Genomic DNA, 55438 nt, shown 5'->3' with positions numbered 1-55438 from the left:
CGCGGCTATTGCCATGGGGTATGTGGCGAGCGATCTTGCCAGCCTCGGGACACGGTTGTACGGCGATTTACGCGGCAAGCGATTGCCGATCGAGGTCGTGGCGCTGCCCTTCGTGGCACCGGGACAAAAACGTTAACACTGAATTGAACAGTCCAAGGGAAAGAGACCGATGAAGTTTACCGAAGAACATGAGTGGCTGCTGGAAGAAGATGATCTGATTGTGGTCGGCATTACCGAACACGCCGCAGAGCAACTTGGCGATGTGGTTTTCATTGAGCTGCCCGAAGTGGGCACCGAAGTTGTCCGCGATGACGAGGTCGCAGTGATCGAAAGCGTCAAGGCAGCCAGCGATATCATGTCTCCGCTTGATGGTGAGATCGTTGAGGTGAACGAAGCTCTGGCCGAGAATCCGGGATTGGTTAACGAAGATGCCCAAGGCAATGCTTGGTTTTTCAAGATCCGTCCCAGCGATCTGGGGCCGATGGAGGATTACATGGACGAGGCCGCTTACAAGGATTTCGTGTCCTGAACCTTAGTTGCCTGCACAGCACTCAGATCGGGGCTGTGCAGGCTGAAAGCCGGTCTTTCAGGGGGAGTTTTAAAGTTCAAACGAGGCGGCAAGTACTCCGCCTTGATAGCTGTATGAGATGGGGGCAAACCATGCCGTTTCAACCGACTGACTACCTGCCATATGATTTTGCCAACCGTCGCCATATCGGGCCTTCTGAGGACGAGATGGCGAAGATGCTGGAGATTGTGGGGGCCGAAAGCCTTGATGAGTTGATCGAGTATACGGTTCCCCGCGCGATCCGGCAGGACACGCCGCTAGAGTTCGGCAAGGCCAAATCCGAACGCGACCTGCTGCATCACATGCGCATGACCGCGAGTAAAAACCGGGTTCTGACCAGTATGATCGGTCAAGGCTATTACGGCACGGTGACGCCGCCAGCGATTCAGCGCAATATTCTCGAAAACCCGGCTTGGTACACCGCCTATACCCCCTATCAGCCCGAGATCAGTCAGGGGCGGCTTGAGGCGTTGCTGAATTTCCAGACCATGGTCAGCGATCTGACCGGACTGGAAATTGCCAATGCCTCGCTGCTGGACGAAGCAACAGCGGCGGCCGAGGCGATGACCATGGCGCAACGGATTTCCAAATCGAAGGTCGGGGCGTTTTTTGTCGACCGCGACTGTCATCCACAGACCATCGCGGTGATCCAGACCCGGGCCGAGCCACTGGATATCAAGGTGATCGTTGGTGACCCGGACGAAATGGACGCCGAAGCCGTATTTGGAGCGATCTTCCAGTATCCCGGCACCTATGGGCATCTGCGTGATTTCACCGAGCAGATCGCGGCCTTGCACAGCGCCAAGGCGATCGGGGTGGTGGCGGCTGATCTCATGGCACTGACCCTGCTGAAAGAGCCCGGCGCAATGGGCGCAGATATTGCCGTTGGCAGCACCCAGCGATTTGGTGTGCCGATGGGCTATGGCGGGCCGCATGCCGCCTATATGGCAACGCGCGAACAATATGCCCGCTCGATGCCGGGGCGGCTGGTCGGGGTTTCTGTCGATGCACATGGCAATCGCGCCTATCGGCTGAGCTTGCAGACCCGTGAACAGCATATCCGCCGCGAAAAAGCGACAAGCAATGTCTGCACCGCGCAGGCGCTGCTGGCGGTGATGGCGGGGATGTATGCGGTTTTCCACGGCCCCAAAGGGTTGAAGGCGATTGCTCAGCGGATCCACCGCAAGACGGTGCGTCTGGCTCAGGGGCTTGAACAGGCAGGGTTCGTGGTCGAACCGGACAGGTTCTTTGACACCATCACCGTTGATGTCGGCCCGCTGCAGGCGGCGGTGATGAAATCGGCGGTGGACGAGGGGATCAACCTGCGTCGCGTCAAGGACACAAGCGTCGGCATCAGCCTGGATGAGTGCACCAGCCCCGCCGATATCGAAGCCCTGTGGCGCGCCTTTGGCATCGTGCGACTGGATGACGGCTTTTCGCCCGAATACAGGTTGCCAGAAAGCTTAATGAGAACAAGCGAATACCTGACGCATCCAATCTTTCACATGAACCGCGCTGAAACCGAGATGATGCGCTATATGCGCCGTCTGGCGGATCGCGATCTGGCCTTGGATCGGGCGATGATTCCCTTGGGATCTTGCACGATGAAGCTGAATGCGGCCGCCGAGATGATGCCCATCAGTTGGCGCGAGTTTGCCAATTTGCATCCATTCGCGCCGCGCGATCAGGCGCAGGGCTATCACGAGCTGATCGAAGATCTGTCAGCCAAGCTCTGTGCGATCACCGGTTATGACGCGATGTCCCTGCAGCCCAACTCGGGGGCACAAGGCGAATATGCCGGGCTTTTGGCCATTGCGTCATGGCATCGCGCCAACCGGCAGGGACATCGCAATATCTGCCTGATTCCCAATTCTGCCCATGGCACCAATCCCGCCAGCGCGCAGATGGTGGGCTGGAAGGTGGTGCCGGTGCGCACGGCCGAGAATGGCGATATCGACCTGCAGGATTTCCGCGCCAAGGCGGAAAAATATTCCGACGCTCTGGCCGCCTGTATGATCACCTATCCCAGCACCCATGGCGTGTTCGAAGAGACCGTGCACGAGGTTTGCGAGATCACCCATGAACATGGCGGGCAGGTCTATATCGACGGTGCCAATATGAACGCGATGGTCGGTCTGGGCCGCCCCGGCGATTTGGGCGGCGATGTCAGCCACCTGAATCTGCACAAGACCTTCGCCATTCCTCATGGCGGCGGCGGACCGGGCATGGGGCCGATCGGCGTCAAGAAACATCTGATCGAACATCTGCCCGGCCATCCGGAAACCGATTCAGAGCAAGGGCCGGTCTCGGCAGCGCCCTATGGCAGTGCGTCGATTCTGGCGATTTCCTGGGCCTATTGTCTGCTGATGGGAGGTGACGGGCTGACTCAGGCGTCCCGCGTCGCGATCCTCAGCGCCAACTATATCGCGCGTCGGCTGGAAGGGGCCTATGACGTGCTTTACAAGGGGCGCACAGGTCGTGTGGCTCATGAATGTATTCTCGACACCCGGCCCTTCGCAGAGAGCGCCAATGTGACCGTGGACGACATCGCCAAGCGCTTGATCGACAACGGATTTCACGCGCCAACCATGAGCTGGCCGGTGGCCGGGACCCTGATGATCGAGCCGACGGAAAGCGAGACCAAGGCCGAGATCGACCGGTTCTGTGATGCGATGCTGGCGATCCGCGAGGAAATTCGCGCCATCGAGACTGGTGAAATGGACCGCGAGAACAACCCGCTGAAAAACGCGCCGCACACGATGGAAGATCTGGTCCGGGAATGGGATCGCCCCTATTCGCGCGAACAGGGCTGTTTCCCTCCGGGGGCGTTCCGGGTCGACAAATATTGGCCGCCGGTGAACCGGGTCGACAATGCCTATGGCGACCGCAATCTGGTTTGTTCTTGCCCGCCGATGGAGGATTATGCCGAAGCGGCAGAGTGACACGACTGTGGCGGGCTTTGGCCCGCCACAACCCGCGATTGACCAGTTTGCTAGGGGAGATCGGCTTCGTCGCGCAGGCCTTGTGCCATATGCCTTATGCAAAAGGGTCGTCGGGATAGGTTGCGGCGGCGAGGTACAACCCATGGGGCGGGCAAACCGGCCCGCAGGCCGCGCGGTCACATGCGGTGAGCGCCTTTTGGACATCGTGCGGTTTCCATGCACCGGCACCGACTCGTTCCAGAGTGCCGACGAAGCTGCGCACCTGATTGTGCAGGAACGAGCGGGCACGGAGATGGAAATGAATCTCGGGACCAGAGAGCCCTTCGAAGCGCTCGATGCGCAGTTCATCCAGCGTCTTGACCGGGCTGGCCGCCTGACAGATGGACGCGCGAAAGGTGGTGAAATCATGGCGACCAAGCAGGAAATCCGCGCCTTCCTGCATCGCTGCGGCATCAAGTTCGTGCGCGACTTGCCAGACCTGACCGCGATCATGGGTGGCAGGGGCGCGGCGCATCAGGATACGAAACAGATAGCGTCGTTCGATCGCTGAGAAACGCGCGTGCCAATCATTTGCCACGCGCACACAGGCGACAATAGCGACTGGCGCAGGTTTCAGGTGGTGATTGAGCGCCTCGGAAAGGCGGAACGGATCCCAGTCGCGGGTCAGATCACAATGGGCGACTTGGCCCAAAGCGTGAACCCCGGCATCGGTGCGCCCGGCGGCGGCGATGGTATGTGGCCCCGGTTCCAGCCGCGCCAGCGCAGATTCGATGGCTGCCTGAACCGAGGGCTGGTCCTTCTGGCGCTGCCAACCGGCAAAGGGAGCGCCGTTATATTCGATTTTGAGGGCATAGCGGAACATGGTTTTGGCTGGTAGCGCGCTGCGGAAAGCGGGGCAAGCTCCTTGATACTGGCATCCCGCCGCCGTGAACCTTATCTTGAGTCCAAAGGCACGCGAAGGGGCGGCGAATTGGTCATTACAACATTTGCCGACACGGTGGTGCGCGGGATCGAAACAGTGGGCGACAGGGTGTCGGAAACCCTGTTCGAGCCGGTGGTCCGGCTGGGCGTGACCGGGCTTGCGCGCTCGGGAAAGACCGTTTTCATTACGTCACTTGTGGCCAATCTGATCGACCGGGGCCGCATGCCGGGGCTGGTTGCCGCGCAAGAGGGCCGGATCGAGGCGGCCTTCCTGCAACCGCAGCCTGACGACACCGTGCCGCGATTTGACTATGAAACCCATCTGACCGCGCTCACGGGGCGTCCGCCGCACTGGCCCGAAAGCACCCGCGCGATCAGCCAGTTACGCCTCTCGCTGCGGGTGCGCCCTTCGGGGTTGCTATCGGGCTTGCAGGGGCCGCGGGTGGTGCATCTGGATATCGTGGACTACCCCGGCGAGTGGCTGCTGGATTTGGTCCTGCTTGAAAAATCCTATGCGGAATGGTCCGCTGAGACTCTGGCACGGATTGCAACGCGCGATGAAGCAGCTGATTTCGTTGCGCTGGCACGGCGTCAGGACAGTACCAAAACGCTGCAAGAAACCGAGGCGCAGACGCTGGCCCATGGCTTTACCGCTTATCTGCGCGCCGCCCGCGATGCCGGGCGATATGACTGCACGCCGGGGCGGTTCTTGTTGCCGGGCGATCTCGCGGGATCACCGGTCTTGACCTTCGCGCCTCTCCCCGAACCCGCGCGCGCGCCGCGACGGTCGCTCTGGCGCGAGATGGAGCGGCGCTTCGAAGCCTATAAGGCGCAGGTGGTCAAGCCGTTTTTTCGCGACCATTTCGCCCGCATTGATCGGCAGGTCGTGCTGGTCGATGCGCTGGGTGCGATCCATAAGGGGCCGCCCGCGGTCGAGGATATGCGCGCTGCCATGGCCGATATTCTTGGCGCGTTCCGCCCCGGTCGCAATGCCCTGCTGACGCGGTTGCTGCGGGGTCAGCGGGTCGAAAAAATCCTGTTCGCCGCGACCAAGGCCGACCATCTGCACCATACGCAGCACGCGCGACTGGCCGCCATCATCGAGGCCTTGATGCAGCAGGCCCGCGAGCGCGCCCGCTTTGCCGGGGCCAAGACCGAAGCGATGGCCATTGCCTCGTTGCGGGCCACAACCGAAGAGGTGCGCACCCATGACGGGCGCGCGGTGAACTGCGTGCGCGGCACATTGCTCGACAGTGGCCGGCAGGCGGCGTTTCATCCCGGCACCTTGCCCGAAGATCCGGGGCAGTTGCTGGGACCGGCGCGGGCTGGGGCCCCACATTGGCTGGATGCCGACTATCAGGTGATGAATTTTGCACCCGCGCGGCTGACCCTGAAACCGGGTGAGGGGCCGCCGCATATCCGGCTTGACCGCGCCGCCCAGTTCCTGATCGGTGATCGACTGTGAGCGGGGGCACTGATATCATATTGCGCGGTGCGCGGCCTTTGGATGCGGGCGCATTGGGCGCGATCCTGTGGGACTTTCAAGATCAGACGGACTGGATGCCTGATCTCTATTCAGAAGCGCAAACCATCGCGTTTTGCAGTATGATGAGTGATCGGGGCTTGATCACGGTTGCGGAGCGAAACAGCACGGTGATCGGGTTTCTGGCGCTGGAGCGAGAGTATATCCACGGGCTCTATCTTGACCGGACAGCGCGCGGGCAGGGGGTGGGCAGGCTGCTGATTGATCATGCCAAAACGCGCGCCGAACGTCTGGAATTACGGGTTGCGCAGCACAATGCCACCGCGAAGCGCTTTTACCGCCTTGCCGGTTTCAAAGAGGTCGCACGCGGCGATGGGTCAGCGAATGATGAAAACCTTCCCGATGTCCATTTCGTCTGGCGCACGGAGGTAATGGCATGACCAAAGGCCCGATCCTGATCGACCTTGAAGGTAGCGCCGAACCGCAAGCCGACGTTGCCGCCGCGCCACCGGTGCCGGACCTGTCGGAACCCGCGCTAAACGGACAGGCGATGCAGATCGCGGCTCGGCTTGCCGCCCGGCGTCCTTCGCGTTTGGCGCGCTGGTTCTGGACCTTGGCGGGGGCTGTGGTCACGGCGGCGGTTTCGGTCACTGCGTGGGATTTCGCCATGTCATTGCTGGCGCGGATGCCGCTGCTGGGCGGGGCAGTGGCCGTGGCACTTGCGGCGCTGGCGCTGGTGGTGGCGCTGATCATCCTGCGCGAGATCGTCGCGATCGGGCGATTGACCCGGCTCGACAGCCTGCACCGGGCCGCTGACACCGCGTTGGCGCAAGAAGACCTAACGGCTGCGCGGGAGCTGACCGAGCGCCTGACCGCGTTCTACAAAGGCCGCGAAGAAACGCGTTGGGGCCGTGAGCGGCTTGCTGAACGTGCCGACGAACAGTTCGATGCCGCTGGCCTGTTGGCGCTGGTCGAGGCCGAGTTGCTGGCCCCGCTTGATGCTGCCGCCCGCCGCGAGGTCGAAGCCGCCGCGCGGCAGGTCGCCATCGTCACGGCGCTGGTGCCGCTGGCGCTGGCGGATGTGACCGTCGCCTTGGTGGCCAATTTGCGCATGATCCGCCGGGTCGCGGCGATTTATGGCGGGCGATCGGGATTGATCGGCAGTTGGCGCCTGACGCGCGCGGTATTTGCGCATCTGGTTGCCACCGGCGCGATCGCGGTTACCGATGATTTCCTGGAACCGGCCCTGGGCGGCTCGCTGCTCAGCAAATTGTCGCGGCGCTTTGGCGAGGGGCTGGTCAATGGCGCGCTGAGCGCCCGCGTCGGTGTCGCCGCAATCGAGGTCTGTCGCCCACTGCCGTTTGCCGGGCAAAAACGCCCTGCGGTCCGTGCCATTATCCGCCGCGCACTGGCGGGGCTAGTGTCGAACAAGGCCGGGTGATCGATTCGCGGATGTGGGTTTTGGCCAACAGGTGAGACGGCACAGACGCATCGGGAAACAGGGCGCACAGAGTCGGTCTTTACCCCGCGCTTGCCTGCGCCTATAACCCGACCCATGCGTCACGCAAGCCTTGGCATTCTTCGAATTACGACCCCGGCGCTCTGATCTTCCGAGCCGCCGGGACAAGGTGTTTGAGCCATCGCACCGACCACCATCTCCGACATTGCCTATCCAAAGGACGCCAACCATGTGCGCAGATACGACCACCCCAGCAGTTGACTACAAAGCCACCCTGAACCTGCCAAAAACCGCGTTTCCGATGCGGGCGGGTCTGCCAAAACGGGAACCGGACTGGCTGGCCCGTTGGGAGCGGATCGGCATCTATGACCAGCTGCGCGACCGGGCTGAAGGGCGTGCTCCGTTCACGCTGCATGACGGCCCGCCCTATGCCAATGGCAACCTGCATATCGGCCATGCCCTGAACAAGATCCTCAAGGATTTCATCGTGCGCAGCCAGCAGATGATGGGGCGGGATGCGCGCTATATCCCCGGTTGGGATTGTCACGGCCTGCCGATCGAGTGGAAGATCGAAGAGAAATATCGCGACAAGGGCCGCGACAAGGATCAGGTGCCGGTGATCGAATTCCGCAAGGAATGCCGCGACTTTGCCAGCCATTGGATCGGCGTCCAGCGGGATGAATTCAAGCGTCTTGGCGTGACCGGAAATTGGGCCGATCCCTATCTGACGATGGATTTCCACGCCGAACGGGTGATCGCCGAAGAGTTCCAGAAATTCCTGATGAACGGCGTGCTGTATCAGGGCAGCAAGCCGGTGATGTGGTCGCCGATCGAAAAGACCGCACTGGCCGAGGCCGAGGTCGAATATCACGATAAGGAAAGCTTCGCGATCTGGGTGCGCTTTCCGGTCGCGGGTGCCGAGGGCACGCCGCTTGATGGTGCCGATGTGGTGATCTGGACCACCACCCCTTGGACAATACCCAGCAACAAGGGCGTCGTTTATCATCCCGACATCGCCTATGGCCTGTATCAGGTAACGGAAGCACCCGAGGACAATTGGGTGAAGCCCGGTGACAAGCTGTTGCTGGCCGACAAGCTGGCCGCGGATTGCTTCGCCAAAGCGCGGGTTGATGCCTATGAGCGTCTTGGCGATGCCGGAGATCTTTCGGCGCTGAAAGTGCGCCATCCCTTCGCCGGGATCGAAGGCGGGCAAGGCGAATGGGACCAGCCGCGCGATTTCCGCGCCGCGCCTTTCGTCACTGACGAGGACGGCACCGGATTCGTGCATTGCGCGCCCAGCCATGGGATGGACGAATACGAGCTTTATCGCGACGCGGGTATGCTGACCGAAGTGCTGACCTACAATGTGATGGATGACGGCTCGTTCCGCGAAGACCTGCCGCTGTTCGGCGGCAAACGGATTCTCAAGCCGAACGGCAAGGAGGGTGACGCCAACAAGGCGGTGATCGACAAACTGGCCGACGTGGGCGGCTTGCTCGCACGAGGCAAGATCAAACACTCCTATCCCCATAGCTGGCGGTCCAAGGCGCCGGTGATCTATCGCAACACGCCGCAATGGTTTGCCGCCATCGACCGCGACGTGGAAGACGGGCAGGACAGCTATGGCACGACGATCCGCGAACGGGCGTTGACCAGCATAGACGAACTGGTGACCTGGACGCCCAAAACCGGGCGCAACCGGCTCTATTCGATGATCAAATCGCGCCCCGATTGGGTGCTGAGCCGGCAACGCGCTTGGGGCGTGCCGCTGACCTGTTTCACGAAAAAGGGCGCGCTGCCAACCGACCCGGAATTCCTGCTGCGCAACGCCGAGGTCAACGCCCGTATCCTTGACGCCTTTGAGGCCGAAGGTGCGGATGCGTGGTATCAGGACGGCGCGAAAGAACGGTTCCTTGGCGGTGTCGTCAATCCCGAAGACTACGATCAGGTTTTCGATATTCTTGACGTGTGGTTCGATTCCGGGTCGACCCATGCCTTCGTGCTGCGCGACCGCCAAGACGGCAGTGATGACGGGTTGGCCGATCTGTATCTGGAAGGCACCGACCAGCATCGCGGCTGGTTCCATTCTTCGATGTTGCAGGCTTGCGGCACGATCGGGCGCGCCCCTTATCGCGGTGTTGTGACCCATGCCTTCACGCTGGACGAGAAGGGCAACAAGATGTCCAAATCGCTCGGCAACACCATTGAACCGGAACAGGTGGTCAAGCAGTACGGGGCCGATATCTTGCGGCTTTGGGTGGCGCAGACCGATTACGTTCACGACCACCGCATCGGGCCGGAAATCCTGAAAGGTGTGGCCGACAGCTATCGGCGCTTGCGCAACACAATCCGGTTCATGCTGGGCTCATTGGCGGATTTCAGTGAAGGCGACCGGGTCGAACCCGCCGACATGCCGGAACTGGAGCGCTGGGTCTTGCATCGCTTGTCCGAACTGGATCAGGCTGTCCGCGAGGGCTATGAAGCCTATGATTTCCAAGGCGTGTTCCAGAAAGTGTTTAACTTTGCCACGCTGGACCTGTCGGCCTTCTATTTCGATATCCGCAAGGATGCCCTGTATTGCGACGGCGACACGCCGCGCCGCCGCGCCGCGCGCACGGTGCTGGATATCCTGTTCCACCGCCTGACTGGCTGGCTGGCACCAATTCTGGTGTTCACCATGGAAGAAGTCTGGTTGGAGCGGTTCCCCGGCGACGATAGTTCGGTGCATCTGACCGATATGCCGGACACCCCTGCCGACTGGCGCGATGAGCCATTGGCCGAGAAATGGGCCGCAATCCGTCGGGCCCGCCGAGTGGTGACCTCGGCGCTGGAAGTGCAGCGCGTGGACAAGGTGATCGGTGCCAGTCTGGAAGCGGCCCCGGTTGTGCATGTACAGGACGCGGAGATGCTGGCGGCGCTGAAATCGGTTAATTTCGACGATATCTGCATCACCTCGGATCTGTCCCTGACCGCCGACCCCAGCCCGGCCGAAGCGTTTCGCATGCCCGAGGTGGACGGTGTGGGCGTTGTGTTCGAAAAGGCCGAAGGGCAGAAATGTCAGCGCTGCTGGAAGATCCTGCCGGACGTGGGCAGTCACGCGCATGAAGGTGTTTGCGGGCGCTGTGAGGAGGCATTGGACTGAGCCTCTACTGCTGGGTCGCTGATCTTTTCTAAGTGGCGCGATAGATAGGCACAATGCGACCGCGCGAACGCGATCTGGGACAGTTTAATGTCAGTTTTTGTATTTGGTTCCGTTGTCTTAGCGGCTTTTCTTCATGCAGCATGGAACGCGCTGATCAAGGGAGCGCGTTCCAAGGCGAACGGCGCTTTAACATTGGTTCTGGTGCAGGGCGTGATGGGCGCCCTCATCGCCTCCACGCAGCCGTGGCCTGCCGGCGAGGTCTGGCTGTGGTTGCTCGGCTCGGGGCTGTTTCACACCTTTTACATCCTGTTTCTGGGGCGCGCCTATGAGCAAGGCGATCTGAGCCGAGTTTATCCCATCGCGCGCGGTGCGGCACCGATGATCGTCACATTGATCAGTGCCGCCGTGCTGCTCGACCGGATCGCGCCGTTTGAATATTTCGGCATCTTCGTGCTTGGCCTTGGTGTGGCGATTATGGCGCAGGGGGCGTTTCGCAACAATGAAAGCCGGAGATTGGTGCCGCTGGCCTTCGGCTCGGCGCTGATGACGGCGGGCTATTCCCTGGTCGATGGCTTGGGCGCACGGGCGGCGGGGGATCCAACACAATATGTCGCCTGGCTGTTCGTGTTGAACGCGCTGTTCTATTTGCCGATCAGCCTGTGGATGGGGGGCCGGGCGGTGCTGCCGCGCTCGCGCGGTGAATGGGGGCGGGGGACGGCTGCGGCCGCAGCGTCTTACGGCGCCTATGCAATCGCTGTTTGGGCCATGACCGAGGCCCCTATCGCATTGGTGGCGGCGCTGCGCGAAAGCTCGATCCTGTTTGCGGTGCTGATCGGCTGGCTGCTGTTTCGCGACCGCATGGATGCGCCCAAGGCGCTGGCCGCGGGAATGATCGTTTTCGGTATGGTGTTGACGCGGATATAGCCGCTTGTGCGTCAAAACCAATTGCAATCGCGCGCGATGCGGATCACGCTGATGGAAACATCGGGCCGCAAGGAGACGACCATTGTCAGATTCGCAAGATCGTGCCGCAATCAAGCAATCTGTCCGTGACAGATTGCTGTCTCTGGAAGAAGAGGCGCTGGCCGCCGCCAAATCGCATTACGAAAGCTTCCTCAAGGATGCGGTGATGGATCGCCGCGAAAGCCACGACAAGGACGAGATGGCCGACGCCCGTGAAAGCGCCGATCTGGCGGCCGCCTTTGATGCGCCGGTCTATACCCACCAAGCCAAGATCGACGCCATTGAAAACACCGATTTCAGCCCGACCGACACTGTCGGTCCGGGGGCGGTGGTGTCGTTCAATGGCCGCAATTTCGTGGTTATCACGTCGACGTCGAAATTCGACTGTGGTGGCAAGACCTATATGGGGATCTCGACGCAAAGCCCGATCTATCGTGTAATCGAGGGGCTAAAAGCCGGCGATAGCTTTAGCCACAATGGGCGGACCTACACGCTTGAAGATGTGATCTAGGTCGGGACGCGCTCAGGATTCCGGAATCAGCTGTTGCACGATGCCGGCAAAGGCCAGATAGAGGCTGGTCACCACCAGCCCCCAATGCGCCCAGCTTTCGGGGTGGAAATCGACCCACGCCGCCCAGCCCGCGAAAAAGGTCCAGGCGATGGCGATGGGCAGGGACAGGGCGCGCCAGCGGACCGTGCGCACAGGGTGGATGAATTTCAGCGGCAGGAACATCGCCACCGACAACCCGGTGACTAGGGCCAGAGTGACCCAGAAATTCGGCTCAAGCGCGAAGACCACCAGTATGAACATGTTCCAGCACCCCGGGAAGCCGTTGAAGGAATTGTCCTTGGTCTTCATCCGTGTGTCCGAGAAATACATCACGCTGGCGAAGGTGATGACAATGATCGCAACCCAGCCGGTCCAGCCGTCCATCAGACCGGACTTGAACAGGGCAAAGGCGGGAATGAACACATAGGTCAGATAGTCGATGATCAGGTCCATCAACTCGCCATCGAAGGCCGGCGCATTGCGTTTGACGTGGTAGCGGCGGGCCAATGGGCCATCGGCGCCATCAACGGCAAAGGCGACGATCAGCCATAGGAACATCAGCCCCCATTTCTCATCGGACGCGGCCAGCATCGCGAGCATCGCGAAAACGGCGCCAGTTGCGGTCAACAGGTGGGTGGCAAGAGCTTTGAGCTGGGCTGTCATGTGCCTGTCATTGGTCGGGTTTTCTGAAAAGTGCAATCGGATATGCGCGTCGCGGGGGGTGGAGCCTCCGGCGGGGGTGTTTTTCAACCAGAAAGAAGCCGGAATGTCACGCTTTGGGGTGGGTGCGGTCATAAATCTCCATCAGGCGGGCGGTGTCGACGGCGGTGTAGGTTTGGGTCGTCGACAGCGAGGCGTGGCCCAGCAGTTCCTGGATTGCGCGCAGGTCGCCACCGGCGGCGAGCAGATGAGTCGCGAAACTGTGGCGCAGAGCATGGGGCGTGGCGGTGGCGGGCAGGCCAAGCTGCATCCGCGCCTCGGCCATGGTGCTTTGAATGATCCGCGGCGAGAGCCGACCACCGCGTACACCGCGAAACAATGGGTCGGCGGCGCGCATTGGGTGCGGGCATAGGTCGAGATAGGTGCCAACGGCATCGCGCGCGACCGGGAGCACCGGTATGATCCGTTCCTTGCCGCCCTTGCCGGTGATGCGCAAGGTAGCAGGTAAGGGGACATCGGCGGCCGTCAGCCCCAATGCCTCGGAGATGCGCAGGCCGCAGCCCCAGAGCAGGGTCACCACTGCGACATCGCGCGCTGCAACCCAAGGGTGGCGGGCTTGCAGTTGGACGGTGTCAATCACCGCCTGTGCGGCATCCTCGCTGAGGGGGCGGGGCAACTTTCGTTCGAATTTTGGCGCCCGGGTGGAGAGAACCGCGGTGGGTTCGAACCCTTCCCGCGCCGCCAGCCAACGATAAAAGGATTTTACCGCCGAGAGTTTGCGCGCCAGCGAGCGCGAAGAAATCTTATCAGAGCGCGCGCGGGCCATCCAGGCGCGCATATCCGCAACGGTGATCCGCTCCAGGGCACCAAGCCCCTGTGACTGTCCTTTGTGGACGGTCATGAAGGCCAGAAAATCGACCACGTCGCCGTGATAGGCGGTCAGCGTGTTCTCGGCCGCCCCGGCAAGTGCGCGCTGGCCCTCCAGCCAGCGCTGGAGCGCGTCGCGGCAGGCCGGCGAGATCAGGATCAAGACAGCCAGTGCCGCATTGAGCGCTCGAAAACGCCGGCGAAGAAACCCAGCAAATCGGTGCCCTGTTGCGGCATGAACTGTTCCGGATCTTCGGACCCCATCACGAGCAGTCCGGGCAGACGACCCGGACCAAAATCAAGTCTGAGGCAGGCCTCGGACCCGATGCGGCCAGAGGCCGGGCCGTGCATCCGCTCATTGGCACCGTGTACCGGGCGCAGAGTTACCTGACGATTGGTGCCGCTGCGGCCATTGGCAAGATAGCTGTTGATAAACCCGGGTTCGACCACGGTCAGCGCGCCGCCCAGATGCTCGACCACCGGATCGCTGTCGTTCTGCGCTGATTCCAGCGCCAGCGTGACCGCATCGACGTTCAGGATGTCGGCGACTTCACCGCGCAGATTGCCCAGGAAATCCTCGAACTCCAGGGGGTCCAACATGCGCAGGATGGCCCGGTGAATCTGATTGGTGCCTGCCAGATTGTCATAGGCGGCAGCGATCACCGACCGATGGGTATCTTCGAGGCGGTCCAGCCGCGCCTCAAGACGCTCCATTGCGATGCCCCGCAGGTCGATGATATTGCTGCCCATCGCCTTTTCATTGGCGGCAATCAGGGCGTGCATCACGTCTTGATCGTCAAGTATCGCATCGGGCTTGGCGAGTATCGCCTTGCGTAAGGTATCGTTGAATTTCGGGCTACTGCTCATTCACGGCCTCTTGCTGTTTTGGATGGTCTTGTATCACAGCCATTATGGGTTTCGCCCGAAAAATCGGACCCGACAGAAACTACGTTTACAGGATATTCTGTCCGGTCTTTTTCCAGTCTTTCAGGAAGGCGTCCAAACCTTTGTCGGTCAGCGCATGGTCAGCCATTTTCTTGATGATTTCGGGCGGCGCAGTGATAACGTCGGCACCGATAAGCGCGCTTTCGGTGACGTGGTTTACGCTGCGGATCGAGGCGGCGAGAATCTGGGTTTCAAAGCCGTAATTGTCATAAATCGTGCGGATGTCCGAGATCAGTTCCATCCCGTCAAGATTGATGTCGTCCAGGCGCCCGACAAAGGGCGAAATGAAGGTCGCCCCGGCCTTGGCGGCCAGAATCGCCTGATTGGCTGAGAAACACAGCGTAACATTAACCATGTTGCCTTCATCGCTCAGCACGTTGCACGCTTTCAGCCCGTCCCATGTGAGCGGAACCTTTACGGCAATATTGTCAGCAATTTTCGCCAGTTTGCGCCCTTCGGCGATCATCGCCTCGGCGTCGGTGGCGACCACCTCGGCAGAAACTGGACCGTCAACAAGATCGCAGATTTCTTTCGTAACTTCGACAATGTCGCGGCCTGATTTCAGGATCAGAGATGGGTTGGTGGTGACGCCGTCGACCATTCCCAGATCGTTGAGTTCGGCAATGGCGTCGATTTCGGCGGTATCAACAAAGAATTTCATCGGGCAAGCTTTCTGTGATGGGTTGGCCTTGTCTAGTCTAGGCCTTTATCTGATGGAGCGAAATGCTGGAACCCCTGAAACGGAAAGGCGGCGACGTGACTTTGCCCGATTTTTATGACGAAGGCACGCTGGTCGGGGTGCTGACCACGCAGCCATTGAACCGGGTGCTGGATTACCGTGCTCCCGAAGGCGGTTGCCATCTGGGGGCTTTTGTCGAGGTGCCGCTGGGCCCGCGCAAGGTTTTGGGCGTGGTCTGGGGAACGGGCAAGGGCGACTTTGATGCTACGAAGATTCGCGCAGTCATACGGGTGCTGGATGTCGCCGCAATGCGCGACGAGATGCGGGTGTTTCTGCAACGCGCTGCCGATTACACGTTGACGCCGCTGCCCGCAATGTTGCGGCTGGCCACCCGCGCGCCGGGCTTGGCGGATCCGCCATCCATGCGCCGGATCTATCGACGCGGGCAGGGCCGGCCCGCGCGGATGACCGATGCCCGCGATCGGGTTCTGACAGCGCTGGAAGATCACGGCGGGCTGGCCTTCACGCTGAAGGAACTGGCCGAACTGGCGGGGGTGACGCCTTCGGTGGTTAAAGGGTTGGTCCCCTCGGGCGCGGTGCGCGAGGAAGACAGCCCGCGCGATTTGCCGTTTCCGCATCTCGACCCGACACGGCCGGGCAAGGCGTTGACCGAGGATCAGGCGGGCGCGAGCAATGTCTTGCGCGACGGGCTGCGGGCGGGCGGTTATGGTACGACCTTGCTGAAGGGGGTGACCGGATCGGGCAAGACTGAAGTTTACCTTGAAGCGGTGGCCGAATGTCTGGCGCAAGGCCGGCAGGCGCTGGTGCTGTTGCCCGAGATTGCGCTGACCGCGGAATTCCTGACCCGCGTCGAGGCGCGGTTCGGCGCACGGCCGGCGGAATGGCATTCGGGGGCCACCATGACCGAGCGGCGCCGGATCTGGCGCATGGTCGGGCAGGGCAGGGCGCAACTGGTGGTGGGCGCACGCTCGGCGCTGTTTTTGCCCTTTCGCGAGCTGGGTTTGATCATCGTCGATGAGGAACACGACAATTCCTACAAACAGGAAGAAGGGGTTTTATATAATGCCCGCGACATGGCGGTGCTGCGCGCAGCGATCTGCGGTGCCCGGGTGGTCTTGGCCAGCGCCACGCCCAGTCTGGAAAGCTGGGCCAATGTCGAAGCCGGGAAATATGCCAAGGTGGAATTGACCAGCCGGTTCGGCGAGGCGGTGTTGCCAGACATGGCCACCATCGACATGCGCGCCGAAAAGATGCCGGCTGCAAGTTGGATTTCGCCCAGCTTGCGAGATGCGGTGCGCGCACGCCTGAAACTGGGCGAACAGGCGATGCTGTTTTTGAACCGGCGCGGCTATGCGCCGGTGACATTATGTCGGGCTTGCGGACAGCAGGTCGGCTGCGATCATTGCGACGCGCGCATGGTCGAGCACCGGTTTCTGAAGCAGCTGATGTGCCACCAATGCGGCGAGACGCGCCCGATTCCCAAGACCTGTCCGTCTTGCGGGGCCGAAGACCGGCTGGCGCCGGTCGGCCCTGGGGTCGAGCGGCTGGCGGAAGAGGCAGCGGCGCTTTTTCCCGAGGCGCGTATCGCGACGCTGAGTTCGGACCTGTTCGGCTCGGCCCGTGCTTTAAAAACGGCGATTGAAGAAATTGCGGCGGGGGCTGCCGATATTGTCATCGGCACGCAATTGGTGGCCAAGGGGCACAACTTTCCTCTGCTCACCTTGGTCGGGGTGATCGACGCCGATCTGGGCTTGCAAGGCTCGGATCTGCGCGCGGCAGAACATACTTTCCAATTGATGCGGCAGGTGGCTGGGCGCGCGGGCCGTGCCGAGCGGCCTGGGATTGCGTTGTTGCAGACCTTCCAGCCCGAACATCCGGTCATCCGGGCCATTCTGGCGGGCGACGAAGACGGATTCTGGCGCGCTGAGGCGCAGGCCCGCCAAAGCGCTGGCGTGCCGCCCTATGGGCGCATGGCCGGGATTATCCTGTCGGGCACGCAGATGCAGCAGGTGTTTGATGCGGGTAACACGCTGGCGCGCAATGATGGGGCGCTGCGCAGTATTGGCGCGCAGGTTTTCGGCCCGGCACCGGCCCCGATCGCCCGGGTCCGGGGCCGGCACCGGGTGCGGCTGCTGGTCAAGGCTGACAGGCGGGCCCCGTTGCAGGAGGCGTTGGCACGCTGGATTGCGCCGTTGCGGTTGAGGGGCGATTTGCGGCTGGCGGTCGATATCGACCCACAGAGTTTTTTGTGAACGGTGCATCAAAGAGTTTTTTGCCTCCGGCGGGGATATTTCGAGCAAGAAGAAAGCCGGGACCGCGCGCGCCAACTTGACCTCAGCGCGTGCCGGCCATAGGCGCTGAGGAACAAAAAGAGGAGGCAGCGATGCCAACATTCACGGCCCTGACCACCCTGACCGGACAAGCTGCCGGCGAGCGACTGGGCGCTGCGATGGAAAAGCTTGAGCCAACGCCGACTGGTGTTGGTGTGTTCGAGGTTGAGGACGGTTCCGGGTTGTGGGAGGTGGGCGGCTATTTCACCGAACACCCGGATGAGATCGCGCTGGATCTGCTGGCGGCGGCCCATGACGCCCGTCCGTTTACCGTGTCTGAACTGCCCGAAACCGATTGGGTCGCCCATGTGCGGCGCGAATTGGCGCCGGTGCAGGCCGGGCGGTTTTTCGTTTATGGCAGTCATGACGCCGACAAGATCCCCGAGGAGTGTGTACCCCTTTTGATCGAGGCGGCGATGGCCTTTGGCACCGGCCATCATGGGACCACCCTGGGCTGTCTGCGGGCGCTGGATCACTTGCTCGAACAGGGAGTGGACGCCGCTCGGGTTGCGGATATCGGGTGCGGGACGGCGGTTTTGGCGATGGCAGCGGCCCGAGTCTGGGATGCAACGGTGCTGGCCAGTGATATCGATGCGGTCGCTGTCGAGGTGGCGCAGGCCAATCTGGTGGCAAACGGCATGGAAGGACGTGTGACCTGTCTGGAAGCGGCCGGGTTTGATCATCCTGAACTGGCGCGGCATGCCCCGTATGAATTGATCTTTGCGAATATCCTCAAGGGTCCGCTGGTGGCGCTGGCCCCAGATGTGGCGGCCAACCTTGCGCCGGGCGGGTATGCGATTCTGTCGGGTCTATTGAATGAGCAGGCCTCAGAGGTCGCTGCCGTTTACGCAGAAAATGGCATTGATATCCTGTCCGACACCCAGATCGGCGACTGGACCACATTGCTCTTGTCCAAACCCGCATAAATACTGCCAAGATACGGCAGGGCATTGCAACACCGCCCGAGCTTTTCCCTGGCGGTGTTGTCTGGTCGGGTTTTGCATCGACGGTTATCGGACCTCAGCTTGGGTCAGCCCCGCAGCCTCTTGCTGCCCCGCCCGCGCGGGCACGACGTTCGTGAAGTGGGCTGCCGCAAACATACCGATAGATTTTAGCGGGTGCGTTTTCCCGTCGCGATGATCTCGATCTCGCTGCGGGCAATGCCGATATCCGCGAGCTCTCGGTCGGAAAGCGCATTGAGAACTTTGCGAGTTGACCTTGCGTCATTCCAGGCTGCGATACGACCGAAAAGGGTTGTAAAAACGGCGCTGGAACGGCCAGTAAGACCGGGCGCGCCATAGGTGGTACGGGTGGTGTCAAAAGCGGCCATATCCAGATCCTTTACTGTTTGTGCGCCCGAGCGCTGCGTGTCACATGAATCGCAGTTAGCCTCCGTATTCAAAAAGAACAAGAGCCAAAAAAGCATGCAATCCATGCGCTAAGTGCATGTCTCAGTTTCTGCTGGTAGCGCGTTGTAAAAGCGGCATAAAACCGCTTTTAAAATGGCGTATTGGATCGATAAAGCGTCGCTTTCAGGGGGTGGTGTCGCTGAGAGACAATTCCCTGTCGTTTTTGGGTCTGGCTGCAAATGCGTGGACCATGTTCGCCTTTCGTGCTAGTGCCTTAAAAAATAACAATGTGCAGGCGCGTGGGGCAGGCAAATGCGAATTTTGGGTATCGATCCGGGACTGCGGACCATGGGCTGGGGCGTGATCGAATCACGCGGCGCGCGGATAAACCATGTCGCGAACGGAGAGTGCCGCTCGTCTGGGGATGATCTGGCGATGCGCTTGCTGTCACTGTACCGGCAATTAAGTGACATCTGGGCGACCTATCTGCCCGGTGAGGCGGCAATCGAGCAAACCTTTGTGAACAAGGACGGAGCCGGTACGCTGAAGCTGGGGCAGGCGCGCGGGGTGGCGCTTTTGGTGCCGGCTCAGGCGGGCGTTGTGGTCGGCGAATATGCCCCGAACCGGGTCAAGAAAACTGTCGTGGGTGTGGGGCATGCCGACAAGGCGCAGATCCTGCATATGGTGCGCTTGCAATTGCCGGGCTGCGATCCGGCGGGGCCTGATGCCGCGGATGCGCTGGCGATTGCGATCTGTCACGCCCATTACCGCGCCGCGGAGCGCACTGTATTGCGGGAGGTGCGGTCATGATCGGGCGGTTGCGGGGGCGGCTGGATTGGCGTGGGTCCGATCATGTTCTGATCGACGTGCAAGGCGTCGGCTACATCGTGTTCTGCTCCGAGCGCACCTTGGCGGCTTTGCCCGGTGTCGGCGAGGCGGTGTCGCTTTATACCGATCTGGTGGTCCGCGAGGACCTGTTACAGCTTTACGGATTTTCCAGCATGATGGAGAAGGAATGGCATCGCTTGCTGACATCAGTTCAGGGGGTCGGTGCCAAGGTTTCTCTGGCGGTATTGGGGTCGGTCGGACCCGACGGGTTGAGCCGGGCAATCGCATTGGGGGATTGGGCCGCAGTCAGGGTTGCCAGAGGCGTAGGCCCGAAGACGGCCCAGCGGATCGTTCTGGAGTTAAAGGACAAGGCTCCTGCCGTCATGGCGATGGGCGGGGCAGAGGCGATCGAACCCGCCGATACGGGCGGCGATGTCATTGAACCTGCGGTGACCGCCGCCAACGCCCCGGCCCCGCAAAGCAGTCGGTCGGCACAAGCCGATGCGTTGTCAGCCTTGGGCAATCTGGGCTATGGCCCGTCGGAGGCGGCGGCAGCGGTCGCCGAAGCCGCAGGCGCGGCGCCGGAGGCGGGAGAGGCCGCACTGATACGCGCGGCGCTGAAATTGCTGGCCCCCAAAGGCTAGGCTTGCGCATGGTGGAAAGAGCTGAATGACCGATCCTGACCCGACCCTGCGCCCCGATCCTTTGCCCGAGGATAACGACCGCGCTTTGCGCCCTCAGGCATTGGATGATTTCATCGGGCAGGCCGAAGCGCGGGCCAACCTGCGCGTGTTCATCCAATCGGCCCGGATGCGCGGCGAGGCGATGGACCACACCCTGTTCCACGGCCCGCCCGGTTTGGGCAAGACCACGCTGGCGCAGATCATGGCGCGCGAGCTGGGGGTGGGGTTTCGCATGACGTCGGGGCCGGTTCTGGCCAAAGCAGGCGATCTGGCGGCGATCCTGACCAATCTCGAAGAACATGATGTGCTGTTCATCGACGAGATCCATCGCCTCAACCCCGCCGTCGAAGAAGTGCTCTATCCCGCGCTGGAGGATTTCGAGCTGGATCTGGTGATCGGCGAGGGCCCCGCCGCGCGGACCGTGCGGATCGAGCTGCAGCCGTTCACGCTGGTTGGCGCGACAACGCGGATGGGGCTGCTGACCACGCCGCTGCGCGACCGGTTCGGCATTCCCACCCGGTTGCAGTTCTATACTGTCGATGAATTGCACGAGATCGTCACCCGTAATGCCCAAAAGCTGGGCGCGCCGGCCGAGGAGTCCGGCGCCCGCGAAATTGCCCGCCGGGCCCGTGGCACACCGCGGATCGCCGGGCGTCTGTTGCGCCGGGTTGTCGATTTCGCCGTGGTCGAGGGCGACGGCACGATCACGCGTGAACTGGCGGACCGCGCCCTGACGCGGCTGGGCGTGGACCATTTGGGGCTGGACGGCGCCGATCGGCGCTATCTGTTGTTGATTGCGGAAAATTACCTCGGCGGCCCGGTCGGGATTGAGACCTTGAGCGCGGCATTGAGCGAGAGCCGCGATGCGCTGGAAGAGGTGATTGAGCCGTTCCTGCTGCAACAAGGGTTGATCCAGCGCACACCGCGGGGCCGGATGCTGGCGCATAAGGCCTGGACCCATCTAGGGCTGACGCCACCGGCCCCAGACCCCAGCGGCCAGAGTAATTTATTTGGCTGAGGCTGAGACTGGGTCTTGCTATCGGCCAGTCGCAGGGCGTTCAGTGTTTATGTGAGACCAAATAAGGACAGGATCAACAGCACGACGACGACCAGTCCGACGAGATAAATTATTCTATTCATTAGCGTCCTCTCAGTTCGGATCGATTGTTTTCCGGCGGCGAGCGATTTTCCGCGCCCATGAAGCAAACGCAATCCTGACCGACAGGTTCCGATGTCGGTTGAATAATCCGGCTGAAGATGGGCGCGGCGGCGCAAAACTGGCCGCCAACTGAGCGCTCGGGCGGCGTTAACTTCGGTTACGCGTAAACCCCTTCGGCGGCCTCGCGGATGGTGCGGATGTTATCGCCGTAGACCTGCGGATTTGTGACTGAGCCACCTTTGAATACCGCCGAACCAGCGACCAGCACATCGGCCCCGGCGCGCGCGACCAGTGGGGCCGTGGACGGATCAACGCCGCCATCAATTTCGATATGGACGGGACGGTCGCCGATCATTTCGCGCAAGGTGCGAATCTTGTCCGTCATGTCGAGAAATTTCTGTCCGCCGAAACCGGGGTTCACTGTCATCACGCAGACCAGATCAACCATGTCGAGCAGCGGCTCGATCACGTTTGCGGGCGTTCCTGGATTTAGCGCGACACCGGCCTTGGCCCCGGCGGCACGGATCGCCTGAAGCGTGCGATGGATATGCGGCCCGGCCTCTACATGGGCGGTGATGACATCCGCTCCGGCCTGCGCAAAAGCGTCGATATAGGGATCAACCGGCGAGATCATCAGGTGCACATCCATCACGCCTTGGATATGCGGCCGAATCGCTGCGCACATGGCGGGGCCGAAGGTGATATTGGGTACAAAATGCCCGTCCATCACATCGACATGAACCCAATCGGCACCCTGATCTTCGATGGCTTCGCATTCCGCCCCGAAATTGGCGAAATCGGCCGACAGAATGGAAGGGGCGATCTTGATCTTGCGGTCAAATGACATGGGTTACCTCGAGTGTTTTGCTGTGGCGTATATAGGCCGCCCGAACGCGCGGCGGTAGGGGCAAGTAGCCCAAGACCACAGATATGGCGTGTTGGTTTCGCTGTGGCGGTGACGATGGGTCATGTATCGCGCCATATAGGCTTTGCCGGGTCGTAACGAAAGCTGCAGCCGCGTAAACCTTGCATTCACCCGCGCACCTGTGCTGGAAAGACTCGACTTTTCCGGATTGACGCTGAACCATATGGCCCGTGTCGCCAAGGCCGCTTGGAATAGCACCGTGAGGGCTGCGGCTTTGGCCATCGCTAAGGATCGCGCTGATGCCCGCGCCACCGCTGGCAGGCCATGCTGGAAGGGACCAACCATGCCAATGCTGTTTTTCGATTGCACCACCGCCCCCAATCCGCGCCGGGTGCGGATGATCATTGCCGAAAAACGGCTCGAAATCGAAACCCGTGAGCTCAGCATTGCCAACGGCGAACAGCTGTCCCCGGATTTTCTGGCGATCAATCCACGCGGCACCTTGCCGGTTCTGGTGACCGAAGCCGGACAAGCGCTGAGCGAGACGGTCGCCATTGCCTCCTATCTCGAAGACTTGCACCCTGAACCGTCTCTGATGGGACAGGGTGCAGAAGAAAAGGCAGCGGTTCTGAACTGGAATGCCGTGATCGAACAGCAGGGCGGCCAGGCGATCTTTGATGCCTTTCGCAATTCCCATCCCGCAATGAAAGGCCGGGCGATCCCGGGGCCAGCGGACTACGCGCAGATCCCCGACCTAGCTGAACGGAGCCGCCAGCGGGTGAATGCGTTCTTTGAACTGCTCGAAGCCCGCTTGCAGCAAAGCCCGTTTATTGCCACCAACCGCTTCACGCTGGCCGACATCAGTTGTTTTGTGATGGTAGAATTCGCCCGCGTCATCAAAATGCGAATACCGCAAGGCAATCCGGCAACGCTGGCCTGGTATGAACACATCTGTGAACGTCCCAGCGCCAGCGTCTGAAGCACTCGCTCAGCGGCGGCGGTCCCGCCGCGCGCTCATCGGTTGAAAGGCCACGCCGACATGTGCCTCGCAATAGGGTTTGCCGGCCTGAACCGGTAGCCCGCAAAACCAGAAATCTTCGGTTGCGGGGTCACCGATAGGCCATTTGCAGGTCCGCTCGGTCAGTTCCATCAAGCCGATCCGCTTGGCCTTTTTTTCGACCTCGCTTACCTTGGCCAGAGCCTCGGGGCTGATTTCGTTGGCCGACGGTTGGGGCGGCAACGGCTGCCCCGCCGGGATGATTGGTCGGCGAACATGAGGTACAATCGTCGGTGTTGGCGCCTCCGCCTCTGCCTCGGGAGCGGCCTCGGGGGCTTCGGCTTTGATGGTCGGCTTCGGCTTGGCTTCCGCTTTTTCCTCTGCCTTGGGTTTGGCGGCAGCAGCTGACGGTGTCGCCGGTTTCGCCTTGGGTTCGGCTTTCGGGGCCGCAGCCGTCGCTGCGCGGTTAGACAGCCCCATACGATGCACCTTGCCGATAACAGCATTGCGCGTCACACCGCCCAGTTCCTTGGCGATTTGGCTTGCCGACTGGCCTTCGCCCCACATTTTTCTGAGAACTTCCACGCGCTCGTCAGTCCACGACATGCATTGCCTTTCCAACTGAAAACAGCCACCCTTGCAGCCGTTTCTAAAATTTCCTTGATATCCCCTATTTTAATCACTGCGTGTCGAGTTACAAGGCGAGATACAGCATTACATACGCCAGAGACGGCGCCAGAGACTTCAGGAGCAGGCAGTATGAACGAGATCGTCCAGCCCGGCATTCGCCGGTTCGGCCGGATAAATTGGATGGGGCTTTACACCCTGGCCGAGCGTGAAGTTCGCCGCTTCTTGGTGGTCTGGACGCAAACCATATTGGCCCCGCTGGCAACCGCAGCACTGTTCCTGTTGATCTTCACAATCGCTGTGGGTCCGCAACGGGGCGATGTGATGGGGGTCGACTTTCTGACATTCATTGCACCCGGTATCTTGATGATGACAGTAATCCAGAACGCATTTGCGAACACCTCTTCGTCAATCTTGGTGGCGAAAGTGCAGGGCAATATCGTTGACACGTTGATGCCGCCATTGTCGGGTTCCGAACTGGTTATTGGCTATTTGGTCGGCGGGATGGTGCGCGGCCTGATCGTTGCGCTGGCCATAGCAATCGGGGTATGGCTGACCTTGGGCATCACACCGCAACATCCGGTGCTGGTGCTGGGTTTCGTTCTGCTCGGGTCGGCTTTCATGGGCGGCGTGGGGATCGTCACCGGGATCTTTGCCGATAAATTCGACCAAATGGCGGCGATCACCAATTTCGTCGTCACGCCGCTGGCTTTCCTGTCAGGCACTTTCTATTCGATTGATGCGCTGCCGCCGGTGCTGCGCCAGGTCACCCATGCAAATCCGATTTTCTATCTGATTGATGGGGTACGTTTTGGCATGATTGGCGCGTCCGACAGTTCTCCGGGCCTCGGCCTTGTGATCTGCGCAATCGCTACGGTGGCAATCTCGGTTGTGGCTTGGGGGATGCTGCGAAGCGGTTATCGGCTGAAGGCCTGAGGCCAGCCTTTCCTTATCGTTGACCCCGTCGCCCTTGTGTTGCACTTACAGGGCCATCGCCCGAATAAAGGATGATCCGATGATGCCGTCCATTCTGCCAACCTATAACCGTGCGCCGCTTAGTTTTGTAAAGGGGCAGGGCACATGGCTGACCGAGGCCGACGGCCGCCGCTTTCTCGATCTGGGCGCCGGGATTGCGGTCAACGCGCTCGGCCATGCCCATCCGACACTGGTCAAGGTCCTTACTGACCAGGCGCAAGCCCTGTGGCATGTCTCGAATCTCTACCAAATACCGCAACAACAGGCACTGGCGGATCGGTTGGTCGAACTCACATTCGCCGATACCGTGTTCTTCACCAATTCCGGCACCGAGGCCTGCGAACTCGCGGTCAAGATGGCGCGCAAATATTGGCACGACAAAGGCCACCCCGAGCGCACCGACATCATCAGCTTCAAGGGGTCCTTCCACGGACGCTCTTCTGCCGGGATCGCGGCGGCGGGGTCCGAGGCGATGACCGCGGGCTTCGGTCCGCTCCTCCCCGGTTTCATCCACCTCCCTTGGGGTGACCTTGATGCAGTGGGCGCCGCGCTCTCCGACACGGTTGGCGCGATCTTGGTCGAACCCGTGCAGGGCGAGGGCGGCATCCGCCCGCTATCCGATGAATGCCTCAAGGGGCTTCGCCAGCTTTGCGACGACCATGGCATCCTGCTGATTTTGGACGAAGTGCAATGCGGCATGGGCCGCACCGGTAAATTGTTCGCCCACGAATGGGCAGGAATCGCGCCCGACATCATGATGGTCGCCAAAGGCATTGGCGGCGGGTTCCCGCTCGGCGCGGTGCTGGCCAGCGAAAATGCCGCCAGCGGGATGATCGCCGGCACCCATGGCTCGACCTATGGCGGCAACCCGCTGGGCTGCGCCGTAGGCTGTGCGGTCTTGGACATCGTCGCCGACCCGCAATTCCTATCTGAAATCAACCGTAAGGCGGGCCTTCTGCGGCAAAAACTGGAAGCTTTGGTTGCTGCACATCCGAATAATTTCGAAGAGGTGCGCGGCACCGGTCTGATGCTGGGGCTGAAATGTAAGCAGCCCAACACCGATCTGGTCGCCGCCGGCTATACCGCCGAAATTCTGACGATTCCGGCAGGGGACAATGTGCTGCGCCTGCTGCCCCCGCTCAATATTGCTGACGAAGACATCCAGATCGCGATCGACCGGCTGGACCGCGCCGCCGCAACTCTGTCCACGCCCTGATTTTCTTCTTGCAGCCAAATATCCCGGGGGTGCGGGGGCTGGCCCCTGCTCCCACACCCAGCAAAAGGCGATGGCCCATGAACCATTTTCTCGACATTCACAAAACCGACCGCGCCGCGCTGCGCGCGATGATCGACCAGGCAGGCAGGGCCAAGGCCGCCCGGGCCGGGCGTCCCAAGGGGGCCGCTGACGACGACCAGCCGTTGGCCGGGCGCATGGTGGCGTTGATTTTTGAGAAACCCTCAACCCGCACCCGGGTCAGTTTTGACGTGGGTGTACGGCAGATGGGCGGCCAGACCATGGTCCTGTCGGGCAGTGATATGCAGCTAGGCCATGGCGAAACCATCGCCGATACGGCGCGTGTCCTGTCGCGCTATGTCGACATGATCATGATCCGCACCTTTGACGAAGCGGTGCTTTACGAGATGGCCGAATATGCCGATGTGCCGGTGATCAACGGGCTCACTGACCGCAGCCATCCTTGCCAGATCATGGCCGATATCCTGACCTTTGAAGAACATCGTGGTCCGATCAAGGGCAAGAAGGTGGTTTGGACCGGCGACGGCAACAATGTCTGCGCCTCGTTCCTGCATGCGGCAGGGCAGTTCGGGTTCGACCTCACTTTCACCGGTCCGGCGCAACTTGATCCGGAAAGCGATTTCATCGGTTTTGCCCGCGATCAGGGCAGCACTGTCCAGATTGAACGTGATCCCTTTAAAGCGGTCGAAAACGCCGATCTGGTGGTTGCGGACACCTGGGTGTCCATGCATGATGCGCAATCTTCGCGCGAACGCCGCCACAATATGTTGCGGGCTTATCAGGTCAACGAAAAGCTGATGGCCGCCGCCAAGCCGGATGCGTTGTTCATGCATTGCCTGCCCGCCCACCGCGGTCAGGAGGTCACGTCTGCGGTTATGGACGGTCCGCAATCGGTGATCTTTGACGAGGCCGAAAACCGCCTTCATGCGCAAAAAGCGATCATGCGCTGGTGTCTGGGCGCTTGAAACCCCGTATTCTGGTCTTGCCGGGGCCTGTGCCTGCGTCAATCTAAGGTCGCAAGCACAGGCATCCGGTGAGACGGCGGATTCTCTATCAGCCGAGAATCGCGTAGAGCAGCAGGAAGATGATTCCCGACAGAAAAGCGGCTGCGGGCACGGTGATGACCCAGGCTGCGATAACCGTCAGGAAGTGTGAGCGGCGGACCAGTTTCCGGCGGGCGCGCTCTTCGAGCGAGATCGACTTGGGTTTGGATCCGCCACTTGCGTTGTTGCGCAGCCGCCGTTCCATGTACCACTCACGGAAAAAGCCGACACCGAAGACGCCGCCGACGGCGATATGGGTTGAGCTGACCGGCAGGCCTAGCCAACTTGCCACGATCACCGTGATCGCGGCGGACAACGCCACGCAAAAGGCACGCATCGGGTTCAACTTGGTGATCTGGCTGCCAACCATGCGGATCAATTTCGGCCCAAACAGAAATAGCCCGAACGAGATGCCAAAAGCACCGATCACCATGACCCACATCGGGATCGACACCCGGTCCGAGAAATCGCCAAACTCGGCCGCGTGAACAATTGCCGCCAAGGGCCCGACAGCGTTGGCAACGTCATTCGCCCCGTGTGCAAAGCTCAGCAGCGCCGCCGAAATGATCAGTGGCAGTCCGAACAAGACTTTCAGTGACTTGTTGCGGTTTTCCAGCCCTTCGGACTGGCGGCGAATCAACGGAATTGTGGCCAGCCAAATGAGCGCGCCAATGATCACCCCAGATATCAGTGCCGTGCTGGGATTGACTTCGATAAGCCGTTTCAACCCCTTGATCAAAAGATAGGTGGCAAACGCCCCCGCCATCAGCCCGACGAGAACCGGAACCCAGACCCGTGCGGCGGCGATCTTATCCTCGCGGTTGATGATCCGCGCCTTGATCAACCACAACAGCGCGGCGGCGATCCCCCCGCCCAGCACCGGCGAAATAACCCAGCTTGCGGCGATCGCGGCAATGATCGGCCAGTTGATTGCAGCGAAGCCGGCCGCAGCGATGCCAGCGCCCAGAACCCCGCCGACAACCGAATGCGTGGTCGAAACCGGCGCGCCAATCCAAGTCGCGAGATTGACCCAGAGCGCCGAGGAGATCAGCGCGGCCATCATCGCCCAGATGAACACATCGGTGTTGCGCATTGCACTGGGGCTGACGATTCCCTTGGAGATCGTCGACACCACGTCGCCCCCGGCCAACAACGCGCCGGCACTCTCAAATATGGCTGCAATCAAGATTGCCGCGCCCATCGACAGGGCATTGGCCCCAACCGCCGGCCCCATATTATTGGCGACGTCATTGGCCCCGATATTCAGGGCCATATAGGCCCCGAACGCAGCGGCGGCGATGACGATCAGGTTGATCGGCGTATGATCGAAAAACACCGCCGCCAGCAATGCGGCGATGACAATGAAGGCCAGCGCGATTCCGGACGCGACGAGGGGACGCGACACCTGAGCGGTGGCATATTCCACGTTGCTGATCCGGTTCAGATCAGTGTCGAGCGTCTTCCACCGCCTGCCTTGTGGTTTTTTTGACATAGGCTTGTTGCCTCTACATCAAGAATCCATTGTGATCCCCAAAGGCGCGTCTAAGCCTTCGCTGGCGCCAGTGCAATGAATTGCCGCACGCCAAGTTTTACCCGTTGCCCAATTGCAGATCGCGCAGGATTTTTCGCAGGCCCGGCTCATCGACCATTTTGGCAGCTTCGGCAGGGGTGACCCATTTGCGCTTGCGCTCGGAAACCTCGGGGTAATCGTCGGCAAGCTTGTGCACCCGAGCAAGATATACATGGGTGCGCACGGGCACTTCACCGCCGGTGTCCATGCCTTTTACGAACTCGTATTGGCCGATGGCCTTGTTGTCGATTTCGGCTTTTTTCACTCCGGCCTCTTCCCAAGCCTCCTGCAGGGCCGCCTCGGCCCCGTTCAGCCCGTCGATGGGCCAACCCTTGGGCAAGATCCAGCGCCCGGAGCCCCGGCTGGTGATCAGCAGCACCTTTTCGCCGGTGTCATCGACACGATAACACAGCGCCGCCACCTGGACCCGCTTGGGTCGCTGGATCAGGGGAAGGACCATTTCAGTCCAAGCCTTCTTCAAAGCTCCGGTCATTGTTCAAGCTGCCTGTTTTGTTATTATTACTTGACATGACACTAAACCAGTTCGAGTCAAATGCCAAACCCTGTGCACCCTTGTTTATGTGCGACTTTACCATAGGCTCGTAATGCCAGCCAGCGAGGACAGACAGATGCCTACAGCACAAATCGGGATCTACGGTCTGGGGACAATGGGCAGTGCACTGGCGCTGAATTTGGCCGGACACGGGATCACGGTAGCGGTGGCCAACCGCGAGGCAGACTGGATCGCCCCCTTCCTGCAGCGGGCCGGCAGCCTGGCGGCCAATCTGACCGGGGCCGACACGGTCGAGAACTTTATCGCGGCGCTGGCGAGACCTCGGGTGGTGCTGTTCATGATTCCCTCCGGCGCTCCGTTAGATAAGGTGATCGCAAAGATCGCGCCGCTGCTTGCGCCGGGCGATACGATCATCGACGCGGGCAATGCGGATTTTAACGACACCAACCGGCGTGCGGCGTCCCTGAGCGACGCAGGGCTGCACTATGTCGGGCTGGGGGTGTCGGGCGGGGCAGCGGGCGCGCGGCATGGCCCGTCCATGATGTTTGGCGGTAGCGCGCAAAGCTGGTCACGGCTGCGCCCGATTTTCGAGACCATCGCCGCGCACTATCAGGGCGATCCATGCGTTGCCCGCGTCGGGCCGGACGGGGCCGGACATTTTGTGAAAACCGTCCATAACGGCATCGAATATGCCGACATGCAGATGATCGCGGAAGTTTACGGTCTGCTGCGCGATGGAGCAGATTGGTCCGCCGGCCGGATCGCGACCCTTTTTTCGGATTGGAGCCGGGGGCCGCTGCACAGTTATCTGATCGAAATCACCGCGCTGGTGTTGTCGGTGTCCGATTCAGAAACCGGACATCCCATGGTGGATGTGATCGCGGATGTGGCTGGACAGAAGGGAACCGGGCGCTGGACCGTGATCGAAGCACTGAAGCTGGGCCAGTCCGCCAGCACCATCGAGGCGGCGGTGGGCGCGCGTGCCTGGTCGGCGCAAAAGGATCTCCGTGAAATGGCGGCACCGTTGCTGCCTGCGGGGGCAGGGGCCAGCGATCTGCCCACCCCAGAAGAGTTGGAACACGCGCTGCTTGCGGGGCGGATCATTGCACTTATGCAGGGTTTCGAAGTGTTGGCTGCGGCCTCGCGCGAATTCGACTGGGCGCTCGATCTGGCCAGGATTGCCGAAATCTGGCGCGCTGGATGTATCATCCGCTCCGAACTACTGAACGATTTTACGGTGGCTTTGCGGGCCGACCCGCCGCTGCTTCTGGCCGATCCTTTGCGTGCCATGCTGGGCGACAATATCAGCGCGCTGCGCACGGTTGTGACGGCAGCACTTGGGATAGGGCTTGCGGTACCGGCATTATCGGCTGGCTTGGCGTGGTATGACAGCATCCGCCACGCGCGCGGCACTGCGAACCTGATTCAGGCGCAGCGGGATGTGTTCGGGGCGCACGGGTTTGGACGGATCGACAGACCGGGCCAGCATCACGGTAATTGGCCGGAGAAATAGAGCGGCCGCGCGGAGAAAGCCGATCTAACTGCGCCGTTTGGTACGCAAGGTCGGATCCGCCTGTGTCGGGTCTTCGGGCCAGGGATGTTTGGGATAGCGCGCCCGCATGTCCTTGCGCACATCACTATAGGATCCGGTCCAAAACCCCGGCAGATCGCGGGTGACCTGAACCGGGCGCTGCGCCGGCGACAGCAAGGTGATCTTCAGCGGAACCCCTGCGGCTGTGGGGTGGCGGGTAACGCCGAACAGTTCTTGCAATCGTAAGGCGATCTCGGGCGCGTCCGAGCTGTAATCGATTGGCACGCGCCGCCCCAGCGGGGTCGCGAAATGGGCAGGCGCGCTGGTATCAATGCGTTGCATCTGTTCCCAGTTCAGCCGTGATTGCAGTGCCGGCAACAGGTCAAAAGCCTTCCAGTCCGCGGCACTGCGCACAGTGCCCAGATAGGGCAGCAGCCATTGTTCCAGCTCCACCATCAGCCCTGAAGGCGAGAAAACAGGCAGATCATGCCCTTCGGCGCGGACCAATTCGACCCGTGCCGCCAGACGGGCCGCAGGGCCGCGAAGATGCAGGCCCAGTTCGCGCACACCATCCAGCATGGCGCGGGCAATCGCCTCATCGGGGGCGTCGCTCCAAGTCTGGTCGCTCAGGATCAGGGCGCCAAAGCGTTCTTGTCGGCGCGCGATCACCCGGTTGTCGCGGCGCGACCATTCACAGATGTCATGCCACGCGATGCGATCCGCGAACAAATCGCGTATCTCGGCCTCGCTGATCTGCGCCGCGATGCGGATTGTTGCTTCACGCCGATCGCCGTCAAGGTCGGTCGCCACCAAATATGGCGCTGCGGCTAAACTATCGCCGGCACGCAAGACCGCGCCCTTGCCACCGGACAGCACATAGCGTGGCGCGTCCCCCTTGCGGCGCTGGCCGATGCGATCGGGATAGGCCATGGCGGCCATGGCGGCGGGACTCAGCGCCTCTCGATTGCGGGGATTGCTCTGCTTGCGCAGGCGGGCCGCTTCGGCGCGGATATGGGTCAAGGTGCCGGCGTTCGCCTGAAACGGCCGTTCGCGGGAAAATTTGCGCGGGTCGCGCAAGGCCGAAAGGCGCAGCAGCAAATCGGCCGGTGCACCGCGCAGCGGATCGCGCTCGGCCAGCAGGGCGGCCAGCGGCGCGGCCTGTGCTCCGGCTATTCTCAGCATATGTGCCAGCCGCGGATGCAGCGGCAGCGCGGCCAACGCCCGCCCGTGTTCGGTGATGCGCTCCTGATTGTCCAAAGCGCCCAGCAATGCCAGCAAACCGCGCGCTTCGCGCATCGCCTTGTCGGGGGGCGGGGTAAGAAACGGCAGGTCGCCAGGCGCCGCGCCCCACAGCGCAAGCTCCAACGCCAATGCGGTCAGATCAGCGGCCTCAATTTCGGCGGGGGGAAAGGCGGGTAGGGCACCGTCCTGTCCGCGTGACCAAAGCCGATAACACAAACCCTCGGCGACGCGGCCCGCACGCCCGGCGCGCTGCGTCGCCTCCGCACGGCTGACCCTTTCGGTCACCAGACGGGACATCCCTGATCCGGGATCAAACCGCGCACGCCGGGCCTGACCGGCATCGACGACCACGCGAATATCCGGGATCGTCAAAGAGGTTTCAGCAATGGCCGTGGCCAGCACCACCTTGCGCCCCTTTTTTTCCGGCGCAATGGCGGCGCGCTGGGCCGCGAACGGCATCGCGCCAAACAGCGGCCGAATCGTGCAGCTATCGGGAAGGCGGGCGGCGAGGGCGGCTTCGGCGCGCCGGATCTCGCCCTCGCCGGGCAGGAACACCAAGATCCCACCGCCGATGGCCCTGGTTTCGGATTCAGCCTGCGCCACAAGGTCGATCAGCGCCTCAAGCCAGCGCGGCCCCGGCGCAAGCGGCTGATCGCGCCAGAGGGTCTTTACCGGATAGGCGCGCCCCTCTGAGGTGACCAGTGGCGCATCCATCAAGGCGGCCACCGGGCCGCTATCCAAAGTGGCCGACATCACCAGCAGGTTCAGATCGTCGCGCAGCGCGCCCGCCACCTCAAGGCACAGCGCCAGCCCCAGATCGGCATTGAGTGAACGTTCGTGAAATTCGTCAAAGATCACGCAGCCCACGCCGGGCAGGTCCGGGCGATCTTGCAACATCCGCGTCAAGATACCTTCGGTGACCACTTCGATTCGGGTCTCGGGCGAGACTTTGGACGCGCCGCGAATTCGGTAACCGACGGTCTGGCCGGGCTGCTCATCCAGCGTTTCGGCCATCCGCTCGGCGGCGGCGCGGGCGGCCAGGCGGCGGGGCTCGAGCATCAGCAAGCGCTGGCCCTTGGGCAGCAGTCCCGCAGCAAGCAGCGCCAGCGGAACCCGCGTGGTCTTGCCTGCGCCCGGCGGGGCTTGCAATACCGCGCGACTGTGGCAGCGCAGCGCGGCGATCAGATCGGGCAGGGCGTCATCGATGGGCAGTTTGGTGGCCATCCGCGTCTTATCGTCAAAGAGAGCTGCCGCGTCCAGCCGGGTTGGTCTGGACATTGACCCGCGACCCGCGCAAATCTGCGCGCGATTGATGGGCAGAAACGGCGGGACAGAGCATGGAGATTTCGGAACTGGCAAAGCGGGTGCTGAGCGGCGAGCGGCGCGCGTTGGCCCGGGCCATCACGCTGGTGGAAAGCGGGCGTGCAGACCACCGCGAGCAGGCGGCTGCGCTGTTGGATCAATTGAACGTATCCGGACGCCAAGCGATGCGAATCGGATTGTCAGGCACGCCCGGAGTCGGCAAATCGACCTTCATCGAAGCCTTTGGACTCTACCTGACCGGACAGGGCAAGCGGGTCGCGGTTCTGGCGGTCGATCCCAGTTCGGCCCGCACCGGCGGATCGATTCTGGGGGATAAGACGCGGATGGAACGGCTGTCGCGCGATCCGCAGGCATTCATCCGCCCATCGCCAAGCCAGACTCATCTGGGCGGTATCGCGCGCCGCACCCGCGAGGCCGTGGCGCTGTGTGAGGCGGCGGGATTTGACGCGGTGCTGATCGAAACCGTCGGGGTGGGCCAGTCCGAAACCGTGGTGGCGGAAATTTCCGATTTGTTTCTGTTGCTTTTGGCACCTGCGGGCGGCGACGAGTTGCAGGGCGTCAAACGCGGGATCATGGAGATGGCCGATCTGATTCTGGTCAATAAGGCCGATGGTGATCTGAAAGCCGCAGCGGCGCGTACCCGCAGCGATTATGCTGGTGCGTTGCGCCTGCTGCGCAAGCGTCCGCAAGACCCCGAAGGTTTTCCAAAAGCACTGATGGTCTCGGCGATCGAAAAAAGCGGATTGCAAGCAGCTTGGGAGGAAATGATGGCGCTGGCGGACTGGCGCAAGGACAACAAGTTCTGGGAGACGCGCCGCGCCGAACAGGCGCGGTACTGGTTCGCGGAAGATGTGCGCAATGCCTTGCTGGCGCAGCTTGAGGCGCCCGCGGCGCGGCGACATATGCAGGATCTGGCCGAGGCGGTGGCCCGGGGCGAGCTTGCGCCAAGCGCCGGGGCGCAAAAGATGCTGGACGGACTGCGCGAAACGGGGGCGGGGGGCGCGGCCCCCATCGCCTGACGGCGATCCCCCCAGGGTATTTGGCAACCAGAAAGAAGCAGCTGCGAACCAGAGCTTATGTGGGCGAAGCCGCTTGACCCGATGGGCGATTCCGCCTAAAGGCATGAAATAAGTTTCGGGGCGCTGGCGGGTGCCCCGGCCCACGTTATTTTGGCACAAGGCATCCGGCCAGTGCCGCCAGACAAAGGATGATCACATGTCGCGCCGTTGCGAACTGACCGGAAAAGGGCCGATGACCGGCAATAATGTCAGCCATGCCAACAACAAGACCAGACGCCGTTTTCTGCCGAACCTCAACGAGGTCACGTTGCAGTCGGAAACGCTGGGTCGTGGCATCAAACTGCGGATCTCGGCTGCGGCGCTGCGCAGCGTCGATCACCGCGGCGGGTTGGATCTGTTTCTTGCCAAGGCCCGGGACGAAGAGCTTTCGGCCAATGCGCTGAAGGTGAAGAAAGAGATCGCCAAGGCAGCCGCTGCAGCCTGATCGCGATTCATTTTGACGGAATTTACAGCCTCGCGGTAACGCGGGGCTGTTTGCGCTTGTTGGATCCATTTCTGGTGGGTATGCCGGAGCCATGAGGATTGGCCGGTTTCGCCCATATTTTGCCGCTGTGCTTGGCCTCTTGCTGGTTCTGACCAGCCAGAGCCTGGCCGTCGCACGCGTTTCCCCCGCTCCGGTGGGGCAGATGGAGTTGTGCACTGGCACCGGGCCGGTGATGGTCTATTTTGATGAGAACGGCGAGCCTAGCGGAGCGCCACATTTCTGTCCGGAAGGCGCCTTGTCGCTGATTGTGGCGCTGGCGGCACCGGAGACAATCACCCAATGGGTCGGGCGGGAGACCCGTATGTCGGGCCGCCAAGACGGGGTGGCAGCCGACAACCGCTCCACCAGTAACTGGCGCGCCCGTGATCCGCCCGAACTGGTCTGAATTTGCATTACACAACAAATACAGACCATTCCAAGGAAACAAGCGATGTCTTTCAAGTCTACTATTGCCGCCACGGCCGTTGCCGCAGTCACTTTAACTGGTGCCGCATTTGCCGAACAATCCATCGTGGTGGAGGATGCTTATATCCGCAGTTCCACCCCCACATCGCACAGCGCTGCCGCCTTCATGGTGCTGAAGAACGAGGGTGAAGAGGATGACCGGCTGATCGGGGTCCAGTCAGAGACTGCCGAGCGGGTCGAACTGCACACTCATCAAGAAGATGCCAATGGCGTGATGAAGATGCTGGAGGTTGCAGAGGGATTCCCGCTTCCGGCCGGACAGAGCCATGCTTTGAGACGTGGCGGCGACCATGTCATGTTCATGGGCCTGACGCAGCCGCTGGAACAGGGCAAACTGGTTCCCTTAACGCTGGTTTTTGAGAACAGCGGCGAGATCGCAATTGACGTGCCCGTCGATTTGGAGCGTGAGCCCCATCGGATGGACCACGACATGAAGATGGAGCACTGATTCCGGTGGCCGGGCGCAGAGGCGTCCGGCCTGTCAGTTTTGCTTTTGCAAAAGCTCGTCGACCCAGAGCGGCACGGCTTCCGACGCCGGGCCGATCCTGATGTCGTCAAAGGCGGATGTCACAGCGGACGGCTCAAGATTGAGTTCGATCGTTCGCGCCCCGCTTGCGTGTGCGTCTTGCACGAAAGCCGCCGCTGGATAGACTTCTCCGGATGTGCCGATGGAAGCGAAAAGATCGGCGCTGGCCAGATGGGTCAGGATCTCGTCCATGTGATAGGGCATTTCGCCGAACCAGACCACATCGGGGCGCGCCGCAGGGGCCGCGCAGGCCGGGCAGGGTTCATCGGGGGCCATCGATGGCGGTGCGGTCCAGCGGTGATTGCAAGCACCGCAAAGCGCGCCTGCCAGCGTGCCATGCATGTGCAGCACATCGGTTGCGCCGCCCACCTCGTGCAGGGAGTCGACATTCTGAGTTACGATCACAACGTCTCCGCGCCAGTCGCGTTGCAGCCGGGCCAATGCCTGATGCGCGGCATTGGGTTGGGCGCGGGCGGCAGTATCACGGCGCAGATTATAGAACGCCTGTACAAGAGCCGGATTGCGGGCAAACGCCTCGGGGGTGGCGACGTCTTCGATTCGGTACTGTGACCACAGCCCGTCTGTATCGCGGAATGTCCCCAGCCCGCTTTCCGCCGAAATGCCGGCGCCGGTCAGGATCACAATCTTTGTCATTTTTGCCTCACCTCGCGATGTGAGTGAACAGTTCGGGGAAACGGTGCGGATAGGCCAGAACGGTCATTTATCGGAAACATTCTTTGGCAAAACGAAATCCGCAACGGCCGGTCAAGCCTTGATCACGCGCAAATTCCCAGCGAGCCAGGGCAGGCGGCTTAGGGCCGGATCGATGATTTGGCTTTGCAGTAGATGACGCATGGTTTGGGCGATGTCGCGTGGCACATGTTCGTTCCAATCCGTCCCGGCAAACAGCGAGATGGTTCGGGACAGCGCTGCAAAAGGTAGGGGAAAGGCCTCGATCTTGTCGTGGAACCGGGCGGCGCGCATATAGCCAAGTGGCGTCGTGATCGCCCAGCCGATACGCCGCGCGACCATTGCCATCAGCGCAAGATGGCTGCCGACCTCGAACCGGTTTTCAAAATGCAGACCTTCGCGCGTCAAGTGGGTTTCAATCTGGCGTCCGATCAACTGCTCCCCAGTGTAACGCAACAGCGGCAACAGCGTCAGATCGGCGATCACCGGCTCTCGCGTGTTCATGACATCGCGCGGGGCAACAAGAATGAAGGGATCGGTGAGCAGCGGATATTCGACGACATCGTTAAGCAATTGCCCGGTGCTGGCGGCGACAGCGATATGGAATTTGCGCTCCTGCATCGCGGCGCTGATTTCGAGACTGGGCGCGGTGATCAATTTGAACCGACAACGCGACAGGTTGTCAGCTAAAATAGTGACAAGGCGTGGCGTGAGATCATGATCGAAATCGTCGATCAATCCGATGCTGAGCGTGCTGAGATCCGACAAATCCATCACCGTCAGTTCGCCTTGGGCGAGACGCAATTCGCTGAGCGCCGCAGTTGTGCGCAGTAAAAATCCGCGTCCGGCTGGGGTCAATCGCATGGGGCGCGTGCCACGGACAACGAGTTCCGTGCCGACGGCGCGTTCAAGATTGCTCAATTGCTGCGATACGGCGGGCTGACTAAGGCCGATGGTTTCAGCGGTCCGAGCCACTGAACCGCTTTCTGCCAAGGCCTCGAACACTTCAAGGCCGCGCAGGGTAATGCCCTTCATCAACATTTCCGCGTTCCTATAGTTTCAACTTTTGTGAAACTATTGATGCGCATGGTCAAGCCAGAGGGGCGCGCGGATCAGCCGCAAACCTGTCGCACTTGCTCGCCGAAAGACCGGTAGCGCAGCCAAAAATCCGCGTCAGGGCGACGATTTGACTGGCGCACCTCCTGCGCCATGTGCGGATCCTTGAAAAACTTCGCCACTCGGCGGTGCTCCGACCGCTTCAGCGTCGTATTCGCCACGGCTTGCAAGCAACCGCAAAGTTGCGGGGCCGAGGCGCCCCGATCAGATTGGCGGCAAGCGCGGTCGATCGCGCCCGCCGATGCCGGGGCCGCAAATGCGATGCTGCCGAGAATCAAAACGCTCGATACTATATTTTTCACTGTGTGCCTCATTCGGTAGATATTTTGGTCACCGGTTTTTTTGGGCTCATTGTTGCGCAAGTGGCGCGCCCATGCAAGATTTTGGTGCCAGCAGGTGATCTGTTTTCATGTTTGGAATCCGCGTGCGAAGTAAACCACCGGCAGCCAAGTACGAAGTTGCACTTGGGCTGTGTCATATCGGGTTTCTGCGCGCATGCCGACTTGACCGTTGCTGCGGTTCCATACATATCCCAATGCATGACAGAGCTTGCACATATCCGAAATTTCTCGATCGTCGCGCATATCGACCACGGGAAGTCCACGCTGGCCGATCGGCTGATCCAGTCCACTGGAACGGTTCAGGATCGCGAAATGAAAGAGCAGATGCTTGACGCGATGGATATCGAGCGCGAGCGGGGTATTACCATCAAGGCCAATACCGTGCGCATCGATTATACCGCCGATGATGGTCAAGCCTATGTGCTCAACCTGATCGACACCCCCGGCCACGTCGATTTTGCCTATGAGGTGTCCCGTTCGATGCGGGCGGTTGAAGGCTCATTGCTGGTCGTCGACAGTTCGCAAGGTGTCGAGGCCCAGACCTTGGCGAATGTATATCAAGCGATCGACGCGGATCATGAAATCGTGCCGGTGCTGAACAAGATCGACCTGCCGGCTGCGGATTGCGACCGCGTGGCCGAGCAGATCGAGGACGTGATCGGCATCGACGCCAGCGGCGCGATCCGGGTCAGCGCAAAAACCGGTGTTGGGATTCACGAGACGCTCGAGGCGATCGTCAAGTATTTGCCGGCCCCGACAGGCACGCGCGAAGCGCCGCTCAAGGCGATGCTGGTCGATTCATGGTATGACGCCTATCTGGGGGTGATCGTTCTGGTGCGCATCATGGATGGCGTCCTGAAAAAGAATGATCGTATCCGGATGATGCAGAACGGCTCGGTGCATCAGGTCGATCGTATCGGCGTCTTCCGCCCTGCCATGGCCGAGATCGATGAATTGGGGCCAGGCGAGATCGGCTTCCTGACTGCCAGTATTAAACAGGTGCGCGACACCCGTGTCGGGGACACGATCACCCACGAGAAAAAAGGGTGTGAACAACCACTTCCCGGATTTAAACCCAGCCAGCCGGTGGTGTTTTGTGGGCTGTTCCCCGCGGATGCTTCCGAGTTCGAGGATCTGCGCCAAGCCATTGAGAGACTGGCACTGAATGATGCTTCGTTCAGCTATGAAATGGAAACCAGCGCCGCACTTGGCTTTGGCTTTCGCTGCGGGTTTCTGGGGTTGTTGCATCTTGAGGTGATCCGCGACCGGATTGAGCGGGAATATGGCATCGATCTGATCACCACTGCACCCAGCGTGGTTTATCACATCCACATGCGCGACGGGCAGATGACCGAATTGCACAATCCCGCCGATATGCCCGACCTGACCCATGTGAGCCATGTCGAAGAGCCGCGCATCAAGGCGACCATCTTGGTTCCAGACGACTATCTGGGCGATGTTCTGAAGTTGTGCCAAGATCGGCGCGGCATCCAAATGGATCTGACTTATGTCGGGGGCCGCGCCATGGTGGTCTATGATTTGCCACTAAACGAGGTTGTCTTCGATTTTTACGACCGCCTGAAATCGGTGACCAAGGGCTATGCCAGTTTTGACTACCAATTGACCGAATACCGTCAGGACCATCTGGTCAAGATGTCAGTGCTTGTGAATGATGAGCCGGTCGACGCGCTTTCGATGATGGTCCATCGGGACCGGGCCGAGGCGCGCGGGCGCGTCATGGTGGAAAAGCTGAAGGATCTGATTCCCCGTCACATGTTCAAGATTCCGATTCAAGCGGCAATCGGCGGAAAAGTGGTCGCGCGCGAGACCTTGTCGGCAATGCGCAAGGATGTGACCGCGAAATGTTACGGTGGAGACGTCAGCCGCAAGAAAAAGCTTCTGGAAAAGCAGAAGAAGGGGAAGAAGAAGATGCGCCAGTTCGGCCGGGTGGAAATCCCGCAAGAGGCGTTCATTTCCGCGCTGAAGATGGATGACTGAGGCGCGTACCCTGAGCTGACCATCGGTCCCGCCCAAGTTTAGAGTATCTTGGGCGGTCGCTTGTAGGGGCGCACCGCATGCACCACAAATTTTAAAGAGAGTTCTGCACGTTCTGTGCTGCACCGGTGATCGCATCACCGGCTTTTTGGATGTCCCGCCCGGCGCCCTTGGTGGTTTCGCAGGCGGTCAGGGTCAGCAGGGCAATGCAGGTGAACAAAATACGCATCTTGAACGACTCCGTGGCTGAGTTTTCACCCAATAGCCACGGTTCACCGATATAAGCAAGTCGACGTTGCCCGCACAGAATAAGGCGGCACCAAGCGGTACCGCCTAGGCGTTTTATCCGCTTAATGCTCAGGAGGCCTCGTCAGCCTCTTGCTCAATATTTGAGCCTAAGTTTTCGACATCTCGCCCAAGCCCTTCGGTGGTTTCACAAGCGGCGAGCGTGAAGAGCGAGATGAAAAGCATAGTTATCCGTGTCATAGCACTGTCCTTTCTTGATCTTCCGCTAGCCAACGCATCCGTTGCTGAACAGTTCCAAACAGTGCAATGAATCTCAGGTTCGGACAGGAACTTCGCCGGACGGCAAGGACGCTGCCGCAACCTTCCGGCGATGCAGGGTCGCCCCCAGAGCAATCGCAAACCCGGCCCAAAGGCCCAGGACATAGCTGGCAACTGCCAGCCAAACCCCTGCACCCAAGGCCACCGATAGTAAGCAAGCCGCCAAACCGGAGAAAATCGCAATCACAAGATAGCCTATCATGTTGTATTCCTCCTTCTGCCGATGCCTTGGCCGATCTGACCGTTGGCCTGCATATCCGTCAGCAACCAAAAGTGCTGCCGCCAGCGTTACTGGTACCCACAACCTCTTTACGAAGGGTTAAACCGAGCGCGCTGACGACCGTAAGCTATGGTCTTCGCTGACCATGCATAGTGCCGTCACATGGCCGAAAATGGGCGGGTGTTGGCCCATTTCAGGCTTAATGGTGGGCTTGGATCCGCCTACTCGCCATTGAGCTGGGTCAATCCCATTCAAATATAGGAAGATGTGCTGCTACCATCACGACCTAGATGCAGCAAGAAAGATCATGCTGCGCGTTGCGATGATTCTTTATTCTCTGGTCGGCAGCACTCTGGCCGGAATCGGCGTGATCGCTGTTTTGGTTTCTGGCTACGGAACGCTTAATCCAATTATTGTTTCGGCGGCCATCGGGCCTTCATCGCGGTGCCGGTGGCATGACTGATCGGGCGGCGGCTATATGCCGGCCCACTCAGAGGCTGAGGAAGTCGCGCAGCGTGGCTTCGAAGGCGCGGGGCTGATCCGCATGGAGCCAATGACCTGCGTTCCGCAGGCGGGCAAACCGCGCATTTGGAAACCGGGCGCGAATAAGCGGGCGGTGCTCGGCGCGCACATAATCTGAATTCTCGCCGGACAAGAACAGGGCAGGGCCATCCCAACTGGCCTCGGTCGCCGGAAATGACATGATTTTCGGCATCTCTGCGGCCAGCGCATCAAGGTCCAGCCGCCAGCGCTTTTCGCGAATATCAAGCGATTGCGTGAAGAAACTCTGCAATTCGCGATCCACCTTGGCCGCAGCCAGTTGCGCCTCCGCGTCCGAGCGTCGTTCGACATTGGACATATCAACATTGCGCATGGCATCGATGAACGGCAACTGTGTATGATCATAGCTGACGGGGGCTATGTCGGCGATAATCAGACGATTCACGAGGTCTGCATGTTCAAGCGCCAGCACCATGGCAGCTTTGCCGCCCATAGAATGACCAAGAACATCAACGGGGCCGCCAGATTGCGCGATCACCTCAGCCAGATCACCGGCCATAGAGTTGTAATCATGTGTTTCGGACCTCGGACTTTCGCCGTGATTGCGCATGTCGACTGCAAGCACCTGACGACTATCTGACAGGCGTTTAGCAATCACACCCCAATTACGAGCGGATCCGAACAGGCCGTGGGCAATCAGCAGTGGCGGTGCGTCGCTGCCAGTACCGTGAGTGATGACATTCAACATGCGCGTGCTGATAACGGCACCTGTGTTATGGTTCCAGTCAAAAGGCAAAGATACGGTCATAAGGTGTTCACAGCGCTTCGGCACCAGGTTTGCAAAGGGGGCTAAGCTTGTCGCCTGAACCGCACAATATAAACATCCGATAATCCATATTATGTAATATATGAGCAAGGGCTTGAGGCCCGGAGCGCTTCGGGCGATTAAGGTGCATGGCTAAAGCGAAATCATTTACTTGCACATCTTGCGGTGCGTCTTTTTCAAAATGGTCCGGACGCTGCGAAGGTTGTGGCGCATGGAACACCATTGCGCAGGAGGTTCCGCTTTCGTCTGGACCCGGCTCGAAAAGTCTTGGAGCTGCGCGGGGCGCACAGATCGAACTTAGCGATCTTTCCAGCAAGGAAACCCCGCCGCCGCGCACCTGTTCGGGACTCGACGAACTGGATCGCGTGCTGGGCGGCGGTCTGGTGGCATCATCGGCGGTGCTGGTCGGTGGCGATCCGGGAATCGGCAAATCGACATTGCTGCTGCAAGGTGCCGCGAAATTTGCCCGCGCTGGACTGAAGACGATCTACATTAGCGGTGAAGAAGCCAGCGCACAGGTGCGGATGCGTGCGCAGCGCCTCGGCCTGTCGGATGCGCCGGTGAAACTGGCCGCGGCCACGAATCTGCGTGATATCTTGACGACTCTCGACGCCGAGCACCCCAATCTGGTGATCATTGACTCGATTCAGACGATCTGGGCCGACAATGTCGAAAGTGCGCCGGGATCGGTCAGCCAGGTGCGCGCGGCGGCCCATGAACTGACCAGTTTTGCCAAACGGCGCGGCCTGTCTGTGGTGCTGGTCGGCCATGTTACCAAAGATGGACAAATCGCGGGGCCACGCGTGGTCGAACATATGGTCGACACCGTGCTTTATTTCGAGGGCGAGCGCGGCCATCAGTTCCGCATTCTCCGTGCGGTCAAGAACCGCTTTGGGCCCGCCGATGAAATTGGTGTGTTCGAGATGACCGGCGCCGGTCTGGCTGAGGTCACCAACCCCTCGGCGCTATTCCTGTCGGAACGCGGCCAGCCAAGCGCCGGATCGGTTGTATTTGCCGGAATCGAAGGCACCCGGCCGGTTCTGGTCGAGCTTCAGGCTTTGGTCGCGCCGTCGCCGCATTCTCAGCCGCGCCGCACGGTTGTCGGCTGGGATGGTGGACGGCTGGCGATGATTCTGGCGGTGCTTGAAGCCCGTTGCGGAATTCCGTTCACCGGGCTTGATGTTTACCTGAACGTTGCGGGCGGGATGAAGATCTCTGAACCTGCGGCGGATCTTGCGGTGGCCGCCGCGTTGCTGAGCGCGCGCGAAGATGCCGCCCTGCCCGCCGATACCGTGGTTTTCGGAGAAATCAGCCTCTCTGGTGCCTTGCGCCCTGCTCCGCAAACTGAAAACAGATTGAAAGAGGCGAAGAAACTTGGTTTTACCGCCGCGATTGCCCCTGCGGGTGGTAAAACCGGCACAGAGGCCGGGCTTGAGTTGACCCAGGCCACGGATTTGACAGGTTTCGTTGGCGAAGTATTCGGGGCCGGATAAGATCACGCCTCCAACAAGGAAAGACGACAAGGGTTATGGAAGGTTTTACCATCATTGACGGGGCTGTAGCCCTGATCATCGTGATCTCGGCGCTGCTGGCCTATGCGCGCGGTATGGTCCGTGAAGCGATGGCCATTGTCGGCTGGGTTGTTGCGGCAGTCCTGGCGTTCGTATTCGCGCCCCAAGTGCAACCGCTGATCAAGGTTATTCCAGTTGTGGGTGAATTTATTGCCGACAGTTGCGAATTGTCGATCATCGCGGCCTTTGCTGCAGTTTTTGCCGTCGCCCTGATCGTGGTCTCGTTTTTCACGCCCCTGTTCTCCTCGATGATCCAGCGGTCGGCGCTGAGCGGTGTAGACCGGGGTTTGGGCCTGCTTTTCGGGGTGGCGCGCGGAGTCTTGTTGATCGCAATCGCGTTTTTCATCTATGATACGGTCATAACCGGACAGAGTTTCACCATTGTCGATAAAAGCCGCTCGGCGCAGGTGTTTTCGCGCATGACTGACGAGATCGAAGAGCGCAATCCTGAACAGGCACTGGGCTGGGTCACCCATCAATACGAACAGCTTGTGGGCACCTGCAGCGAATGAGCCGATGACCTGATTGCAGGCCTTATCAGGGAATCGTGATCGCTGGGTGACAGCGGCCTCGTGACCCACTATGTCAGGCGTTGTTCCTCTCCCGGATTCGGAGCTATCCCTTGCCCTCTCCTCAACTACCCCTTGCCACCCCCTTTGACGACGATGCCCTGCACGAGGAGTGCGGCGTATTTGGCGTGATCGGGGTCCCCGATGCCTCAACCTTTGTGGCGCTCGGCCTGCACGCGCTGCAACATCGCGGGCAAGAGGCCGGCGGCATCGTTTCGTATCACCCAGACCACGGGTTCAACAACGCGCGCCGCTTTGGCTATGTGCGCGACAATTTCACCAGCGCCAAAGTGATCGACACCCTGCCCGGCCCCGTCGCCATTGGTCATGTGCGCTATGCCACTTCGGGATCGAGGGGGCCGACCGCGATCCGCGACGTGCAGCCGTTTTTTGGCGAATTCGCCATGGGCGGCGCGGCGCTGGCGCATAACGGCAACATTACCAACGCCAACGCCCTGCGCCGCGAGCTGATCGAGCGCGGATCGATCTTTCAATCCTCTTCCGACAGCGAATGTATCATCCACCTGATGGCGCGCTCGTTGCAGCGCGATATTCCCAGCCGCATGGAAGATGCCCTGCGCCGGGTCGAAGGCGCGTTCTCGATCGTTGCCATGACCCGGACCAAGCTGATTGGTGTGCGCGATCCGTTGGGGGTGCGCCCGCTGGTTCTGGGCCGCGTCGGAGACGCTTGGGTGTTGAGTTCGGAAACCTGTGCGCTGGACATTATCGGTGCCGAATTCGTGCGCGAGGTCGAACCCGGCGAACTGGTGATCGCCACCGCCAAAGGCGTCGAAAGCCGCTTTCCCTTCCGCCGTGCAAAACCACGGTTCTGCATTTTCGAACATGTCTATTTCAGCCGTCCCGATTCGATCCTTGGCGGGCGCAGTGTCTATGAAACGCGCGAGGCGATCGGCCGCGAATTGGCCCGCGAAAGCCCGGTCGATGCTGATCTTGTTTGCCCAGTTCCGGACAGCGGCACACCTGCTGCTATCGGCTTTAGTCTGGAAAGTGGCATTCCCTATGCGATGGGAATCATCCGCAACCAATATGTCGGGCGCACTTTCATCGAGCCGACCGAACAGATCCGCAATATGGGCGTACGGCTGAAGCTGAACGTCAACCGTGCCTTGATTAAGGATAAACGGGTGATCCTCGTGGACGATTCGGTGGTGCGCGGCACGACCAGCCGCAAGATCAAAGAAATGATCCTCGACGCCGGGGCCAAAGAGGTGCATTTCCGCATTGCGTCGCCGCCGACCGCTTGGCCGTGCTTTTACGGGGTCGATACGCCGCAGCGTGAAAAACTGCTGGCCGCCACCATGAGCGAAGAAGAGATGCGCGATCATCTTTCGGTAGACAGCCTCAAATTCATCTCGCTGGATGGCCTTTATCGCGCGGTCGGCGAAACGCAGGGCCGCAACGCAACCTGCCCGCAATATTGTGACGCTTGTTTTTCGGGTGAATACCCGGTTGCGCCTAAGGATATGCTGGATCAGGGTTTCGAAATGAAAACGACCGCCGCCGAATAGCGCCAGCCGGCGGCTTTCCGCACCGCTCCTTGCAAGGTTCGGCGCAGGATCGCCTGTGCCGTCTGGAACCGGTTTCATCGCAGCATCCTGCCCTCTAAGACGTTTTGAGACAAAATTCGGGTGACCTGTCGGCGCACCGATAGACAGCAACACAGAGGCATAGATGACATCCAAGGTTCGGGCAGGTGCAACACCTGCGCATGTGGCCGGCGCCGCCACACAAAAATCGGCGTTGCCGATGCAGCAATTAACCCTGATCGGGTTGTTTGGTCCGGCCTCTGCCCCGCGCGCCTTGCTGCGCGGGCGAAACGGCAGAATCCTGAAGGTCGAACCGGGGGACCGGGTCGGCGGGAGCCATGTCATGGGGATCGATTCCGATGGGGTTATATTGCAACGCCAGAATCAAGCGGTGCGCCTTGCATTGCCATCGAAATAATCCGCCCCTTGACGACTGAGGCGTAGCGGGTCACACCGCGCATATGACAAAAATCGCTCTCATCACAGGTGCCTCGCGCGGGCTGGGCGCCGCTCTGGCCGAAGCGCTTGCACCCGAATATCACGTGGTAGCGGTGGCCCGCACCACCGGCGCGCTGGAGGAATTGGACGACCGCATCAACGCACGCGGTGGCAAAGCCACGCTTGCGCCTATGAACATCGCGGACGCCAAGGCGATGGCGACGCTCTGTCGCGGGATCCATGACCGTTGGGGCAAAGTCGATCTCTGGTGTCATACGGCGATTCATGCCGCGCCGCTGAGCCCGGCACCATTCATCGACGCGGGCGATTGGGATAAATCCGCCGCCGTTAACGCCGGCGCGACCGCAACCCTGATCGCCTATGTCGCGCCCCTTCTGGGCGCGGTGGGCCACGCGGTGTTTTTTGACGACGACCGGGCCGGGCAAAAGTTTTTTGGTGGCTATGGCGCAACCAAGGCGGCGCAAATGGCATTGGCGCGCAGCTGGGCCGCAGAGACGATTAAAACCGGCCCGCGGGTCAGCATCGTCACCCCGGCCCCGATGCCGACGACACTGCGGGCAAAGTTCTTTCCGGGCGAGGATCGCAGCGTGTTAACCTCCCCCACCGACGAGGCCGCGCGCATCTTGGCGCAACTCCAGCTTTGAATGGCCCGTGCCGGGCCATGCCTCCGGCGGGGATATTTGGCGCAAGAAGAAACCTGCCGTCTTGTTCCCTGTGCGGCGCGCGTCTATCAAAGGCTAAAAGGGCAGGTTCATGCGTATTCTGATCACCAATGACGATGGCATCAATGCACCCGGGCTGGAGATAATGGCCGCGATCGCAGCGGAATTGGCCGGCGCGGCGGGCGAGGTCTGGACCGTTGCCCCCGCGTTTGAACAGTCGGGCGTCGCCCATTCCATTAGTTACACGCGCCCGATGATGATCGCCAAGATGGGCGAGCGACGCTATGCCGCTGAAGGCAGCCCGGCGGATTGTGTGATGGCGGGGCTTCATGATGTCATGAAGGACGCACGTCCCGACGTGGTGCTATCCGGGGTCAACCGGGGCAATAATTCTGCCGAAAATGCGCTGTATTCCGGCACATTGGGCGCGGCGATGGAAGCCGCGCTTCAAGGGGTGCCGGCCATCGCCCTGTCGCAATATTACGGGCCGCGCAATTTTGGCATGGACAATCCTTTCGAGGCTGCCGCGCAACATGGCGCCGATGTGCTGCGTCGGATCCTGTCGGCTGATCCGGTTCTGGAGGGCGCCTATGGGCTGTTTTACAATGTCAATTTCCCTCCGGTTCCAGCGGCTGAGGTCAAGGGTATCCGGGTTGCCCGACAGGGTGCGCGGCGCGGCACCCATTACGGGGTTGAGCCACATTCCTCGCCCTCGGGGCGACGGTTCTTGTGGATCAAAGGCGGCAATCAGCAACAGCCTTCAGCCCCCGGCAGCGATGCAGCGGTCAATCTGGAGGGCTATGTCTCGGTTACGCCGATGCGGGCCGATCTGACAGCACATGACGCATTGGACCTGCTGAAGGAGATCGAATGAGCGTCGGCCCGGCCCCTGAAACCAAAATGCAATTCCTGTTCGCGCTGCGTTCGCGCGGCGTCACCGATGCGCGTGTGTTGAATGCGATGGAAGGGATCGATCGTGGCCGCTTTGTGCGGGGCTTGTTCGCCGAGCGCGCTTATGAAGATATGCCCTTGCCCATCGCCTGTGGGCAGACCATCAGCCAGCCCTCGATCGTCGGCTTGATGACCCAGGCATTGCAGGTCAATCCCCGCGACAAGGTTTTGGAGGTGGGCACTGGCAGCGGCTATCAGGCGGCGATTCTGGCGCGGCTGGCGCGGCGGGTCTATACTCTGGATCGGCACGCCCGGCTGGTGCGCGAGGCCTGCGCGGTATTTGAACAACTCGGCCTGACCAATATTACGGCGATCGTTGGCGACGGATCCTATGGGTTGCCGGAACAGGCGCTGTTTGACCGCATCCTTGTGACCGCCGCCGCCGAAGACCCGCCCGGCCCGCTCTTGGCGCAACTCAAGATCGGCGGTATCATGGTTGTACCGGTGGGCCAGTCCGATACGGTGCAAACACTGATCCGGGTGCAACGGACCGAAACAGGGTTCGATTACGGCGAGTTGCGGCCGGTGCGGTTTGTCCCCCTCCTGGCAGGGCTTGCCAAGGACGGATGAGACGATGAAAAACAAACGCCCCGACAAACGGGAGCGGTGAAACTGAGGATGGCGAGCATGGAACTTCCGATTGCAAGACCGGCCGCTCTGGGACTGGCTGCCGCGGCGCTGGTACTGGTTTCGGCCTGCGACAAGCCCATGGATTTCGATTTGCGCGGACATGCGGGAGCCTTTTCCACGGCGAACGCGGTGCAGTCGGTGACAACGAACCGCCCACCGGCGGATGAGCGCGGGGTGATCTCTTATCCGAATTATCAGGTGGCTGTGGCGCGACGTAACGATACGGTGAACACCATTGCCACCCGTGTCGGACTGCCCGCAGGTGAACTGGCGCGCTATAACGGCATCGACAGCGACGTGAAGCTGCGGGCGGGCGAGATCATCGCCCTGCCCCGGCGCGTTGCGGCGGGTACCGGCCAAGGCACCGACATTGCCGCGTTGGCCGGCAGCGCCATTGACAACGCGGCGCCAACCTCCTCGGTGATTACCTCGCCGCTGGAGCCCGCACCAGCGCCGGCGGCCCAGTCTGGCGTTTCAGAGCCAGTTCGCCATAAGGTCGTACGCGGGGAAACCGCCTATACAATTTCACGGCTCTATAATGTGCCGATCAAAGCACTGGCCGAGTGGAACGGATTGAGCTCGGATTTTTCGGTGCGCGAAGGGCAATATCTGCTGATTCCCAGCGCCGGTGTTTCGGCGCCAAGACGCGAAGCCGGGGTGAGCGAACCCGGTGCTGGATCGCCGACGCCAACACCGCCGAGCGCCGCCAAGCCCGTTCCCGAGGAAAAGACCGCAGCTAAGGCACCCGAACCACCCAAGGTCGCGCTGAGCGCGCCGACAGCGGTCAAGAACACCCGCATGGGCTTCCCCGTTCAGGGCAAGATCGTGCGCGCCTATGCCAAAGGGCGCAATGATGGTATTGATATCGCCGCAGCCTCGGGTGCCCCGGTTAGCGCAGCGGCCAACGGCACGGTGGCGGCAATCACCTCAAGCGCCGACAAGGTACCGATCCTGGTGGTGCGCCATCCCGACAACCTGCTGACCGTCTATGCCAATGTGGATAAGATCAAGGTGCAAAAGGGCGACAGCGTCAAGCGCGGCCAGCAGATCGCCCAATTGCGCGCAGGTGACAATTCCTATGTGCATTTCGAAGTGCGCAATGGCTTCGAAAGCGTTGATCCAATGCCCTATCTGGAATAGCCGTTAGGCGGTGACGGCGACTCCGTGCCGTCCGGCCAGATCGGTGAAGAACTGCCAGGCCACCCGGCCCGACCGGGCGCCGCGCGTGGCCTGCCATTCAATCGCTTCAGCGCGCAGAATATCCGGCTCGACACAAACGCCATAGGCCGCGCAATAGCGGTCGATCATTGCTAAATATTCGTCCTGACTGCAGGCGTGGAAACCCAACCAGAGCCCGAAGCGATCGGACAACGAAACCTTTTCCTCAACCGCCTCGGAGGGGTTGATCGCGGTGCTGCGTTCGTTCTCGATCATGTCGCGCGGCATCAGATGGCGACGGTTCGAAGTTGCGTAGAGCAGCACATTTTCGGGCCGCCCCTCGATCCCGCCATCCAGCACCGCCTTGAGAGACTTGTAATGCTCGTCGTCATGGCTGAACGACAGATCATCGCAGAATAGCAAAAAACGTCGGTCCGAGGCGCGCAACAGGTTCAGCAATCGCCCGACACTGGGCAGATCTTCGCGTTGCAGTTCGACCAGTTTCAAATCGGGGTATTCTGCCTGAACATCGGCATGGATCGCCTTGACAAGACTTGATTTTCCCATGCCGCGCGCGCCCCACAACAGGGCGTTATTGGCGCCTTGCCCGGCGGCGAAGCGGCGGGTGTTCGCAAGCAACGTATCGCGCGATCGGTCGATGCCGACCAGCAGATCCAACGCGATGCGGTTGACCGCCGCGACGGGTTCAAGACGGTCGGGATCGGCGTGCCAGACAAAGGCCGTTGCCTTGTCGAAATCAGGTGCAGGCAGTGGCGCCGGAGCAATCCGCTCCAGTGCCGCTGCGATACGGGTCAGGATCGCCTCGCTCATTTGCCGTCCTTCTCCTCATCAAGGTCAAGTTCGGCCATCAGGGGATCGTCGAAATCCTCTTCATCGTCATAGTACCCTTCGGCGCGCAATTTTGCCTCGCGCTTACGTTCAACCCGCGCGACCAGCAAGATCGAAATCTCGTATAGCCCATAGACGACAACAAACAGGATCACCTGCGTGATCACATCCGGCGGCGTGACCAGAGCGGCCAGCAACAAGATCGCCACAACCGCGTATTTGCGCACGCTGCCCAAGCCCTCGGCGCTGACCAGTCCGGCCTTGCCCATCAGGGTCAGCAGCACCGGCAACTGGAAGCACAGGCCGAACGCGACGATAAACTTGATCGTCAGGTTCAGGTATTCCTGCGCCGAGCCCTGAAAGACCACGCTTAGCGGTGCTGCCCCGTCGGCCACCGCCTCGCCTTCGCTGCCAAATTGCTGGAAGCCAAGGAAAAAATCATAGGCCAGAGGCGTGACCACATAAAACGCGAAACTTGCCCCCAGCAGAAACATGAAAGGCGACGCCAGCATGAAGGGCAAAAACGCGCCTTTTTCGGACTTGTAAAGTCCCGGTGCCACGAAGCGCCACATCTGCAAAGCGATATAGGGAAATGCCAGCATCAGGCCGCCAAGCAACGAGACCTTAATGGCAACGAAGAACCCCTCTTGGGGGGAAATAAAGATCAGGTCGCAATCCTGGCCACGCTCGGACAGGACCTGACACAGGGGATTGGTCAAAAAGTTGAAAATCGGTGTCGCGACGGTGAAGCAGATCACCATGCCGACGATAAACGCCACGACCGAATGAATCAGTCGTGTGCGCAGTTCGGCCAGATGTTCGATCAGCGGCGCACTGGAATCTTCGATCTCGTCGGTCGGGCTCATGTGATGTCTTCCGATTGGCTCGCCGCAGCGGTAGCGGCGGCTGTCTTGGCACCGTCTTTCGCGTCGCTTGCCCCTTCGGTGTTTGGCGTTTTACTTACAGCGTTTGCCGGGGCGGTGACTGACTGGGTTTTGGTGGCTTTCGTCGCAGATTCAGCCGCCTGTTTTCCGGATTTGCCAGCCGTGCCGGGTTCCGACGGGTCCAGCCCCTTGGTCATGTCGCGCGCCGCGTCTTTGACTCCATCCAGCGCCGAGCCGAGCGGGTTGGTCGCAGATTTCAGCCCCTTGCTGACCTCCCGCAACCCGCTTTCATCGGCAGCCTCATTCATCGCGCTGGTGAACTCGCGCGCCATACCCTTGGCCTTGCCGACAAAGCGTCCGACATTACGAAACAGCACCGGCAGATCCTTGGGGCCGACCACGATCAGCGCCACGATCCCGATCAGCAGCATTTCGCTCCAACCCAGATCGAACATTTTTATCAGACCTTATCTTTTTCCACGTCTGTGTGCTCGGCTGGCGTGACGTCCTTCGCCTCCTCAACGCGGTCATCGTCAAGCTCACTTTGGCCCTCGCTGATGCCCTTTTTGAACGAAGTGATGCCTTTGCCGACTTCGCCCATCAGCGAACTGATTTTGCCGCGCCCGAACAGCACCAGCACAACGACGGCGATCAGCAAAAGGCCCGGCAGACCGATATTGTTCAACATGTCCTTCTCCTCAGACAATTCCGCACGTTTGCCAACATGCATGTAACTCTGCCCCTATTTAAGCGTCGTCTAATGCCGGGAAAAGGCCGAACTGCCCGCCAGCGGCGTACTTGGTCAGGGGAAACGTTCGAAAGCGAGTGCATCGCTCTTCAACTGACAGGTATTTGGCAGTAAGTTTGGACCAAATTGGAATTTCATGTAAGATTGCCGTATGTCCCGCACCGACCGTCTTTTTGATTTGTTACAGCGTTTGCGCGACGGCAAGTTGCACCGCGCTGAGGATCTGGCCGCGCAGTTGCGGGTGTCACAGCGCACGCTCTACCGTTATATGGACCGGCTGGTCGCAGCGGGTGTGCCGGTGGTGGGTCAGCGCGGTGTCGGCTATCGTCTGCATGACGAGATCGCGGTACCGCCGCTGACATTGCCTCCGGATGAATATGAGGCGCTGCAGCTGGGGATAGCCATCGTTGCCGAAACCCCAGATCCGGCTCTGAAAGCCGCGGCACTATCACTGGCTGCACGGCTAGATACGGTACTGCCAGCGGAACCCTTGCCCCCGGCTGCGGCCTGGAAATCCGAGTTCGCACAATTGCAAAGTACCGCGCGGGGCTTTTCACATATGCCGGCGTTGCGCAGCGCCATCGTAGGTCGCCAAAAGCTGCGCCTGACTCTCCAAGGCGAGACCTGCACGGTACGACCGCTGAAGCTGGATCATATCGGTCGTGTCTGGAGCCTTGCCGTCTGGTGTGAAGATTGCGCCGCGTTCCGCGATATCCGAGTCGATCTGATCGAAGGCGTGACCCCCCTGCCGGAACTTTTTGTCGACCAGCCCGGCAAGCGATTGCGCGACCGCCCCTAGTGCGACGGAAACACGAAACAACGATCGCGGCGTACGGTCAGCCACATTGCCTTCCCGGGCTTGGGCAGGAACACATTGGGCACTGTTGTCTTGAGCGTCGAGCCATCGTGATCCATCCGAAACTCAACCAGACTTTCGTGCCCCATAAAGCGCGCCCGTTCGACCACGCCGCGTGCAGGTACCCCATCACTGGGCGTCGGCAGCGGCCCCTTTCCGGCCCGATCGAAATCCAGCCGTACATGTTGGGGGCGGAACACAATATCCACATAGGTGCCATCAGGAATGCCCGGAGCCAGAAATTGACCGAAAGGTGTCTGCGCCAAGGCGCCGTTAACCTGAGCGTGTAACACGTTGGCATCGCTGAAAAATGCCACTGCAGCCTGATCAACTGGCCGGGTATAGACATTGTACGGCGCGCCCTGCTGCACGATCTTGCCACCACGCATCAATGCAATCTCGTCGGCCATGCGCATGGCTTCGTCCGGCTCGTGCGTGACCAGCAAAACCGCGCTGTCCTCTTCTTTCAATAGCGAGAGTGTCTGATCACGGATGCCATCGCGCAAGCGGTTGTCCAAACCTGAAAATGGTTCATCCATCAGCATGATACGCGGTCTTGGTGCCAGCGCTCGCGCCAAGGCGACACGCTGTTGCTCGCCGCCCGAGAGCTGGTGGGGATATCCGTCGATAAAACGCAGCAGGTCGACTCGATCAAGCAATTCCTCAACCCGGGCGCGCTTTTCCTCGCGCGTGCCATTGCGCAGACCAAAGGCGACGTTGCCGGCAACGGTAAGATGTGGAAACAGTGCGAAATCCTGAAACATCAGTCCAATTTCGCGGCGTTCCGGGGGGACACGGAAATGAGTGTCGCAAACCAGCTTGCCATCGACCCAGATCTCACCGCTGTCCTGCATCTCGACGCCGGCGATCATCCGCAGCGTCGTCGATTTGCCGCATCCCGATGGTCCGAGCAGGCAGGTCACCTGCCCCGGCATGATGCGCAGCGACACATCATCAACCACCGCGAGCCCTTCATAGCGGCGCACGAGGTTTTTAATTTCTAATCTGGGTGTGCGGTCCGGCAAAGCTGCTTTGTCCTTCAATTCTTGATCAAAGTCATCGGGCATGCCTGCGCAGATAGCAACCACTGTGCCTTCTCGCAAGCCGGATGCGGCGGACAGTCCCGACTGTGGCTCGCATCGCCCATCAGCCGCAGCATTGTGCGCTGTTTCTCTGTCCCAAAGCCCACTCGAAGGATCGCTTACATCGTGAGATTGGTTGCGCCGCCATCCACGAGGATGTTTTGCCCCACGATATAGCCGGCATGTTCCGAGCACAGAAAGGCGCAAGTGGCACCGAATTCTCGCGCCGTGCCGTAGCGCCCAACCGGAATCGACGCCTCGCGCGCCGCGCGCACCTTGGATATGTCGCGCCCTTCGGCTTTGCTGGCGTTTTGATCCAGCGCGGCGGCGCGATCGGTGTCGTGAATCCCGGGCAGCAGATTGTTGATTATCACCCCCTTGTCCGCCACCTGCCGCGCCGTGCCCGCGACATAGCCGGTCAGCCCCGTCCGTGCCGTATTGCTAAGCCCCAGCGCCGCGATTGGGGCACGTACCGATTGGCTTGTGATGTTGACGACCCGGCCCCAGCCGCGGTCAATCATGCCGGGCATCAGCGCGCGCATCAGGGCAATTGGGGCCAGCATATTGGCATCCAGCGCCGCGATGAAAGCGTCACGATCCCAGTCCGACCACAGCCCCGGCGGTGGGCCGCCGGCATTGGTGACCAGAATATCCACGCCTCGCGCTGCAGCAATCACCCGCGCCTGCCCGTCTGAGCTTGCGATATCGGCGGCGACGGTATCGACATTGACTCCGTGGCGGTCGCGAATCGTCTGTGCCGCCGCTTCAAGCGCGTCTTCCCCGCGCGCGTTCAACAACAGGTTCACCCCGGCCGCCGCCAGCATCTCGGCGCATCCGAAGCCCAACCCGCGACTGCTGGCGCAAACCAGCGCCTGTTTGCCCGCGATGCCTAAGTCCACTTCTCAGCTCCCTTTTTACTCTCTCATATTGGATTAAACACGTCCGTCAGCCCAGATCCAGCGCCGGTGCAGAAATGATTAATTCCACGACCCCGAGAAATCAGGAGATCATGCAAATAGGAACCGGTGCGATTCAGAATTTGAACTGGAGGGTTAAACAGTCGAGATCTGGGGATCTGATTGCGTCAATGTATGGACTGGCGCGGTTGACGGGACTCGAACCCGCGACCCCCGGCGTGACAGGCCGGTACTCTAACCAACTGAGCTACAACCGC

General features: G+C 60.8%; 58 protein-coding genes and 1 tRNA gene (1 of these 59 cut by a window edge). 34 read left to right on the top strand and 25 right to left on the bottom strand.

Annotated features, from left to right (window positions below; genetic code table 11):
• From gcvT to gcvP, 3 genes are all read left to right on the top strand, one after another.
• A protein-coding gene (gene gcvT / locus JAO82_RS09890; RefSeq protein ID WP_198686217.1) for a glycine cleavage system aminomethyltransferase GcvT crosses the window boundary here: on the top strand, positions 1-136 show its end. Its footprint begins 989 nt before the window's first position; only the last 136 of its 1125 coding nucleotides appear in the window; its start codon lies off the left edge, out of view; the stop codon is at positions 134-136.
• Positions 137-169: 33 nt separating this feature from the next.
• Positions 170-529, top strand: a complete 360-nt coding sequence (gcvH, locus tag JAO82_RS09885) for a glycine cleavage system protein GcvH (RefSeq protein ID WP_198686216.1) — start codon at positions 170-172, stop codon at positions 527-529.
• Positions 530-660: 131 nt separating this feature from the next.
• The gene (gene gcvP / locus JAO82_RS09880) at positions 661-3510 is read left to right on the top strand and encodes an aminomethyl-transferring glycine dehydrogenase (RefSeq protein WP_198686215.1); all 2850 of its coding nucleotides are present in this window, start codon (positions 661-663) and stop codon (positions 3508-3510) included.
• A gap of 94 nt (positions 3511-3604) precedes the next feature.
• Here the strand turns inward: gcvP and truA are convergent, their stop codons facing one another.
• Positions 3605-4372 (bottom strand): tRNA pseudouridine(38-40) synthase TruA, encoded by a 768-nt coding sequence (truA, locus tag JAO82_RS09875; RefSeq protein WP_198686214.1) that lies wholly within the window; start codon positions 4370-4372, stop codon positions 3605-3607.
• Positions 4373-4480: 108 nt separating this feature from the next.
• Here truA and JAO82_RS09870 point away from each other — a divergent pair, with 108 nt between their 5' ends.
• The 6 genes from JAO82_RS09870 to JAO82_RS09845 all read left to right on the top strand — a co-directional run bounded on the left by JAO82_RS09870 (position 4481) and on the right by JAO82_RS09845 (position 11989).
• Positions 4481-5896, top strand: coding sequence for a YcjX family GTP-binding protein (locus JAO82_RS09870; RefSeq protein WP_198686213.1), 1416 nt, complete (start codon positions 4481-4483; stop codon positions 5894-5896).
• Positions 5893-6354, top strand: coding sequence for a GNAT family N-acetyltransferase (locus JAO82_RS09865; protein WP_332872516.1), 462 nt, complete (start codon positions 5893-5895; stop codon positions 6352-6354). Before JAO82_RS09870 ends, JAO82_RS09865 begins: the two co-directional genes overlap by 4 nt.
• A complete protein-coding gene (locus JAO82_RS09860) occupies positions 6351-7355 on the top strand; it encodes a YcjF family protein (protein ID WP_198686212.1) in 1005 nt (334 codons plus the stop codon). The genes JAO82_RS09865 and JAO82_RS09860 overlap by 4 nt, the downstream gene beginning before the upstream one ends.
• Before the next feature lie 247 nt (positions 7356-7602).
• The gene (gene ileS / locus JAO82_RS09855) at positions 7603-10515 is read left to right on the top strand and encodes an isoleucine--tRNA ligase (protein WP_198686211.1); all 2913 of its coding nucleotides are present in this window, start codon (positions 7603-7605) and stop codon (positions 10513-10515) included.
• 87 nt (positions 10516-10602) lie between these two features.
• Positions 10603-11439, top strand: coding sequence for a DMT family transporter (locus tag JAO82_RS09850; protein WP_198686210.1), 837 nt, complete (start codon positions 10603-10605; stop codon positions 11437-11439).
• 82 nt (positions 11440-11521) lie between these two features.
• Entirely contained in the window at positions 11522-11989 is a 468-nt protein-coding gene (locus JAO82_RS09845) for a hypothetical protein (RefSeq protein ID WP_198686209.1), read from the top strand.
• Between the two features lie 12 nt (positions 11990-12001).
• Here the strand turns inward: JAO82_RS09845 and JAO82_RS09840 are convergent, their stop codons facing one another.
• From JAO82_RS09840 to fsa, 4 genes are all read right to left on the bottom strand, one after another.
• A complete protein-coding gene (locus tag JAO82_RS09840; protein WP_198686208.1) occupies positions 12002-12691 on the bottom strand; it encodes a CDP-alcohol phosphatidyltransferase family protein in 690 nt (229 codons plus the stop codon).
• A 106-nt stretch (positions 12692-12797) separates the two neighbouring features.
• Positions 12798-13718 (bottom strand): tyrosine recombinase XerC, encoded by a 921-nt coding sequence (locus JAO82_RS09835; RefSeq protein WP_198686207.1) that lies wholly within the window; start codon positions 13716-13718, stop codon positions 12798-12800.
• A complete protein-coding gene (locus JAO82_RS09830; protein ID WP_198686206.1) occupies positions 13715-14422 on the bottom strand; it encodes a DUF484 family protein in 708 nt (235 codons plus the stop codon). The genes JAO82_RS09835 and JAO82_RS09830 overlap by 4 nt, the downstream gene beginning before the upstream one ends.
• 85 nt (positions 14423-14507) lie before the next feature.
• Positions 14508-15161 (bottom strand): fructose-6-phosphate aldolase, encoded by a 654-nt coding sequence (gene fsa / locus JAO82_RS09825; RefSeq protein ID WP_198686205.1) that lies wholly within the window; start codon positions 15159-15161, stop codon positions 14508-14510.
• 62 nt (positions 15162-15223) lie between these two features.
• Here fsa and JAO82_RS09820 point away from each other — a divergent pair, with 62 nt between their 5' ends.
• Together JAO82_RS09820 and JAO82_RS09815 are read left to right on the top strand one after the other, a co-directional pair.
• On the top strand, positions 15224-17452 hold the full coding sequence (locus JAO82_RS09820; protein ID WP_198686204.1) for a primosomal protein N': 2229 nt from the start codon (positions 15224-15226) through the stop codon (positions 17450-17452).
• Positions 17453-17583: 131 nt separating this feature from the next.
• Positions 17584-18456 (top strand): 50S ribosomal protein L11 methyltransferase, encoded by an 873-nt coding sequence (locus JAO82_RS09815; RefSeq protein WP_198686203.1) that lies wholly within the window; start codon positions 17584-17586, stop codon positions 18454-18456.
• A 185-nt stretch (positions 18457-18641) separates the two neighbouring features.
• Here the strand turns inward: JAO82_RS09815 and JAO82_RS09810 are convergent, their stop codons facing one another.
• A complete protein-coding gene (locus tag JAO82_RS09810) occupies positions 18642-18860 on the bottom strand; it encodes a DUF1127 domain-containing protein (protein ID WP_198686202.1) in 219 nt (72 codons plus the stop codon).
• Positions 18861-19191: 331 nt separating this feature from the next.
• Between JAO82_RS09810 and ruvC the strand changes: the two genes are divergently transcribed.
• From ruvC to ruvB, 3 genes are read left to right on the top strand one after another with little or no spacing between them, the layout of a single operon-like run.
• On the top strand, positions 19192-19689 hold the full coding sequence (gene ruvC / locus JAO82_RS09805) for a crossover junction endodeoxyribonuclease RuvC (RefSeq protein ID WP_198686201.1): 498 nt from the start codon (positions 19192-19194) through the stop codon (positions 19687-19689).
• On the top strand, positions 19686-20351 hold the full coding sequence (gene ruvA, locus JAO82_RS09800; RefSeq protein ID WP_198686200.1) for a Holliday junction branch migration protein RuvA: 666 nt from the start codon (positions 19686-19688) through the stop codon (positions 20349-20351). Before ruvC ends, ruvA begins: the two co-directional genes overlap by 4 nt.
• A 25-nt stretch (positions 20352-20376) precedes the next feature.
• Positions 20377-21408, top strand: a complete 1032-nt coding sequence (gene ruvB, locus JAO82_RS09795) for a Holliday junction branch migration DNA helicase RuvB (protein WP_198686199.1) — start codon at positions 20377-20379, stop codon at positions 21406-21408.
• Positions 21409-21706: 298 nt separating this feature from the next.
• On the opposite strand, the gene rpe is transcribed toward ruvB, so the two are convergent.
• On the bottom strand, positions 21707-22396 hold the full coding sequence (gene rpe / locus JAO82_RS09790) for a ribulose-phosphate 3-epimerase (RefSeq protein ID WP_198686198.1): 690 nt from the start codon (positions 22394-22396) through the stop codon (positions 21707-21709).
• Positions 22397-22595: 199 nt separating this feature from the next.
• On the opposite strand from rpe, the gene JAO82_RS09785 reads away from it, so the two are divergent.
• Positions 22596-23393, top strand: a complete 798-nt coding sequence (locus JAO82_RS09785) for a glutathione S-transferase family protein (protein WP_332872515.1) — start codon at positions 22596-22598, stop codon at positions 23391-23393.
• A 9-nt stretch (positions 23394-23402) separates the two neighbouring features.
• On the opposite strand, the gene JAO82_RS09780 is transcribed toward JAO82_RS09785, so the two are convergent.
• On the bottom strand, positions 23403-24017 hold the full coding sequence (locus tag JAO82_RS09780) for a GcrA family cell cycle regulator (protein ID WP_198686197.1): 615 nt from the start codon (positions 24015-24017) through the stop codon (positions 23403-23405).
• Between the two features lie 153 nt (positions 24018-24170).
• Here JAO82_RS09780 and JAO82_RS09775 point away from each other — a divergent pair, with 153 nt between their 5' ends.
• From JAO82_RS09775 to argF, 3 genes are all read left to right on the top strand, one after another.
• Complete coding sequence (locus JAO82_RS09775) at positions 24171-24974, top strand: ABC transporter permease (protein WP_198686196.1); 804 nt, start codon at positions 24171-24173, stop codon at positions 24972-24974.
• 79 nt (positions 24975-25053) lie between these two features.
• Positions 25054-26229 (top strand): aspartate aminotransferase family protein, encoded by a 1176-nt coding sequence (locus JAO82_RS09770; protein ID WP_198686195.1) that lies wholly within the window; start codon positions 25054-25056, stop codon positions 26227-26229.
• Positions 26230-26306: 77 nt separating this feature from the next.
• On the top strand, positions 26307-27233 hold the full coding sequence (gene argF, locus JAO82_RS09765) for an ornithine carbamoyltransferase (RefSeq protein WP_198686194.1): 927 nt from the start codon (positions 26307-26309) through the stop codon (positions 27231-27233).
• 88 nt (positions 27234-27321) lie between these two features.
• Here argF and JAO82_RS09760 read toward each other — a convergent pair whose 3' ends face one another.
• Both JAO82_RS09760 and JAO82_RS09755 read right to left on the bottom strand, forming a co-directional pair.
• Positions 27322-28803, bottom strand: a complete 1482-nt coding sequence (locus tag JAO82_RS09760; protein WP_198686193.1) for an inorganic phosphate transporter — start codon at positions 28801-28803, stop codon at positions 27322-27324.
• Positions 28804-28900: 97 nt separating this feature from the next.
• Positions 28901-29374, bottom strand: a complete 474-nt coding sequence (locus tag JAO82_RS09755) for an NUDIX hydrolase (protein ID WP_198686192.1) — start codon at positions 29372-29374, stop codon at positions 28901-28903.
• A 136-nt stretch (positions 29375-29510) separates the two neighbouring features.
• Here JAO82_RS09755 and gndA point away from each other — a divergent pair, with 136 nt between their 5' ends.
• Positions 29511-30908, top strand: a complete 1398-nt coding sequence (gene gndA / locus JAO82_RS09750; RefSeq protein ID WP_198686191.1) for an NADP-dependent phosphogluconate dehydrogenase — start codon at positions 29511-29513, stop codon at positions 30906-30908.
• Positions 30909-30932: 24 nt separating this feature from the next.
• Here gndA and hrpB read toward each other — a convergent pair whose 3' ends face one another.
• Entirely contained in the window at positions 30933-33392 is a 2460-nt protein-coding gene (hrpB, locus tag JAO82_RS09745; protein ID WP_198686291.1) for an ATP-dependent helicase HrpB, read from the bottom strand.
• Between the two features lie 113 nt (positions 33393-33505).
• Here hrpB and meaB point away from each other — a divergent pair, with 113 nt between their 5' ends.
• The 4 genes from meaB (at position 33506) to JAO82_RS09725 (ending at position 35967) form a co-directional block, all read left to right on the top strand.
• A complete protein-coding gene (meaB, locus tag JAO82_RS09740) occupies positions 33506-34510 on the top strand; it encodes a methylmalonyl Co-A mutase-associated GTPase MeaB (protein WP_198686190.1) in 1005 nt (334 codons plus the stop codon).
• Positions 34511-34706: 196 nt separating this feature from the next.
• On the top strand, positions 34707-34994 hold the full coding sequence (rpmB, locus tag JAO82_RS09735; protein WP_198686189.1) for a 50S ribosomal protein L28: 288 nt from the start codon (positions 34707-34709) through the stop codon (positions 34992-34994).
• Positions 34995-35085: 91 nt separating this feature from the next.
• Positions 35086-35439 (top strand): hypothetical protein, encoded by a 354-nt coding sequence (locus tag JAO82_RS09730; protein WP_198686188.1) that lies wholly within the window; start codon positions 35086-35088, stop codon positions 35437-35439.
• A 45-nt stretch (positions 35440-35484) separates the two neighbouring features.
• A complete protein-coding gene (locus JAO82_RS09725; protein WP_198686187.1) occupies positions 35485-35967 on the top strand; it encodes a copper chaperone PCu(A)C in 483 nt (160 codons plus the stop codon).
• 33 nt (positions 35968-36000) lie between these two features.
• Here the strand turns inward: JAO82_RS09725 and JAO82_RS09720 are convergent, their stop codons facing one another.
• From JAO82_RS09720 to JAO82_RS09710, 3 genes are all read right to left on the bottom strand, one after another.
• Entirely contained in the window at positions 36001-36699 is a 699-nt protein-coding gene (locus tag JAO82_RS09720; RefSeq protein ID WP_198686186.1) for an NAD-dependent deacylase, read from the bottom strand.
• Positions 36700-36810: 111 nt separating this feature from the next.
• Positions 36811-37776, bottom strand: coding sequence for a LysR family transcriptional regulator (locus tag JAO82_RS09715; protein WP_198686185.1), 966 nt, complete (start codon positions 37774-37776; stop codon positions 36811-36813).
• A 71-nt stretch (positions 37777-37847) separates the two neighbouring features.
• Complete coding sequence (locus tag JAO82_RS09710) at positions 37848-38213, bottom strand: hypothetical protein (protein ID WP_332872514.1); 366 nt, start codon at positions 38211-38213, stop codon at positions 37848-37850.
• A 177-nt stretch (positions 38214-38390) separates the two neighbouring features.
• Here JAO82_RS09710 and lepA point away from each other — a divergent pair, with 177 nt between their 5' ends.
• Entirely contained in the window at positions 38391-40190 is a 1800-nt protein-coding gene (gene lepA, locus JAO82_RS09705; protein ID WP_198686184.1) for a translation elongation factor 4, read from the top strand.
• Positions 40191-40281: 91 nt separating this feature from the next.
• On the opposite strand, the gene JAO82_RS09700 is transcribed toward lepA, so the two are convergent.
• The 3 genes from JAO82_RS09700 to JAO82_RS09690 form a co-directional block, all read right to left on the bottom strand.
• Entirely contained in the window at positions 40282-40416 is a 135-nt protein-coding gene (locus tag JAO82_RS09700) for an entericidin A/B family lipoprotein (RefSeq protein ID WP_198686183.1), read from the bottom strand.
• A gap of 128 nt (positions 40417-40544) precedes the next feature.
• Positions 40545-40673, bottom strand: a complete 129-nt coding sequence (locus JAO82_RS09695) for an entericidin A/B family lipoprotein (RefSeq protein ID WP_198686182.1) — start codon at positions 40671-40673, stop codon at positions 40545-40547.
• Positions 40674-40746: 73 nt separating this feature from the next.
• Positions 40747-40953 (bottom strand): hypothetical protein, encoded by a 207-nt coding sequence (locus JAO82_RS09690; protein WP_198686181.1) that lies wholly within the window; start codon positions 40951-40953, stop codon positions 40747-40749.
• Positions 40954-41278: 325 nt separating this feature from the next.
• On the opposite strand from JAO82_RS09690, the gene JAO82_RS09685 reads away from it, so the two are divergent.
• Complete coding sequence (locus JAO82_RS09685) at positions 41279-41434, top strand: CTP synthetase (protein WP_332872513.1); 156 nt, start codon at positions 41279-41281, stop codon at positions 41432-41434.
• 27 nt (positions 41435-41461) lie between these two features.
• Here JAO82_RS09685 and JAO82_RS09680 read toward each other — a convergent pair whose 3' ends face one another.
• Positions 41462-42220, bottom strand: a complete 759-nt coding sequence (locus tag JAO82_RS09680; RefSeq protein WP_198686289.1) for an alpha/beta fold hydrolase — start codon at positions 42218-42220, stop codon at positions 41462-41464.
• Between the two features lie 206 nt (positions 42221-42426).
• On the opposite strand from JAO82_RS09680, the gene radA reads away from it, so the two are divergent.
• The 8 genes from radA (at position 42427) to JAO82_RS09640 (ending at position 49827) form a co-directional block, all read left to right on the top strand.
• The gene (radA, locus tag JAO82_RS09675; RefSeq protein ID WP_198686180.1) at positions 42427-43791 is read left to right on the top strand and encodes a DNA repair protein RadA; all 1365 of its coding nucleotides are present in this window, start codon (positions 42427-42429) and stop codon (positions 43789-43791) included.
• 35 nt (positions 43792-43826) lie between these two features.
• Positions 43827-44381 carry a CvpA family protein gene (locus JAO82_RS09670; protein WP_198686179.1) on the top strand — a complete coding sequence of 185 codons (555 nt, stop codon included), beginning with the start codon at positions 43827-43829 and terminating at the stop codon, positions 44379-44381.
• A 110-nt stretch (positions 44382-44491) separates the two neighbouring features.
• The gene (purF, locus tag JAO82_RS09665) at positions 44492-45967 is read left to right on the top strand and encodes an amidophosphoribosyltransferase (RefSeq protein WP_198686178.1); all 1476 of its coding nucleotides are present in this window, start codon (positions 44492-44494) and stop codon (positions 45965-45967) included.
• A gap of 163 nt (positions 45968-46130) precedes the next feature.
• A complete protein-coding gene (locus tag JAO82_RS09660) occupies positions 46131-46403 on the top strand; it encodes a hypothetical protein (protein WP_198686177.1) in 273 nt (90 codons plus the stop codon).
• A 43-nt stretch (positions 46404-46446) separates the two neighbouring features.
• Positions 46447-47088: an SDR family NAD(P)-dependent oxidoreductase gene (locus JAO82_RS09655; RefSeq protein WP_198686176.1), complete on the top strand. Its 642-nt coding sequence runs from the start codon at positions 46447-46449 to the stop codon at positions 47086-47088.
• A 109-nt stretch (positions 47089-47197) separates the two neighbouring features.
• Positions 47198-47980 (top strand): 5'/3'-nucleotidase SurE, encoded by a 783-nt coding sequence (gene surE, locus JAO82_RS09650; RefSeq protein WP_198686175.1) that lies wholly within the window; start codon positions 47198-47200, stop codon positions 47978-47980.
• Entirely contained in the window at positions 47977-48627 is a 651-nt protein-coding gene (locus tag JAO82_RS09645; RefSeq protein ID WP_198686174.1) for a protein-L-isoaspartate(D-aspartate) O-methyltransferase, read from the top strand. Before surE ends, JAO82_RS09645 begins: the two co-directional genes overlap by 4 nt.
• 57 nt (positions 48628-48684) lie before the next feature.
• The gene (locus JAO82_RS09640; protein WP_232897331.1) at positions 48685-49827 is read left to right on the top strand and encodes a LysM peptidoglycan-binding domain-containing protein; all 1143 of its coding nucleotides are present in this window, start codon (positions 48685-48687) and stop codon (positions 49825-49827) included.
• A 3-nt stretch (positions 49828-49830) separates the two neighbouring features.
• On the opposite strand, the gene JAO82_RS09635 is transcribed toward JAO82_RS09640, so the two are convergent.
• From JAO82_RS09635 to JAO82_RS09620, 4 genes are read right to left on the bottom strand one after another with little or no spacing between them, the layout of a single operon-like run.
• Positions 49831-50676: an ATP-binding protein gene (locus JAO82_RS09635; RefSeq protein ID WP_198686173.1), complete on the bottom strand. Its 846-nt coding sequence runs from the start codon at positions 50674-50676 to the stop codon at positions 49831-49833.
• Complete coding sequence (gene tatC, locus JAO82_RS09630) at positions 50673-51560, bottom strand: twin-arginine translocase subunit TatC (protein ID WP_198686172.1); 888 nt, start codon at positions 51558-51560, stop codon at positions 50673-50675. Before tatC ends, JAO82_RS09635 begins: the two co-directional genes overlap by 4 nt.
• A complete protein-coding gene (tatB, locus tag JAO82_RS09625) occupies positions 51557-52033 on the bottom strand; it encodes a Sec-independent protein translocase protein TatB (RefSeq protein WP_198686171.1) in 477 nt (158 codons plus the stop codon). Before tatB ends, tatC begins: the two co-directional genes overlap by 4 nt.
• A gap of 5 nt (positions 52034-52038) precedes the next feature.
• On the bottom strand, positions 52039-52266 hold the full coding sequence (locus JAO82_RS09620) for a twin-arginine translocase TatA/TatE family subunit (RefSeq protein ID WP_198686170.1): 228 nt from the start codon (positions 52264-52266) through the stop codon (positions 52039-52041).
• 211 nt (positions 52267-52477) lie between these two features.
• On the opposite strand from JAO82_RS09620, the gene JAO82_RS09615 reads away from it, so the two are divergent.
• Positions 52478-53125 (top strand): helix-turn-helix transcriptional regulator, encoded by a 648-nt coding sequence (locus tag JAO82_RS09615; RefSeq protein WP_198686169.1) that lies wholly within the window; start codon positions 52478-52480, stop codon positions 53123-53125.
• Here the strand turns inward: JAO82_RS09615 and JAO82_RS09610 are convergent.
• From JAO82_RS09610 to JAO82_RS09600, 3 genes are all read right to left on the bottom strand, one after another.
• Positions 53122-54249, bottom strand: a complete 1128-nt coding sequence (locus JAO82_RS09610; RefSeq protein WP_198686168.1) for an ABC transporter ATP-binding protein — start codon at positions 54247-54249, stop codon at positions 53122-53124. The genes JAO82_RS09615 and JAO82_RS09610 overlap by 4 nt on opposite strands.
• A gap of 134 nt (positions 54250-54383) precedes the next feature.
• Positions 54384-55163, bottom strand: a complete 780-nt coding sequence (locus JAO82_RS09605) for an SDR family oxidoreductase (RefSeq protein WP_198686167.1) — start codon at positions 55161-55163, stop codon at positions 54384-54386.
• A gap of 198 nt (positions 55164-55361) precedes the next feature.
• Positions 55362-55438 (bottom strand) — tRNA-Asp (locus tag JAO82_RS09600).

It is taken from the genome of Pontibaca salina (genome assembly GCF_016307205.1).
Lineage (GTDB): Bacteria > Pseudomonadota > Alphaproteobacteria > Rhodobacterales > Rhodobacteraceae > Pontibaca > Pontibaca salina.
The sequence above is the reverse complement of the archived record's forward strand: the minus strand, read 5'-3'. Positions and strand labels throughout refer to the sequence as shown.

Bases quoted from the DNA above. Each gene is read 5' to 3' on its own strand.
- gcvH (WP_198686216.1), top strand. From the start codon at position 170: ATGAAGTTTACCGAAGAACATGAGTGGCTGCTGGAAGAAGATGATCTG.
- gcvP (WP_198686215.1), top strand. From the start codon at position 661: ATGCCGTTTCAACCGACTGACTACCTGCCATATGATTTTGCCAACCGT.
- truA (WP_198686214.1), bottom strand. From the start codon at position 4,372: ATGTTCCGCTATGCCCTCAAAATCGAATATAACGGCGCTCCCTTTGCC.
- JAO82_RS09860 (WP_198686212.1), top strand. From the start codon at position 6,351: ATGACCAAAGGCCCGATCCTGATCGACCTTGAAGGTAGCGCCGAACCG.
- ileS (WP_198686211.1), top strand. From the start codon at position 7,603: ATGTGCGCAGATACGACCACCCCAGCAGTTGACTACAAAGCCACCCTG.
- JAO82_RS09850 (WP_198686210.1), top strand. From the start codon at position 10,603: ATGTCAGTTTTTGTATTTGGTTCCGTTGTCTTAGCGGCTTTTCTTCAT.
- JAO82_RS09840 (WP_198686208.1), bottom strand. From the start codon at position 12,691: ATGACAGCCCAGCTCAAAGCTCTTGCCACCCACCTGTTGACCGCAACT.
- JAO82_RS09830 (WP_198686206.1), bottom strand. From the start codon at position 14,422: ATGAGCAGTAGCCCGAAATTCAACGATACCTTACGCAAGGCGATACTC.
- fsa (WP_198686205.1), bottom strand. From the start codon at position 15,161: ATGAAATTCTTTGTTGATACCGCCGAAATCGACGCCATTGCCGAACTC.
- JAO82_RS09820 (WP_198686204.1), top strand. From the start codon at position 15,224: ATGCTGGAACCCCTGAAACGGAAAGGCGGCGACGTGACTTTGCCCGAT.
- JAO82_RS09815 (WP_198686203.1), top strand. From the start codon at position 17,584: ATGCCAACATTCACGGCCCTGACCACCCTGACCGGACAAGCTGCCGGC.
- JAO82_RS09810 (WP_198686202.1), bottom strand. From the start codon at position 18,860: ATGGCCGCTTTTGACACCACCCGTACCACCTATGGCGCGCCCGGTCTT.
- ruvC (WP_198686201.1), top strand. From the start codon at position 19,192: ATGCGAATTTTGGGTATCGATCCGGGACTGCGGACCATGGGCTGGGGC.
- ruvA (WP_198686200.1), top strand. From the start codon at position 19,686: ATGATCGGGCGGTTGCGGGGGCGGCTGGATTGGCGTGGGTCCGATCAT.
- ruvB (WP_198686199.1), top strand. From the start codon at position 20,377: ATGACCGATCCTGACCCGACCCTGCGCCCCGATCCTTTGCCCGAGGAT.
- rpe (WP_198686198.1), bottom strand. From the start codon at position 22,396: ATGTCATTTGACCGCAAGATCAAGATCGCCCCTTCCATTCTGTCGGCC.
- JAO82_RS09780 (WP_198686197.1), bottom strand. From the start codon at position 24,017: ATGTCGTGGACTGACGAGCGCGTGGAAGTTCTCAGAAAAATGTGGGGC.
- JAO82_RS09775 (WP_198686196.1), top strand. From the start codon at position 24,171: ATGAACGAGATCGTCCAGCCCGGCATTCGCCGGTTCGGCCGGATAAAT.
- JAO82_RS09770 (WP_198686195.1), top strand. From the start codon at position 25,054: ATGATGCCGTCCATTCTGCCAACCTATAACCGTGCGCCGCTTAGTTTT.
- argF (WP_198686194.1), top strand. From the start codon at position 26,307: ATGAACCATTTTCTCGACATTCACAAAACCGACCGCGCCGCGCTGCGC.
- JAO82_RS09760 (WP_198686193.1), bottom strand. From the start codon at position 28,803: ATGTCAAAAAAACCACAAGGCAGGCGGTGGAAGACGCTCGACACTGAT.
- JAO82_RS09755 (WP_198686192.1), bottom strand. From the start codon at position 29,374: ATGACCGGAGCTTTGAAGAAGGCTTGGACTGAAATGGTCCTTCCCCTG.
- gndA (WP_198686191.1), top strand. From the start codon at position 29,511: ATGCCTACAGCACAAATCGGGATCTACGGTCTGGGGACAATGGGCAGT.
- hrpB (WP_198686291.1), bottom strand. From the start codon at position 33,392: ATGGCCACCAAACTGCCCATCGATGACGCCCTGCCCGATCTGATCGCC.
- meaB (WP_198686190.1), top strand. From the start codon at position 33,506: ATGGAGATTTCGGAACTGGCAAAGCGGGTGCTGAGCGGCGAGCGGCGC.
- rpmB (WP_198686189.1), top strand. From the start codon at position 34,707: ATGTCGCGCCGTTGCGAACTGACCGGAAAAGGGCCGATGACCGGCAAT.
- JAO82_RS09730 (WP_198686188.1), top strand. From the start codon at position 35,086: ATGAGGATTGGCCGGTTTCGCCCATATTTTGCCGCTGTGCTTGGCCTC.
- JAO82_RS09725 (WP_198686187.1), top strand. From the start codon at position 35,485: ATGTCTTTCAAGTCTACTATTGCCGCCACGGCCGTTGCCGCAGTCACT.
- JAO82_RS09720 (WP_198686186.1), bottom strand. From the start codon at position 36,699: ATGACAAAGATTGTGATCCTGACCGGCGCCGGCATTTCGGCGGAAAGC.
- JAO82_RS09715 (WP_198686185.1), bottom strand. From the start codon at position 37,776: ATGTTGATGAAGGGCATTACCCTGCGCGGCCTTGAAGTGTTCGAGGCC.
- lepA (WP_198686184.1), top strand. From the start codon at position 38,391: ATGACAGAGCTTGCACATATCCGAAATTTCTCGATCGTCGCGCATATC.
- JAO82_RS09700 (WP_198686183.1), bottom strand. From the start codon at position 40,416: ATGCGTATTTTGTTCACCTGCATTGCCCTGCTGACCCTGACCGCCTGC.
- JAO82_RS09695 (WP_198686182.1), bottom strand. From the start codon at position 40,673: ATGACACGGATAACTATGCTTTTCATCTCGCTCTTCACGCTCGCCGCT.
- JAO82_RS09690 (WP_198686181.1), bottom strand. From the start codon at position 40,953: ATGATAGGCTATCTTGTGATTGCGATTTTCTCCGGTTTGGCGGCTTGC.
- JAO82_RS09685 (WP_332872513.1), top strand. From the start codon at position 41,279: ATGCTGCGCGTTGCGATGATTCTTTATTCTCTGGTCGGCAGCACTCTG.
- JAO82_RS09680 (WP_198686289.1), bottom strand. From the start codon at position 42,220: ATGTTGAATGTCATCACTCACGGTACTGGCAGCGACGCACCGCCACTG.
- radA (WP_198686180.1), top strand. From the start codon at position 42,427: ATGGCTAAAGCGAAATCATTTACTTGCACATCTTGCGGTGCGTCTTTT.
- JAO82_RS09670 (WP_198686179.1), top strand. From the start codon at position 43,827: ATGGAAGGTTTTACCATCATTGACGGGGCTGTAGCCCTGATCATCGTG.
- JAO82_RS09660 (WP_198686177.1), top strand. From the start codon at position 46,131: ATGACATCCAAGGTTCGGGCAGGTGCAACACCTGCGCATGTGGCCGGC.
- JAO82_RS09655 (WP_198686176.1), top strand. From the start codon at position 46,447: ATGACAAAAATCGCTCTCATCACAGGTGCCTCGCGCGGGCTGGGCGCC.
- surE (WP_198686175.1), top strand. From the start codon at position 47,198: ATGCGTATTCTGATCACCAATGACGATGGCATCAATGCACCCGGGCTG.
- JAO82_RS09645 (WP_198686174.1), top strand. From the start codon at position 47,977: ATGAGCGTCGGCCCGGCCCCTGAAACCAAAATGCAATTCCTGTTCGCG.
- JAO82_RS09640 (WP_232897331.1), top strand. From the start codon at position 48,685: ATGGAACTTCCGATTGCAAGACCGGCCGCTCTGGGACTGGCTGCCGCG.
- JAO82_RS09635 (WP_198686173.1), bottom strand. From the start codon at position 50,676: ATGAGCGAGGCGATCCTGACCCGTATCGCAGCGGCACTGGAGCGGATT.
- tatC (WP_198686172.1), bottom strand. From the start codon at position 51,560: ATGAGCCCGACCGACGAGATCGAAGATTCCAGTGCGCCGCTGATCGAA.
- tatB (WP_198686171.1), bottom strand. From the start codon at position 52,033: ATGTTCGATCTGGGTTGGAGCGAAATGCTGCTGATCGGGATCGTGGCG.
- JAO82_RS09620 (WP_198686170.1), bottom strand. From the start codon at position 52,266: ATGTTGAACAATATCGGTCTGCCGGGCCTTTTGCTGATCGCCGTCGTT.
- JAO82_RS09615 (WP_198686169.1), top strand. From the start codon at position 52,478: ATGTCCCGCACCGACCGTCTTTTTGATTTGTTACAGCGTTTGCGCGAC.
- JAO82_RS09610 (WP_198686168.1), bottom strand. From the start codon at position 54,249: ATGCCCGATGACTTTGATCAAGAATTGAAGGACAAAGCAGCTTTGCCG.